42 protein-coding genes, 1 pseudogene and 1 riboswitch (2 of these 44 only partly in view) are annotated in these 57,671 nt (G+C 61.1%); of the genes and pseudogenes, 33 read left to right on the forward strand and 10 right to left on the reverse strand.

All coding sequences use genetic code 11. The features are described from left to right. The 11 genes from fbaA to OGI63_RS01450 all read left to right on the forward strand — a co-directional run. Window positions 1-993: the 3' portion of a class II fructose-bisphosphate aldolase gene (fbaA, locus tag OGI63_RS01400; RefSeq protein WP_011742616.1), read on the forward strand. It extends 75 nt beyond the left edge of the window; the window shows 993 of its 1,068 coding nt (coding positions 76-1,068); its start codon lies beyond the left edge, outside the window; its stop codon occupies window positions 991-993. A gap of 185 nt (window positions 994-1,178) precedes the next feature. Beyond that, window positions 1,179-2,465, forward strand: a complete 1,287-nt coding sequence (locus OGI63_RS01405) for an adenylosuccinate synthase (protein WP_011742617.1) — start codon at window positions 1,179-1,181, stop codon at window positions 2,463-2,465. A gap of 263 nt (window positions 2,466-2,728) precedes the next feature. Next, the gene (locus OGI63_RS01410; protein ID WP_231837116.1) at window positions 2,729-4,240 is read left to right on the forward strand and encodes a ClC family H(+)/Cl(-) exchange transporter; all 1,512 of its coding nucleotides are present in this window, start codon (window positions 2,729-2,731) and stop codon (window positions 4,238-4,240) included. A 215-nt stretch (window positions 4,241-4,455) separates the two neighbouring features. Continuing rightward, the gene (locus tag OGI63_RS01415; protein ID WP_041777197.1) at window positions 4,456-5,523 is read left to right on the forward strand and encodes a fluoride efflux transporter FluC; all 1,068 of its coding nucleotides are present in this window, start codon (window positions 4,456-4,458) and stop codon (window positions 5,521-5,523) included. Continuing rightward, on the forward strand, window positions 5,523-5,909 hold the full coding sequence (locus tag OGI63_RS01420) for a fluoride efflux transporter FluC (protein ID WP_041777198.1): 387 nt from the start codon (window positions 5,523-5,525) through the stop codon (window positions 5,907-5,909). Before OGI63_RS01415 ends, OGI63_RS01420 begins: the two co-directional genes overlap by 1 nt. A gap of 133 nt (window positions 5,910-6,042) precedes the next feature. Continuing rightward, window positions 6,043-7,485 (forward strand): ABC transporter permease subunit, encoded by a 1,443-nt coding sequence (locus OGI63_RS01425; protein ID WP_041777199.1) that lies wholly within the window; start codon window positions 6,043-6,045, stop codon window positions 7,483-7,485. 3 nt (window positions 7,486-7,488) lie between these two features. After that, the gene (locus OGI63_RS01430) at window positions 7,489-8,472 is read left to right on the forward strand and encodes a branched-chain amino acid ABC transporter permease (RefSeq protein ID WP_003807330.1); all 984 of its coding nucleotides are present in this window, start codon (window positions 7,489-7,491) and stop codon (window positions 8,470-8,472) included. After that, window positions 8,465-9,496 (forward strand): ABC transporter ATP-binding protein, encoded by a 1,032-nt coding sequence (locus OGI63_RS01435; RefSeq protein ID WP_041777200.1) that lies wholly within the window; start codon window positions 8,465-8,467, stop codon window positions 9,494-9,496. Before OGI63_RS01430 ends, OGI63_RS01435 begins: the two co-directional genes overlap by 8 nt. A 55-nt stretch (window positions 9,497-9,551) precedes the next feature. Continuing rightward, the gene (locus OGI63_RS01440) at window positions 9,552-10,307 is read left to right on the forward strand and encodes an ABC transporter ATP-binding protein (RefSeq protein WP_229027003.1); all 756 of its coding nucleotides are present in this window, start codon (window positions 9,552-9,554) and stop codon (window positions 10,305-10,307) included. A 367-nt stretch (window positions 10,308-10,674) separates the two neighbouring features. Beyond that, window positions 10,675-11,967: an ABC transporter substrate-binding protein gene (locus tag OGI63_RS01445; protein ID WP_041777201.1), complete on the forward strand. Its 1,293-nt coding sequence runs from the start codon at window positions 10,675-10,677 to the stop codon at window positions 11,965-11,967. A gap of 381 nt (window positions 11,968-12,348) precedes the next feature. Further along, complete coding sequence (locus OGI63_RS01450) at window positions 12,349-13,434, forward strand: LacI family DNA-binding transcriptional regulator (protein ID WP_011742623.1); 1,086 nt, start codon at window positions 12,349-12,351, stop codon at window positions 13,432-13,434. A 60-nt stretch (window positions 13,435-13,494) separates the two neighbouring features. Here the strand turns inward: OGI63_RS01450 and OGI63_RS01455 are convergent, their stop codons facing one another. Beyond that, entirely contained in the window at window positions 13,495-14,448 is a 954-nt protein-coding gene (locus OGI63_RS01455) for an aminodeoxychorismate lyase (protein WP_011742624.1), read from the reverse strand. 304 nt (window positions 14,449-14,752) lie between these two features. Here OGI63_RS01455 and OGI63_RS01460 point away from each other — a divergent pair, with 304 nt between their 5' ends. The 6 genes from OGI63_RS01460 (at window position 14,753) to ilvC (OGI63_RS01485) (ending at window position 22,936) form a co-directional block, all read left to right on the forward strand. Further along, a complete protein-coding gene (locus OGI63_RS01460) occupies window positions 14,753-15,565 on the forward strand; it encodes a putative hydro-lyase (RefSeq protein ID WP_167524177.1) in 813 nt (270 codons plus the stop codon). Between the two features lie 127 nt (window positions 15,566-15,692). Further along, window positions 15,693-16,118, forward strand: a complete 426-nt coding sequence (locus tag OGI63_RS01465; protein ID WP_231837098.1) for a LamB/YcsF family protein — start codon at window positions 15,693-15,695, stop codon at window positions 16,116-16,118. 253 nt (window positions 16,119-16,371) lie between these two features. Next, complete coding sequence (gene gtfA / locus OGI63_RS01470; protein ID WP_011742626.1) at window positions 16,372-17,886, forward strand: sucrose phosphorylase; 1,515 nt, start codon at window positions 16,372-16,374, stop codon at window positions 17,884-17,886. Between the two features lie 291 nt (window positions 17,887-18,177). Continuing rightward, window positions 18,178-19,770: an MFS transporter gene (locus tag OGI63_RS01475; protein WP_011742627.1), complete on the forward strand. Its 1,593-nt coding sequence runs from the start codon at window positions 18,178-18,180 to the stop codon at window positions 19,768-19,770. Window positions 19,771-20,248: 478 nt separating this feature from the next. Further along, complete coding sequence (locus tag OGI63_RS01480) at window positions 20,249-21,598, forward strand: MFS transporter (protein WP_011742628.1); 1,350 nt, start codon at window positions 20,249-20,251, stop codon at window positions 21,596-21,598. A gap of 285 nt (window positions 21,599-21,883) precedes the next feature. Beyond that, window positions 21,884-22,936 carry a ketol-acid reductoisomerase gene (ilvC, locus tag OGI63_RS01485; protein ID WP_003807354.1) on the forward strand — a complete coding sequence of 351 codons (1,053 nt, stop codon included), beginning with the start codon at window positions 21,884-21,886 and terminating at the stop codon, window positions 22,934-22,936. A gap of 196 nt (window positions 22,937-23,132) precedes the next feature. Here ilvC (OGI63_RS01485) and ilvC (OGI63_RS01490) read toward each other — a convergent pair whose 3' ends face one another. Next, window positions 23,133-24,173 carry a ketol-acid reductoisomerase gene (gene ilvC, locus OGI63_RS01490; protein WP_011742629.1) on the reverse strand — a complete coding sequence of 347 codons (1,041 nt, stop codon included), beginning with the start codon at window positions 24,171-24,173 and terminating at the stop codon, window positions 23,133-23,135. A 426-nt stretch (window positions 24,174-24,599) separates the two neighbouring features. Here ilvC (OGI63_RS01490) and OGI63_RS01495 point away from each other — a divergent pair, with 426 nt between their 5' ends. Next, window positions 24,600-26,450, forward strand: coding sequence for a sialate O-acetylesterase (locus tag OGI63_RS01495; protein WP_041777202.1), 1,851 nt, complete (start codon window positions 24,600-24,602; stop codon window positions 26,448-26,450). Window positions 26,451-26,587: 137 nt separating this feature from the next. Here the strand turns inward: OGI63_RS01495 and OGI63_RS01500 are convergent, their stop codons facing one another. Beyond that, window positions 26,588-28,117 carry an amino acid permease gene (locus tag OGI63_RS01500; protein WP_003807358.1) on the reverse strand — a complete coding sequence of 510 codons (1,530 nt, stop codon included), beginning with the start codon at window positions 28,115-28,117 and terminating at the stop codon, window positions 26,588-26,590. A 352-nt stretch (window positions 28,118-28,469) separates the two neighbouring features. Between OGI63_RS01500 and OGI63_RS01505 the strand changes: the two genes are divergently transcribed. Further along, the gene (locus tag OGI63_RS01505) at window positions 28,470-31,466 is read left to right on the forward strand and encodes an ABC transporter permease (protein ID WP_041777203.1); all 2,997 of its coding nucleotides are present in this window, start codon (window positions 28,470-28,472) and stop codon (window positions 31,464-31,466) included. Between the two features lie 18 nt (window positions 31,467-31,484). On the opposite strand, the gene OGI63_RS01510 is transcribed toward OGI63_RS01505, so the two are convergent. Then, complete coding sequence (locus OGI63_RS01510; protein ID WP_041777204.1) at window positions 31,485-32,951, reverse strand: cation:proton antiporter; 1,467 nt, start codon at window positions 32,949-32,951, stop codon at window positions 31,485-31,487. Window positions 32,952-33,878: 927 nt separating this feature from the next. Between OGI63_RS01510 and OGI63_RS01515 the strand changes: the two are divergent. Together OGI63_RS01515 and OGI63_RS01520 are read left to right on the forward strand one after the other, a co-directional pair. Beyond that, window positions 33,879-34,397, forward strand: a pseudogene (locus OGI63_RS01515) (class C sortase); the annotation flags it as partial. Between the two features lie 223 nt (window positions 34,398-34,620). Continuing rightward, a complete protein-coding gene (locus OGI63_RS01520) occupies window positions 34,621-36,189 on the forward strand; it encodes an amino acid permease (RefSeq protein WP_041777205.1) in 1,569 nt (522 codons plus the stop codon). Between the two features lie 180 nt (window positions 36,190-36,369). Here OGI63_RS01520 and OGI63_RS01525 read toward each other — a convergent pair whose 3' ends face one another. The 3 genes from OGI63_RS01525 to thiS all read right to left on the reverse strand — a co-directional run bounded on the left by OGI63_RS01525 (window position 36,370) and on the right by thiS (window position 38,395). Further along, window positions 36,370-37,284, reverse strand: a complete 915-nt coding sequence (locus OGI63_RS01525; protein WP_011742635.1) for a thiazole synthase — start codon at window positions 37,282-37,284, stop codon at window positions 36,370-36,372. A gap of 150 nt (window positions 37,285-37,434) precedes the next feature. Further along, a complete protein-coding gene (thiF, locus tag OGI63_RS01530; RefSeq protein ID WP_003807371.1) occupies window positions 37,435-38,148 on the reverse strand; it encodes a sulfur carrier protein ThiS adenylyltransferase ThiF in 714 nt (237 codons plus the stop codon). 52 nt (window positions 38,149-38,200) lie between these two features. Continuing rightward, a complete protein-coding gene (gene thiS, locus OGI63_RS01535) occupies window positions 38,201-38,395 on the reverse strand; it encodes a sulfur carrier protein ThiS (RefSeq protein ID WP_003807372.1) in 195 nt (64 codons plus the stop codon). 228 nt (window positions 38,396-38,623) lie between these two features. Beyond that, window positions 38,624-38,727, reverse strand: a riboswitch (TPP riboswitch). Window positions 38,728-38,831: 104 nt separating this feature from the next. Here thiS and OGI63_RS01540 point away from each other — a divergent pair. The 5 genes from OGI63_RS01540 (at window position 38,832) to OGI63_RS01560 (ending at window position 45,411) form a co-directional block, all read left to right on the forward strand. After that, window positions 38,832-39,854, forward strand: a complete 1,023-nt coding sequence (locus OGI63_RS01540) for an aldo/keto reductase (RefSeq protein WP_172458537.1) — start codon at window positions 38,832-38,834, stop codon at window positions 39,852-39,854. 183 nt (window positions 39,855-40,037) lie between these two features. Next, window positions 40,038-40,529: a MarR family winged helix-turn-helix transcriptional regulator gene (locus OGI63_RS01545; RefSeq protein WP_011742637.1), complete on the forward strand. Its 492-nt coding sequence runs from the start codon at window positions 40,038-40,040 to the stop codon at window positions 40,527-40,529. A gap of 126 nt (window positions 40,530-40,655) precedes the next feature. Next, a complete protein-coding gene (locus OGI63_RS01550; RefSeq protein WP_085347218.1) occupies window positions 40,656-42,407 on the forward strand; it encodes an ABC transporter ATP-binding protein in 1,752 nt (583 codons plus the stop codon). A gap of 11 nt (window positions 42,408-42,418) precedes the next feature. Continuing rightward, window positions 42,419-44,260 carry an ABC transporter ATP-binding protein gene (locus OGI63_RS01555; protein ID WP_011742639.1) on the forward strand — a complete coding sequence of 614 codons (1,842 nt, stop codon included), beginning with the start codon at window positions 42,419-42,421 and terminating at the stop codon, window positions 44,258-44,260. A 170-nt stretch (window positions 44,261-44,430) separates the two neighbouring features. Continuing rightward, on the forward strand, window positions 44,431-45,411 hold the full coding sequence (locus OGI63_RS01560) for an aldo/keto reductase (RefSeq protein ID WP_011742640.1): 981 nt from the start codon (window positions 44,431-44,433) through the stop codon (window positions 45,409-45,411). Between the two features lie 84 nt (window positions 45,412-45,495). On the opposite strand, the gene OGI63_RS01565 is transcribed toward OGI63_RS01560, so the two are convergent. Continuing rightward, the gene (locus OGI63_RS01565; protein WP_041777206.1) at window positions 45,496-46,548 is read right to left on the reverse strand and encodes an FAD:protein FMN transferase; all 1,053 of its coding nucleotides are present in this window, start codon (window positions 46,546-46,548) and stop codon (window positions 45,496-45,498) included. A gap of 526 nt (window positions 46,549-47,074) precedes the next feature. On the opposite strand from OGI63_RS01565, the gene OGI63_RS01570 reads away from it, so the two are divergent. The 7 genes from OGI63_RS01570 to OGI63_RS01600 all read left to right on the forward strand — a co-directional run bounded on the left by OGI63_RS01570 (window position 47,075) and on the right by OGI63_RS01600 (window position 55,327). Beyond that, window positions 47,075-48,760: an FTR1 family iron permease gene (locus OGI63_RS01570; protein ID WP_231837110.1), complete on the forward strand. Its 1,686-nt coding sequence runs from the start codon at window positions 47,075-47,077 to the stop codon at window positions 48,758-48,760. A 61-nt stretch (window positions 48,761-48,821) separates the two neighbouring features. Then, window positions 48,822-49,481 carry an iron transporter gene (locus OGI63_RS01575; protein ID WP_011742643.1) on the forward strand — a complete coding sequence of 220 codons (660 nt, stop codon included), beginning with the start codon at window positions 48,822-48,824 and terminating at the stop codon, window positions 49,479-49,481. A 267-nt stretch (window positions 49,482-49,748) separates the two neighbouring features. Further along, window positions 49,749-51,020, forward strand: coding sequence for a DUF2318 domain-containing protein (locus OGI63_RS01580; RefSeq protein WP_011742644.1), 1,272 nt, complete (start codon window positions 49,749-49,751; stop codon window positions 51,018-51,020). Between the two features lie 25 nt (window positions 51,021-51,045). Beyond that, on the forward strand, window positions 51,046-52,545 hold the full coding sequence (locus OGI63_RS01585) for an ABC transporter permease (RefSeq protein ID WP_011742645.1): 1,500 nt from the start codon (window positions 51,046-51,048) through the stop codon (window positions 52,543-52,545). Window positions 52,546-52,575: 30 nt separating this feature from the next. After that, window positions 52,576-53,880 carry an ABC transporter permease gene (locus tag OGI63_RS01590; RefSeq protein ID WP_011742646.1) on the forward strand — a complete coding sequence of 435 codons (1,305 nt, stop codon included), beginning with the start codon at window positions 52,576-52,578 and terminating at the stop codon, window positions 53,878-53,880. A 17-nt stretch (window positions 53,881-53,897) separates the two neighbouring features. Next, complete coding sequence (locus OGI63_RS01595; RefSeq protein WP_011742647.1) at window positions 53,898-54,773, forward strand: ABC transporter ATP-binding protein; 876 nt, start codon at window positions 53,898-53,900, stop codon at window positions 54,771-54,773. Then, window positions 54,770-55,327 (forward strand): FMN-binding protein, encoded by a 558-nt coding sequence (locus tag OGI63_RS01600; RefSeq protein WP_011742648.1) that lies wholly within the window; start codon window positions 54,770-54,772, stop codon window positions 55,325-55,327. Before OGI63_RS01595 ends, OGI63_RS01600 begins: the two co-directional genes overlap by 4 nt. A 64-nt stretch (window positions 55,328-55,391) precedes the next feature. Here OGI63_RS01600 and OGI63_RS01605 read toward each other — a convergent pair whose 3' ends face one another. After that, window positions 55,392-56,072: a TetR/AcrR family transcriptional regulator gene (locus OGI63_RS01605; protein WP_050731438.1), complete on the reverse strand. Its 681-nt coding sequence runs from the start codon at window positions 56,070-56,072 to the stop codon at window positions 55,392-55,394. Then, window positions 56,069-57,671: the 3' portion of a YhgE/Pip domain-containing protein gene (locus tag OGI63_RS01610; protein WP_011742650.1), read on the reverse strand. The gene runs 593 nt beyond the window's last position; 1,603 of the gene's 2,196 nt are visible here — the last part of the coding sequence; the start codon falls outside the window, past its right edge; the stop codon is at window positions 56,069-56,071. Before OGI63_RS01610 ends, OGI63_RS01605 begins: the two co-directional genes overlap by 4 nt.

Consider the following 57,671-nt stretch of genomic DNA (forward strand, 5'->3'; position numbering starts at 1 on the left):
ATCAATGTGACCAGCACGCAGACCCTGAACGCCGCACTCCAGGGTTTCGCCGAGGCGGAATCCGATGGCATCATCCAAGTCTCCGTAGGCGGCGCCGCCTACTTCTCCGGGCAACGCGTCAACGACCGCGTCACCGGCTCGCTTGCCTTCGCAGCCTTCGCGCACGAAGTCGCGGCGAAATACCCCAACATCACCATCGCCCTGCACACCGACCACTGCGCCAAACAGTATTTGGACGAATGGGTGCGCCTCTTGCTCGACCATGAAGTCGAACAGGTGAAGCACGGTCAGGAACCGACCTTCCAGTCACACATGTGGGACGGTTCCACAGTGCCGCTGGATGAAAACCTCGACATCGCAGAAGAACTGCTCGACAAATCCCAAGCCGCGCACACCGTGCTGGAAATCGAAATCGGCGCGGTCGGTGGCGAAGAAGACGGGCACAGCGCCGAAATCAATGACAAACTGTATTCCACGCCCGCGCAAGGCATCACCGTCGCGCAACGACTCGGCCTCGGCGAGCGCGGACGCTACATGGCCGCCTTCACCTTCGGCAACGTGCACGGCGCATACAAACCGGGCGTGGTGAAACTGCGCCCCGAACTGCTCGACGAAATCCAGACCACGGTCGCGCTCGCGATCAAGGCCGGCGAAATGCCCGACCCCGCGCACTCGCTGGATGTCGCTCCCGGTAAGCCGTTCGCCCTGGTGTTCCACGGCGGTTCCGGCTCCGCGCCGGAGGAGATCGCGCAGGCCGTGAGCTACGGCGTGGTGAAGATGAACATCGACACCGATACGCAGTACGCATTCAGCCGTGCGGTGGCCGGTCACATGTTCTCCAACTATGATTCGGTGCTCAAAATCGACGGTGAGGTGGGCAACAAGAAGCTGTACGATCCGCGATCCTGGGGTCGTGAAGCTGAATCCGCGATGGCCGCGCGTGTGGTCGAAGCATGCAAGCAGCTCGGCAGTGCCGGGCGCGCGCTGAACTAGCCAACGGTCTTTCGAACTGTTTTCGGGCGTTTTCTGGTCTGTTTTTCGGACCGGTTGCAATCCGATTACGGTCGGTCCGGAGCCGTGAGCATCCCTCAGACCCGGTAGAGGGTGAAGAGTAACCTTTGTAAGGCTTTAGGCGCAAGGCTTAAGGCAGAATCGCGTACGCACGGAGGTGCAACAACATGCCTGGAATTGTTTTGATCGGTGCCCAGTGGGGAGACGAGGGCAAAGGCAAGGCAACGGATCTGATCGGCACGAAGGTCGACTACGTGGCCCGCTTCAACGGCGGCAATAACGCTGGCCATACTGTGGTGGTCGGCGACGAATCGTATGCGCTGCATCTGCTGCCGTCCGGCATCATCAGCCCCAACACCACCCCTGTCATCGGCAACGGCGTCGTCGTCGATCCGGAAGTGCTGTTCCAGGAGATCGACGGCCTTGAAAGCCGTGGCGTGGACTGCTCCCGACTGCTGGTGAGCGAAAGCGCGCACATCATCGCCCCGTATCACCGCGTGCTCGACAAGGTGACCGAACGCTTCCTCGGCAAGCACAAGATCGGCACCACCGGCCGTGGCATCGGCCCGGCATACGCCGACAAGATCAACCGCGTGGGCATCCGCGTGCACGACCTGTTCAACGCGGAGCACCTGCATGACAAGGTCGAGGCCAGCCTGCATCAGAAGAACCAGATGCTCGTCAAGCTGTACAACCGTCGCCCGATCGACGTGGACGAGACCACCGACGAGCTGCTCAAGCTCGGCGAACGCCTGAAGCCGTACGTGGCCAACACCTCCCTGGTGCTCAACAAGGCGCTCGACGAGGGTAAGACCGTGCTGTTCGAAGGCGGCCAGGCCACCATGCTCGACGTGGACCACGGCACCTACCCGTTCGTGACTTCCTCCAACCCGACCGCCGGCGGCGCCTGCACCGGCACCGGCGTTGGCCCGACCAAGATCACCCGCGTGGTCGGCGTCTCCAAGGCGTATGTGACCCGCGTGGGCGAAGGCCCGTTCCCGACCGAACTGTTCGGCGAGGAAGGCGAATGGCTGCGCGCCCAAGGCCACGAGTACGGCGTGACCACCGGTCGCCCGCGTCGCTGCGGTTGGTTCGACGCGGTCGTCAACCGTTACGCGGCCCAGGTCAACGGCCTGACCGACATCGTGCTCACCAAGCTCGACGTGCTCACCGGCCTCAAGGAAATCCCGCTGTGCGTGGCGTACGACGTCAACGGCGAGCGTCGCGACGATATGCCGACCGACCAGGCCGAGTTCGCCGCCGCGAAGCCGATTTACGAGTCCATGCCGGGTTGGGACGAGGACATTTCCCAGGTCCATGACTTCAACGATCTGCCGAAGACCTGCCAGGATTACGTCAAGCGTCTTGAGGAACTGTCCGGCTGCCGCATTTCCGTGATCGGCACCGGCCCGCAGCGCGACCACATCATCCAGATCAACTCGCTGATCGACTGAAGCTGATTCGGCTGATTCGTCGATATGAACGTCGGTAACGAACGTCAATGACAAGTGCCGGTGGGCCTGTGCCTGCCGGCACTTTGCGTATGGTGCGTGCGATGGCGTGCGCGTATGACGCACACCGCATACACACCGACGGGGTGCGCGGCGGAGGAACGGAAAAGGGGAGTGCGATGACTGCAATGCCGCCTAACGACAGGTTCGACAGGTTTGACAGGTTCAGCAAACTGGTCCCGCGATTCGACCACCTGAAATGGAAGATGGCCGCTGCCGGCATTCTCGTCGGCCTGATTTCCGGCTTCCTCGTCGTCCTCTACCGTCTCGGCATCGAATACGGCACCGACACCGCGCGCTGGATCTACGCGCGCATCCGCGAAACCCCGTGGCTGGTCGCACCGTGGGCGGTCGCCGCAATCACAGCCGCGCTCGCCATCGCATGGATGGTCAAAAAAGAGCCGATGGCCGGCGGCAGCGGCATTCCGCAAACCAACGGCGTGGTGATCTGCGGCCTGAAAATGCGATGGCAGACGATTCTGCCGGTTCGCTTCATCGGAGGCCTGCTCGGATCGCTCTTCGGCCTCTCGCTCGGCCGCGAAGGACCGTCCATCCAAATCGGCGCATCGGGCGCGCAGTTCCTATCGCACCGGCTGCGCGGCAAGAAACGTGAGGACATGCAGGAGCATTATCTGGTCACCGCCGGTGCCGCGGCCGGCCTGTCCGCCGCGTTCAGCGCACCGCTGTCCGGCATGATGTTCGCTTTGGAAGGGGTGCATCGCAGTTTTTCGCCCGCGATTCTGATGGGCGCCACCGCCGCGTCCCTGACCGCCGATTTCGTATCGAAATACTGTTTCGGCCTGCGTCCGGTGCTTGACTTCGGCACCATCGGCCAACTGCCGCTCGGCGAATACGGGTGGCTGATTCCGCTGGGATTGGTGGCCGGTTTGGTTGGTTCGCTGATGAACCGTTCGCTGCTCGGCTTCCAAACGCTGTACGGCAAGCTTCCCGCATGGAGCCGCCCTTTGATCGCGATCGCACTCGCGCTGCCAATCGGCATTTGGCTGCCTGACGTGCTCGGCGGCGGCTCGAACCTGATCGCCATGGCCGAGCATGCGCGCGTCGGCTTGGGCATGCTGTGCGTGCTGTTCGTGGCGAAAGTGCTGTTCACCTCCACCAGCTTCGGTTCAGGCGCTCCCGGCGGCATTTTCATGCCGATTCTCGCGGTTGGCTCACTCGCCGGCGGTATCTGCGGCGAGACGTTGCACCAGTTCGGCAACCTGCCGTCCGATTCCGTGGCGATTTTCTCGGTATGCGTGATGACGGGCACGCTGGCCGCGTCCGTGAAAACACCGATCACGTCGATTCTGCTGGCCGTGGAAATGTCCGGCACATTGACGCACATGCTGCCGGTCGCCGCCGTCGCGTTCATCGCATTGCTCGTCTCCGACCTGCTGCGTACGAAACCGATCTACGGCGAGCTGCTGGAACGGTACATGCGCGCGCAAGGCGGCACGACGGCAATCGCCAATCGCATCGACAACGGCATCATGGAACTGCCTGTGGAAATGGGCGCGACCGCGGACGGCAAGCTGATGCGTGACGTGCGCTGGCCGTACGGCTGTCTGGTGATTGGCCTGCGTCGCGGCGAACGGCAGATCGTGCCGCATGGCGATACGCGGCTGCGTGCCGGCGACTATCTGGTCGTGCTGTTCAGCGGCGAGGACGAAAGCGACGCACGGCATGCGATGCGGCGGCTGTGCGACGTGTCCGTCTGACGCGGTCTTACCGTCTTCCATAACCATTCGTAGACGTCTAGGGCCACCCGAAGTTATCCATAGTTATCCACCGAATCGGACATGTTCGATGTTTGGTTGCAACGCACGTGTAGACTCGTACAAGGTTAGGAAGACGGCACCTGCGGCCAGCTCGTTGCCGTATGGCTGGGGCGGAACGACGCTGTCCGCGGAAAGCCAAGTACAAGGGGAATGTGATGGAATCGCAAGAACAACGGGCGGCAGACTCGCCAAACGCGGGTGATGAGCCGAATCCCGCCACACAGTCGATCGACGTCGCCGAAGTGGCGCGCGCGGATGTGCGCCCGTCCGGTGCCGCCGCATCCAAGCATCCGCCGCAGATTCCGCTCGCGCCGATGAAACGCATGCAGGCGCGATTCAACCCTCTTGCCGATGGTCTGATGTATCTCGTGGTGTTCGTCGGCGGCTTCGTCGGCGTCGGGTTCCGTCGTGCCACGGACCTGCTGCTGCCGTCGGTGAACGGTTCGCCGTTCGTGGTGGGCACGTTCGTGTCGAATATGCTCGCCTGCTTCCTGTTTGCGATGCTGACCGAATACATGGCGACCGCGTCGTGGCTGCGCCGCAGGGTGCGGCAGGTCGTCAGCCGTGGCGTCGGGCTTGGTTTGCTTGGCGGACTGTCGACGATGTCCGGCGTGATGTTGGAAACCATGGAAGGCATGCGCGAGCAGCGTTTCGGCAGCGCGCTCGGCTATCTTGCGGGAAGTTTCGCTGGCGGTCTGATCGCGGCCGCGGTTGGCGTGGCGCTGATGCAGGCGTTGCTGGCGCGCGGCACACGCAAGCGGGTCCGTAACGCGATCGCCGATGCCTCCACGGCTTCCGTATCCTCAATGTCCGATTCGGGCGATTCGGACGCGTACGGCATCGTGCAGGACGTCCAGATGACCGACACTGCAGTATCGGCTACGCAGAGTGTTACGCAGACGGTCCCCATGGCCGATTCGGGCGAATCGGACGTGCCGGCCGCGCAAAATGTGCAGAACAACGTGCCGGACGCGCAGGGCGTGCGCCACGTGAAGGTGGCGGATGCGGCGCATTCGGCCGCGCAGGCCGCGTTGGAGGCCGCGCAGGCGGCACAGCAGGCGGCCCAGGTCGCCCAGCAGGTCGCGCAGACCGGGCAGGTGCCGAAAATCGAATCGCAGCCGCAGTCATCGCAACCCGTCGCACCTCTGCCCAGCTTCGAACCCAAGCCGGTCACCGCGGAAATCCCGCTCGTCGCCGACCCGACCACAGGGGAGGTGCGCTGATGACCTGGATGATCTGCCTGTTCGGCGGCATCGGCGCCATGGCCCGTTATGTGCTTGACGTGTCGATCCAACGCAGCTGGAACCGTAACGGCAACCACAGCTTCCCCCTGGCCACGCTCGTCATCAACGGCGTCGCCTCCCTGTGCGCCGGCATCGCCATGATGTCGTACTATGCGCAGTCGGTTGATATGGGCACGGTAATGACGTTCGTTGTGGGGTTCCTCGGCGGATTCTCAACATTCTCGTCGGCGATCAACGAGGTGCTGTCGCTGATTCGCAAACGCCGTTTCGCCATGGCCCTGGGCTATGGCGCTGCCACGGTCGCGGTGCCGCTCGCCTGCGTGGCGCTCGGATTCGGCATCGCCATGCTGGGCGGCCACGCATAGCTGTCACCGGCTTGGCCGCGCGTAATTTTCACGTTACACGGGCGGTCATCGGGTAACGTTCAGGAAATCTGAGCGCAACCGCGCGAGCTGTTTCCTCTCCTACGTTGTGAAAACAACAAGAGAGGAAAAACCTATGACAGCCGTAACGTATCTCACACGGCATCGTCGACCGGGAATCGTCATACTCTGTTCGATTGTCGCCGTTCTCTCGATGCTTTTCGTACTCCCTCCCGCCATCGCGTCCGCAGCCGATTCCGGCGCGCAGGCCGTCGATGAATGCAATCCGACCGCCAGCAACGGCTGCGTCAATGGCATCCTGCAGGACGCCGACAAGAAGCCGATCGCCGACGTCACCATCACGCTGTCCGGCAAGGCAACGGCGGAAACCAAAACCGCTGCCGACGGCAAGTGGGCGTTTTCCGTTGCCGATGACGGCGATTACACCGTCACCATCGACGCATCCGTTGCGAAAGAGCACGGTCTGAAGGCAAGCAGCGCAACGGTGACGATCAGGAAAGCCAGCTTCGACAAGCAGCGCGGAGTCGTCCGTTTCGACCAAGCTGGCGATTCCACCGGCAGCGGCACGTCCGGCACATCTGGATCGTCCGGCTCGGCAAACGGCACGAAAGGCGCGACCGGCACATCCGGATCGACGGCGGCCACGCAATCGCCAGTCAAAAAAGGCGGCTCCAATGTCGGCAAACGCATCTGGCAGCAACTGTATTCCGGCATTATCTTCGGCCTGATGCTGGGCCTCATGTCCGTCGGCATGAACCTCGTCTACGGCACCACTGGCCTGCAGTCGTTCTCACACGGCGAACAGGTGACGCTCGGCGGCCTCATGGCATACGTCGGCACGCAGATGCTGCACATGCCGCTCATCGCCTCCGCCATCTTCGCCATCGTCATCGGCGCGCTGACCGGCTTCATCCAAAACGAAATCGTCTGGGGGCCGCTACGCAGACGCCACGTCGGCACCATGCAGCAGATGATCGTCACCATCGGCCTGTCCATGGCGTTGCAGTACACGTTCCAGTTCTTCTTCGGTGGCGACATCAAAGGCATCGTCAAATCGGTGCCGGACAGCTTCCAGCTCGGACCGATCACCACCGACATGCCGACGCTGGTCTCCGCGCTCATCGCCATCTGCGTGATCGTCGGCGTCACCCTGTTCCTCTACAAGACGCGACTCGGCCGCGCCACACGAGCCGTGTCCGACAACGCGGCGCTCGCCGCAGCATCCGGTATCAACGTGGATCAGGTGGTCCGCGTGGTCTGGATCCTCTCGTGCGCGATGGCAGCCCTGTCCGGCGTGCTGCTCGGCGTCTACCTGAACGGCATCTCCTGGAACACCGGCGCGACCCTGATTCTGCTGATGTTCGCCGCGGTGACGCTCGGCGGCCTCGGCACCGCCAATGGCGCGTTGATCGGCTCGCTGGTCATCGGCATCGTGGCGGACATGAGCTCGCTCGTCATCCCCAACGATATGCGTTACGCCAGCGCGCTGGCAATCCTCATCATCGTTCTGCTGGTGCGCCCGCAGGGCATCTTCGGCAAGCAGCAAAGGGTGGGCTGATCCATGGACATCATGACAATCATCTCCAACGCGGCGGGCGAACTGATCGCCCCGACCACGGCGGCGTACGTACTCGCCGCCATCGGTTTGAACATTCACTTCGGCATGACGGGCCTGATGAACATGGGCCAGGCCGGTTTCATGCTCCTCGGCGCTTACGGATTCGCCATCACGCAGTCGATGGGCTGCAACCTGTTCGCCTCCGTATGCGCGGCGCTCGCGCTCGCGGTCATCTACGCGCTGCTGCTGGGCATTCCGACGCTGAAACTCGGACCCGACTATCTGGCCATGGTCACATTGGCCGCCGCGGAAATCATCCGCATCATCGGCAGATCGACGGCCATGACGAACTTCACCGGCGGTTCCGCGGGCATCTCGCCGCAGGACTTCACCGAGAAATTCGAATCGCTTTCGCCGCTGCCGGACGGTTCGACCACGTTCCTGCTGTGGACGTACAGCAACAACATCGCCAACTCCTGGTGGCTGCGCATCGTGGCATGGGTTTTGGTGGTGATCGCGGCGCTGCTGTGCTGGCGCTGGTTCCACTCGCCGTGGGGCCGCATGCTCAAAGGCATCCGCGAGGACGAGAACGCGATCCGTTCGCTCGGCAAGCCGGTGACGCGATACAAGATGGAATCGCTGATTCTGGGCGGCCTGTTCGGCGCGATCGCCGGCATCATCTTCGTCCTGCCGCGTTCCGTACAGCCCGATTCGCTCGGCCGCACCGTCACCTTCTACGTGTGGACGATTCTGCTGCTGGGCGGCGCGGCCACGATTCTCGGCCCGGTGCTTGGCTCCTGCGTGCTGTGGGTGCTGCTCACCTTCGTCAAGGAGGTCATGCGCAACACCGTTCCCGAAACCCTCATCTCTTCCAACCAGATCGAAGCCCTCGGCTGGGTGATCGTCGGCGTCGCGCTGATGTGCCTGGTGATCTTCAGACCACAAGGCCTGTTGGGCGACCGAAAGGAGTTGGCTTTCCATGCCTGATACAACGAATTCTCCGACCACTGGCGTGCAGCCGGCCACGGAACCCGCAACCGGCGTGCAACCCGTATCCGGTGTGCAGCCCGGCGTACCATTCCAGGACCTCACCAAATGGGCCACCAAAGCTCCGGAAGGCGAGACCCTCATCTCCACCGCCTATCGTGACAAAGTCACCGACGATCTGAAATTCGTCGAAAACAAGCCGGGCGTGCACAAGCCCGACCCGATCCTCGTGGCCGACAACGTGACCCGCAAATTCGGCGGCATGACCGCCGTGGACGTGAGCCACTTCGAAATCGAACGGCACGGCATCACCGCGCTGATCGGACCGAACGGCGCCGGCAAAACCACGTTCTTCAACCTGATGACCGGCTTCGATACGCCGAACACCGGCACCTGGCAGTTCGACGGCAAGGACATGGCCCACGTGCAGCCCGAAAAAGTGGCGCGCATGGGCATGGTCCGCACCTTCCAGCTAACCAAGGTGATGAGCCGTCTGACCGTGCTCGACAACATGCTCCTCGGTGCCCCCGTGCAGCCGGGCGAAGGCATGTTCCGCGCGCTGTTCCCCGGCATGTGGAGGAAGCAGGAGCAGGCGAACATCGAAAAAGCCGAGGCGCTGCTGGAACGCTTCCTGCTGATCAAAAAGAAGGACGATTACGCCGGCGCGCTTTCCGGCGGCCAACGCAAGCTGCTGGAAATGGCACGAGCGCTGATGTCCGACCCGAAACTGGTCATGCTGGACGAGCCGATGGCCGGCGTGAATCCCGCGCTGAAACAGTCGCTGCTCGACCACATCATGGCGTTGCGCGAGGAAGGCACCACAGTGCTGTTCGTCGAACACGACATCAACATGGTGAGACACATCGCCGACTGGGTCACCGTGATGGCGGAAGGCAAGATCGTGGCCGAAGGCCAACCGAAGAGCGTGATGAACGATCCGGCCGTGATCGACGCATATCTGGGCGCCCACGCGAACGTGGACCTGGGCGACGATTCCGTGCTGGAAGACCTGAAGGAGGCCTGAAATGAGCGACATCGCAAGCGTGGCCGACGAGCCGCTGACCCGCGCGCAGATCCACATGGGCGAGCCCGAAGGCGAACCGTTGCTCGACGCGGTCGATTTGGTGGCCGGATACATTCCCGGCGTGAACATCCTGAACGGCGCATCCCTGACCCTGCATGAAGGCGAGATCGTTGGTATCATCGGCCCGAACGGCGCAGGCAAATCAACCCTGCTCAAATCATTGTTCGGCCTGGTGCACATCCACTCCGGCAAGCTGCTGCTGAAAGGCGAGGACATCACCAACCTGCGCGCCGACAAACTCGTCTCCCGTGGCGTCGGCTTCGTGCCGCAGACCGAAAACGTCTTCCCCAGCCTGACCATCGCGGAAAACCTGCACATGGGCGCGTTCCAAGCACCGAAACTGTTCAACGAACGCTTCGACTACGTGTGCTCCATCTTCCCCAAACTCGGCCAGCGCAAAAACCAGCTCGCAGGCCAACTCTCCGGCGGCGAACGTCAGATGGTGGCCATGGCCCGCGCCCTCATGATGAAACCATCCGTCCTCCTGCTCGACGAGCCCTCCGCAGGCCTGTCCCCAATGCTTCAGGACGAAACCTTCATCCGCGTGCGCCAAGTCAACAAAGCCGGCGTATCCGTGGTCATCGTCGAACAGAACGCCCGCCGCTGCCTGCAGATCTGCGACCGCGGCTACGTCCTCGACCAAGGCCGCAACGCCTACTCCGGCAAGGGCCGCGACCTGATGAACGATCCGAAAGTCGTCTCCCTCTACCTGGGCAACCTGGAAGAAGAGGTTCAAGAGGAAGGAAGGTAGGACCCAGGAAATCGCGGAACGGAGCGTATACCGCCTTTCCTTGCCGCTCGACGTACGTTCGTACGCCTTCGGGCTCGGACGGCGGTCTCCGCACGCGTTCCGCGATTTCCCCCTATGATTCAAAATTCTCAATTCCGATTACCGCTGTTGGGGCACTGCCCGACAGTGGCTTCGGCATGCCTGAAAACAAGCTCAAAACCTTGTGTTTCCAACAGTTTTCGGGCTTCACCTTCGGTTAACTTCACGCATACACATTCGGTTTCCTCGGCACTTATAGTGCGATTCAAGATGGTCGAGCAACACATCTCGATAATCGTCACCAAGGGTTCGGCAATCAGCGGAGCCAAGAGAGGAAACGGTGATTCAAATGAAGAAGATCAACATGAAGGGCATGAGGAAACTGTCCATCACAGCCACCGCCATGGTGGCCGCCGCAGTCATGGCGCTCGCCGGCTGCGGTTCATCCAACTCGTCCAGTTCATCCAGCAGTTCGGCAAGCACCTCCGGCACCAAAACCAGTAAGTTCGTGCTTGGTGGCCTATGGCCGGAAACCGGCTCACTGGCCTACCTGGCCCCGCCGGAACTGGCCGCCGAAAAACTTGCCGTCAAAGACATCAACGACGCTGGTGGCGTGCTCGGCAACAAAATCACCACCGTCGACGCCGACACCTCCGACGCGGACCACGCCGACCAGAACACCTCCGCCGCCCAATCCGTCCTCAGCAAGAACCCGTCGTTCATCATCGGCCCGGCCTCCAGCTCCGTGGTCAAGAACACCTACAAGTCCATCACCTCGCAAAACATTCCGATGCTGTCGATGGGCGCCACCTCGGCCAGCTTCTCCGGCCTTTCCGACTACTTCTTCCGCACCGTCGCCCCCGATACCGTGCAGGGCGCGGTCATGGGCAACCTGATTGCCCAGGACGGCGTGCAGAAGCTCGCCATCGCGGTCTTCAACGACGAATACGGTACCGGCCTGCGCGACACCATCGTCAAAACCGCATCCGCGGCAGGCGTCGACATCATCTATGGCGAAAAGGACACGTTCGACCCGACCGAAACGAACTTCTCATCCATCGCCACCGCCATCAAGGCATCCAACCCCGACGCGACGCTCGTCATCGCCTTCGATCAGACCAAACCGCTGCTGAAGGCGCTCGCTTCCGCCGGAGTCAACACCAAGAAGCTGTACTTCGTGGACGGCAACACCTCCGACTATTCCAGCGAACTCGACGCGGGCCTGCTGGAAGGCTCGAAGGGCACCATCCCGGGTATCAATCCGTCCGACGACTTCGTCAAGCGCCTCGAATCCACCGGCGTCGACCTGAAAAACACCACCACCTACGGCGCTGAAACCTACGATGGCATCATCCTCGCCGCGCTCGCCGCACAGAAGGGCGGCAGTGCCGATGGCAAGACCATCCAGGCCAATATGGCGGCCGTCTCCGGATCCACCAAGGGCGAGAAGTGCGATTCCTACAAGGCCTGCGTTGCCCTGCTGAAGGACGGCAAGGAGATTCAGTACAAGGGCCAGACCTCCATCGGCGCGTTCAACGACGCGCATGATCCGAGCTCGGCTTCCATCGGCGTCTATAAGTACGACGCCGACAACAAGCCGGTCTTCGACCACTCCCAGGAAGGTTCCGTACCGAAGGCATGACGGTCGGTTCGTCCGTGGTGCGGACTGACGTGATGGCCGGACGTGACGGCTGACGGCCAAGCCACGCAACGCAAGGGGCGGTGCGACGCAAGCGAGATGATCGCAAGTGTCTCACCGCCCCTTTTGCGGGCGGAACGCGTGTGGAGTACATGCGGAGCGTGCGTGGAAGATGCGTGGAACGCGTCGTGAAACATACGTCGTTCACGGGTGAAAAAGTGGATTTTTCGGGGGAATTGAAGAGGGGGAGGGCGTCTTTCGTCAATTGATAGTTCATATTGTGCGAACGATTGCAAAGAAACGTTACAGATGCATGTAAAATAACACATAATATCGCGATTTGTAAGGAAACATCCCGACGATGCGGGGGAGAGGTGTTGGGCAATGGTCGGCATGCGTGACGTGGCGAAAGAGGCCGGGGTTTCGCTGAGCACGGTTTCGCTAGTGGTCAACAAGACGGGCTACGTGTCCGACGACATGCGCGCGCGCGTCGAAGCCGCCATGAAAGAGCTCAATTACGTGCCCAACGAGCTGGCACGCAACCTGTACAAGAACCGCACGAACCTGGTCGGCGTGATCGTGCCGACCATCCGCCACCCCTTCTTTGCCACCCTTACCGCGCATCTGCAACGCGAGCTGGCCGCGCAAGGACTGCGCACCATGCTGTGCTCCACCGCCGACGCGGAAAACGGCGAGGTTGAATACGTGGACATGCTGCGCCGTCACATGATGGACGGCATCATCGTCTGCTCGCACACCACCCATCCGAACGATTACTGGACGTCCATCCACCGCCCGATCGTCGCCTTCGACCGTGTGCTGGGCGGCGGCATCGCGTCGATCGGCTCCGACCATGAGCAGGGCGGCCGGCTCATGGCGCACATGCTGGTCAACACCGGCGCGCACCACGTGGTGATGATCGGCGGCCCGCGCGACCAGTTCTTCGATTTGGCGGCGCGCAATGGAGACAGCCCGGACGATTTCGACCTGCACAAGACAACGTTCCCGACCGTCCGCTACTACCTTGCGCTGGAGCAGGAGCTGAAAGCGGCCGGCGTGCGGTACGAGTACGTCGAAGCCGGCAATGTGGAGGATTTCCAAGGGTATAAGAACGCGGTGAATGCTGTGCTCAACAGTATGCCGGTGGACGGCGTCGATGCCGTGGTCAGCTCCGATATCGGTGCCGCGCTTTGCGTGCGCGAAGCGATGCGGAGGCATATTTCGATTCCGCGCGACCTGCAGATCATCGCCTACGACGGCACGTATCTGACCGACCTGGCCGGTATGAAAATGACCGCGGTGGCGCAGAATTTCGACAAAATCGCGCAGGTCGCGGTCGGCAATATCGTTCGTGCGATCGCCAAGGAAGGGGATGCCAAGGCAGATACGACAAGCGCCACGGGACGCAAGCCGTACGAGCCGGACGTGCTGATTCCCGTGACGCTCAAACTGGGCGATACCACCCGCTAAGCGGGCCGTATCGCCCATCATTGGACGGGCCGTTTTACCTGCTAAGCGGGTCGTTTCGCCTTATTCGTAATCGCCGGTCGGACCGATTTTCAACGCGTCCTCGTGCGTGCGGCCCGAATGGATCGCATCGTTGATCGCCTGGATCTCCGCTGCATCCACGGCAAGTGCGCGCCCGTCGATCGCGCTGATCGGAATCGACCATCCGCCGTGCGTCATGTACAGGCTGTCCGCTTCGCGTAGTTCGGCGATCGGCAGCTTCCTGTACTCCGCCTTTTTGCCTTCTTCAAGCGCCCAGGCGAACATTTCGCGCTGTGATGTGCCATTCAGAATACCGATGCGCGGGTCGGGCGTGACGAACGTATCGCCATAGCGTGCCACAATCGACGAATTCGGGCATTCCATCGTGTAGCCGTCCTCCGTGAACAGAATCGCGTCGCCGACGCCACGGCGGGCGCATTCGCGGTGCACGGCGCAGTTGAACGCGTAGCTCAGCGTCTTCGCGCCGTTGAGCAGCCACGGGGCGCGTGCGGTGATGTCCGACGGGTAGCCGCGCGTCATCGAAGCCATGGTGATCGGCTCCAGCGAATGCAGCGTGCCCTTCGCGTCAAGGAAGATGTAGACGGTCGGCGTGCGGTCGGCCGCCTTGCCCACGCCGGTGTCCGGATCGAGACCACGGGAGACGATGATGCGCAGCATCGGACCGGGTTCCGGATCGTCATACTGGTCGATGACCAGCTGGACCGCGCGGGTGAGCGCTGGAATGTTCGGTTCCGGCATATCCACCAGACGGGCCGAATTCGCAAGACGCTTCAGATGGTTCTCCAGCGAGACCGGGAAACCCCTCCATACCGTGGTCGCTTCGAAAATGCCGTCGCCGCGCAGCGCGCACAAATCGAACGCGTTGATGATGGGACTTTCCGGATCGACGAAACGAACCAGATCCGCGTCGGGCGCCACGCCTGAGCCTCCGAATAGCGTCTTGCCGTTACCGACTGCCAGAACGATCGAACTCATGGGAACCTCTCTTCCGCGCTCCGCGTCTTTTGATTGCCGCTTTATTGCTGTTGCGCTGTTGTGTTGCGTCAGCGTTCGCGTGCGTCTTCGGCGTCCAACCTAACCATGGTTTGTTTCCACTTGGCACCGCCAATTTGCAATGCGGAAACATACGCGTCATGAATCGCGCGGCTCCCGTAACGTTCGGCGACCAAGGTGAGGGAAAGCGACTCTGAACGTCCGTTTCTGCGGAATCGGATTTCGGAGTTCGTCGGCAGTTCGTTCGGAAAAGGCCGGACGGCGGCCGACGGGAAAGGTAAGCGCAATGGTGGATGGGATGTCCGATATGGGAACAACCGAACTTGGCGCGGCGAGCACGCCCGAACAGGCGCGCGCCGCGTTCCGTGACGGCCTGGTCCGCCCGACCTGCGGCATTGCGCAAGGCTACGCGCAGGCGAATCTGATGATTCTGCCCAAGGAGCAGGCATTCGATTTTCTGCTGTTCGCGCAGCGCAATCACAAACCTTGTCCGCTGCTGGAAGTGATGGAGCCGGGCGTCACCGCACCCGTCACCGCGCCGGGCGCCGACATCCGTACCGACGTGCCGTTGTACCGCGTGTGGAAGCGTGGCGAACTGGTAGCTGAAGTGCCCGATATTCGCGAGTATTGGCGATCCGATTTGGTCACGTTTGTGATTGGCTGCAGTTTCACATTCGAGTTTCCGCTGATGGAGGCGGGCGTGCCGGTGCGGCACATCACGGCAGGCCGCAACGTGCCGATGTACGACACGTCGATCGAGTGCCGTTCGGCCGGCGCGTTCCATTCGACGATGGTCGTGTCGATGCGTGGCATTCCGTCTACGCAGGTGGCCGACGCATGCCGGATTTCCGGCTATTACCCGTCCGTGCACGGTGCCCCCGTATGTGTGGGCGACCCGTCCGCGATCGGCATCGACGACATCATGCATCCCGACTATGGCGATGCCCCCGTGTTGGAGCCGGGCGATGTGCCGGTGTTCTGGGCGTGCGGCGTGACCCCGCAGGCCGCGGTGATGGCGTCCAAACCGGAATTCGCGATCACGCACGCGCCGGGGCACATGTTCATCACCAGCAAACGCGATTTGGAATACATGGTGTGAGGCCGAGCGGCAGGTTGCGGGGCGCGGCATGAGATGCGTGCTGCGGCGACTGCGGCAGAAGGGACGTCGCGGCTGAAGAACGCTGCGACGGTAGAACGACGGAAAGGCGACGGAAGGAATGGAAACGATGGCTGTGCAGGAAACAGACGGAAAGCAGACGGCTATGCGAATCGATATGAACAGCGATATGGGCGAAAGCTTCGGTCGTTGGACGCTCAGCGACGACGAGGCGCTGCTCGACGTGGTTTCCAGCGCGAACGTGGCGTGCGGCTTCCATGCGGGCGACCCGTCCGTCATGCTGAGAACGTTGTCATACGCGGCGTCGCGGGGGGTAATGGTCGGGGCGCATGTGGCGTACCGCGACCTGGCCGGATTCGGGCGCCGCTATGTGGACGAGTCCCCCGACGAACTCAAGGCGGACGTGATGTACCAGATCGTCGAATACGGCGGCCTCGACGGCGTGCATATGACGAACGTGGCGACCGTCGACGGCCTCGAACCCGACCGTTACTTTAAGCAGGTCGGCCAGCTTACGGACTGCGCCCGCAGCTGAAGTCCTGTGCCCAAGGCTGAGAGCCCTGCGCTCGCGGCTGCCCCCGCATGTCCGTCGCTTTCGAATCGGGCGCCGGAGACATGCGCCGCGATTCGGCCGAAAGCCGGTTCGACACGCCCGAACACCGGTTGCGGTTTTGGTGTCGAGCCCCATTTTGCGGTAATATCGAACCGGTTCGACACAACCGTGGGAATGGCCGTAAGGACTCCCGCAAAGAATCTCGCAACGACTTTTTGGAACCGAAGGAGGCTCCATGAAAAACAAGGTGCAGCTCATCACTTACGCCGACCGCCTTGGCGACGGCACCATCAAGTCGATGACCGACATTCTGCGCACCCGCTTCGACGGCGTGTACGACGGCGTTCACATCCTGCCGTTCTTCACCCCGTTCGACGGCGCCGACGCAGGCTTCGACCCGATCGACCACACCAAGGTCGACGAACGTCTCGGCAGCTGGGACGACGTCGCCGAACTCTCCAAGACCCACAACATCATGGTCGACGCCATCGTCAACCACATGAGTTGGGAATCCAAGCAGTTCCAGGACGTGCTGGCCAAGGGCGAGGAGTCCGAATACTATCCGATGTTCCTCACCATGAGCTCCGTGTTCCCGAACGGCGCCACCGAAGAGGACCTGGCCGGCATCTACCGTCCGCGTCCGGGCCTGCCGTTCACCCACTACAAGTTCGCCGGCAAGACCCGCCTCGTGTGGGTCAGCTTCACCCCGCAGCAGGTGGACATCGACACCGATTCCGACAAGGGTTGGGAATACCTCATGTCGATTTTCGACCAGATGGCCGCCTCTCACGTCAGCTACATCCGCCTCGACGCCGTCGGCTATGGCGCCAAGGAAGCCGGCACCAGCTGCTTCATGACCCCGAAGACCTTCAAGCTGATCTCCCGTCTGCGTGAGGAAGGCGTCAAGCGCGGTCTGGAAATCCTCATCGAAGTGCACTCCTACTACAAGAAGCAGGTCGAAATCGCATCCAAGGTGGACCGCGTCTACGACTTCGCCCTGCCTCCGCTGCTGCTGCACGCGCTGAGCACCGGCCACGTCGAGCCCGTCGCCCACTGGACCGACATACGCCCGAACAACGCCGTCACCGTGCTCGATACGCACGACGGCATCGGCGTGATCGACATCGGCTCCGACCAGCTCGACCGCTCGCTCAAGGGTCTCGTGCCGGATGAGGACGTGGACAACCTCGTCAACACCATCCACGCCAACACCCACGGCGAATCCCAGGCAGCCACTGGCGCCGCCGCATCCAATCTCGACCTCTACCAGGTCAACAGCACCTACTATTCGGCGCTCGGGTGCAACGACCAGCACTACATCGCCGCCCGCGCGGTGCAGTTCTTCCTGCCGGGCGTGCCGCAAGTCTACTACGTCGGCGCGCTCGCCGGCAAGAACGACATGGAGCTGCTGCGTAAGACGAATAACGGCCGCGACATCAATCGCCATTACTACTCCACCGCGGAAATCGACGAGAACCTCAAGCGTCCGGTCGTCAAGGCCCTGAACGCGCTCGCCAAGTTCCGCAACGAGCTCGACGCGTTCGACGGCACGTTCTCGTACACCACCGATGACGACACGTCCATCAGCTTCACCTGGCGCGGCGAAACCAGCCAGGCCACGCTGACGTTCGAGCCGAAGCGCGGTCTCGGTGTGGACAACACTACGCCGGTCGCCATGTTGGAATGGGAGGATTCCGCGGGAGACCACCGTTCGGATGATCTGATCGCCAATCCGCCTGTCGTCGCCTGACGGAAAATTTCTTGCGATTACGTATTTTCTTGCGATTACGTACGGCCTTGCGATTGCGTTCCACCTTGCGGTCGCGCACCCGGTCCGTCGCACCCGGTCCGTCGGGCGGACGGCAGTGGCCGCACGTGTTGGTATCGTAAGTTGCGTTGAAGAATCGCCCGAATGCGCTGAAGCAATGCGTCCGGGCGATTTTCGTATGTGTCGCTCGTAGCGGGCGGGCGCATGCGTGGAGTATCGAAGCACATGAAACGCGACAAGCAGAAAACGCGATAAGCCAAGAAAACAGCAGATATGACCGAAGACAATCAGAATAACGAATTCAAACCGCAGCCGCTGCCCGGCCAGGTGTTCATCCGCCCGGGCATCGACGATCGCCCCGATTATGAGAAGACCCTGACTCCCGAAGCGAAGGCGGCCATGCGCCGGCTGTCGGTGCAGCAGCATCCGCGTATTCCGGAAGCGTCCAACGAGCGTCCGGAAACCCAGGCCGCGCGCATCGCATCGGAAGGTGGAGCGCCCCTAACCGCGGCCGCGCATCTTGACGTGGCTGTGCCGAACCTCGAATCGTCCTTCCTCGACCTGCGCGACCCGATGACCGCTCCGGACGGCACCAAGCCGACCGCAATGCAGGCCAACCGGCTCGTTGCGGGTTTTGCGCTTGGCTCAATGCTGCTGTCCGCTCCGATGGCGGCGTTCAACACGGTGCTCATTCCGCAAACCGTCAGCCGTTTGTCGGGAATCAACCGCGTCACGGATTTGGCGATGCTCGTCATCGCAGGTGCCATCATGACGTTCCTGCTGAATGCATGCATCGCCGTCGGTTCCGACCATTCCTACTGCCGGTTCGGGCGCCGTACGCCATGGATCGCCAGCGGCAGCGTATTGGCGGCTATCTGCATGGCGATTCTTTCCGCATGCGATTTTCTCCCGTGGGCCGTGTTCTTCTGGCTGGCCACGCAGGCCGCGTATGCGATGGCGGCCATACCGTTCGCCGCCGCGTTCGGCGAACGTGTGCCTGACAAGTTCCGCGACCGCGCCGATTCCTGGCACGGCAAGGGGCTGGCGCTTGGCCAGCTGGTCGGCGTCGCCGTGGCTGTTGCGCTGACGCCGCATGCCGGTGGCGAAGGTTGGGATGGCACTACGGGTTTCGCGATGCTGGTATTCGCGGGTTGGCTTGTCGTCGCGGCCGTCGTTACGCTGTTGATATTGCCGTTCGAAGGGGCCAGCAGCTACCTGCCGCGTAGGGATGTTGAGAAAGGCGATTTCTTCTCGCAATACCGTCCGCCGCAGAACGCGCCGAAGTTTTCTGTGGCATTCGCGGCCCGCATGTTCGCCGTTGCGGCCACAGCCGGAATCGCCGTATATCAGTGGTATCTGGCGCCGAATATCGTCGGCAATACCGATGAGGCCGGTTTGTTCGGCATTGCCGGTGCCGGATCGGTGGTTGTGGTCATGGCCATCTGCACGTTTGTCGGTGCTTTGATTGCGGCGTTGCTGCTTGGCCGCGTCGTCAGCCTGTTTGGCGATCTGCGTATTCCGGCCGTCGCGTCCGCCGTGTTGTTCATGGTCGCTGCGCTGCTGCCGTTGCTGATGGACGACGGTTTCCTGGCGGTTGCGCTGTACGCCCTGCTTGCCGGCTTCGCATACGTGGTGTTCGATGGCGCCAGCCAAAGCTTGGATCTTGCGATGCTGCCGGATGTGCGTTCCGTGGGCCGATCGCTTGCCGCTTATAGTCTGGCCAATACGTTCGGCACGATACTGGGCGTCGCTGCCTGCGCCGCGGTGATTGTGGCGACCGGTGCCACCGTGCTGATCTTCGCTGTCGCCACTGTTTCGATGCTGTTGGCGGGTCTGCTGACATTGCGGTTGAAATCGCAACAATGACGGCGACTATGACGGTGCTAGATCGCCAATGATTGGAAAATAAAGCGAAACGGCGCGTCCACATAGTGAACCTTTAGTGGATAGGGGAGATGGACGCGCCTATGTTTACGGCTTAGTTCGAGCGGAAATCCCGCCCGGGGAAATGACTTTGCGAAAGGAGGTTCGCCACGATGAACGGAATGGTCGCACACGTACTGCTGTCCGCACGAATTATTATTCCGCTTTCGTTGGCGGACTGATTCGAGCATTGCGGCTTCAATCCCTCGCCAACGAAGGCAGGGTTTGAGGCGCGCGTAACACACACGTTGATGGCCCTGCATAATGCGGGGCCATTTTTGTTGCAGCCCACAAGGCAGACGCAGCGAAAACCTTTTGAAGCCGGCCGGCATAGCGCACAACAGAAAACAGAAAAACTACAAACAACATCGTTATCGGCGGAAGTTGGGAACCGGTAACAGGACGTACAGGGAGTACATCAATGAGTACAGTCGAAGCGGCCGCTGGCAAAGCGCAGGCGATGGTCCGCGATTCGGTCAAAACCGTGATCGCAGCATCCATGGTCGGCACCGCCATCGAGTTCTACGACTTTTACGCATACGGCACCGCCGCTGCGAATTATTTCCCGAAGGTGTTCTTCGGAGACACCACCAATCCGACCGTCGCGCTGCTGGCCAGCCTGCTGACCTTCGCCATCGCGTTCATCGCCCGTCCGCTGGGCTCGTTGGTGTTCGGCCACTTCGGCGACCGTATGGGCCGCAAGACCACGCTGGTGGTCTCCCTGCTCACCATGGGCATTGCCACCTTCCTGATCGGCTGCCTGCCGACCTACAACCAATGGGGTGTCGCGGCCGTCGCCGTGCTGTGCCTATGCCGCTTCGTGCAGGGCATCGGCCTTGGCGGCGAATGGTCCGGCGCCGCGTTGGTGGCCACCGAGAACGCTCCGGAAGACAAGCGCGCGCTGTACGGCTCCTTCCCGGAGCTGGGCGCCCCGATCGGCTTCTTCCTGTCGAACGGCACCTACTTCCTGCTGGAGACCTTCAACGACAATGACGCGATGCTTGCCTGGGGCTGGCGCGTGCCGTTCCTGCTGTCCTCCATCCTCGTGATCGTCGGCCTCGTCGTCCGCGTCCAGATGGAGGAGACCCCGATCTTCCGTATGGCCCAGGAGCAGAAGAAGGTCGTCAAGTCCCCGCTTACCGAAGTGTTCAAGAAGAGCTGGAAGGAAGTCATCCAGGCCACGTTCCTGGTGGCCGTCACCTACACGCTGTTCTACACGCTGGCAACCTGGTCCCTCGCTTGGGGCACCAAGACCGTCGAGCAGGGTGGCGGCAACCTGGGCTTCACCAACCAGGAGTATCTGCTGATGCTGATGATCGCCGTCTGCGTGTTCGCCGCGTTCATCGTGATCTCCTGCGTGAACGCCGACAAGTTCGGCCGCAAGCGCGTGATCATCATCTCCTCCTGCTGCCTCATCGCGTTCGCCCTGCTGTTCCCGTTCCTGCTTGATCCGGCGGTCGTCGGTCAGCGCAACTTCGCCACCAACCTGCTGTTCCTGTGCATCGGCTTCGCTCTGATGGGTACCGCGTTCGGTCCGATCGGCGCCTTCCTGCCGGAACTGTTCGACGCCAACGTGCGTTACTCCGGCTCCGGCATCGGCTACAACCTGGCTGCCATCGTCGGCGCGGCCTTCGTGCCGACCATCGCCACTTGGCTGTCCCATCATTGGGGCGTGCATTCCGTGGGCCTGTACCTCGGTGTGATGGCCCTGTGCTGCCTCATCGCGGTGTTGAGCTGCAAGGAAACGAAGAACGTCGACTTCACCAAGTGACGCCGACCGGCTTGCCGGGCTGCTTCGCTTGGGGTGGCTCGGAGCCTTAGAAAAAACGTTTGACGTGAATATAGCCACTATGTGAACGCCAACAGACATCATAAAGAAAGCGGTACTAGAACAGTTCCGCAGGAGAGGCGGAGTGGTTCCTCGGACACAATCCGGGGGGAGCAACATCCTAGGAATCACTCGCCGTGATAACAACCGAAAAAAGAATAGAAAATAGCGAGTTTGTTCGGAAAAAGCAAGTTCCGAATCGCAAAAAACAATAAAGGAGCGCCAATTATGGCAGCAACTATCTGGTACGAAAAGGACGCCGATCTGTCCGTGTTCGATGGCAAGAAGGTGGCCATCCTCGGTTACGGTTCCCAGGGCCACGCCCATGCGCTGAACCTGCGCGATTCCGGCGTCGACGTCGTCGTCGGCCTGCGTCCTACCTCCAAGTCCGTGGAGTATGCCAAGGAGCAGGGCCTTGAGGTCAAGCCTGTTGCCGAGGCCGTTGCCGAAGCCGACGTGGTGATGATCCTGCTGCCTGACCAGTACCAGGCCGCCGTGTACAAGAAGGACGTCGAGCCGAACCTGAAGCCGGGCGCTGCTCTGGCCTTCGCTCACGGCTTCAACATCCACTACGGCTACATCAAGCCGTCCGAGGACCATCCGGTCTTCATGGTCGCCCCGAAGGGCCCGGGCCACATCGTGCGTCGTGAGTACGCCGCTGGCCGTGGCGTCCCGGTCGTCGTGGCCGTCGAGCAGGATCCGGATGGCAAGACCTGGCCGCTGTGCCTGGCTTACGCCAAGGCTCTGGGCGCGCTGCGTGCAGGCGCCATCAAGACCACCTTCACCGAGGAGACCGAGACCGATCTGTTCGGCGAGCAGGACGTCCTCATGGGTGGCATCAACCACCTGTGCGATATGGGCTTCGATGTGCTGACCGAGGCTGGCTACCAGCCGGAGATCGCCTACTTCGAGGTGTTCCACGAGCTGAAGATGCTGGTCGACCTGGCCAACGAGGGTGGTCTGAACAAGGCCCGTTGGTCCTGCTCCGACACCGCCCAGTACGGCGACTACACCTCCACGGTCATCACCGAGGAGACCAAGAAGCGCATGCAGTACCAGCTCAAGCGCATCCAGGACGGCTCCTTCGCCAAGGAGTTCATGGATGACCAGGCCGCTGGCGCTCCGAAGTTCAAGAAGCTGCAGGAAGAGTACAGCCACCCGCACCTGGAGACCGTTGGCCCGAAGCTGCGCGCCATGTTCTCCTGGAACAACCAGGTGGACGCCGACGCCGATATGGCCGAGTCCTTCAACGGCAAGATCGCTCGTACTCAGGTTCAGTGAGATTGCTTCGCTAGCTGCATAAGCTATTTAGCGAATTAGAAAGCGTCGCCCGCTTCGTGCGGACGGCGCTTTTTGCATATCGTCGTGCGTGCGACGGTTGCGTACGTTCCGGCATAACGAAAGGCCGCCACCCAACTTGGGCGGCGGCCTTTAATCGCAGTTAATGCGATTAATCGCAATGAATGCGAGACGTTACTCAGCCACGGGCGATCTTGCCGGTGAAAGTGGCCATGTCAGCGTCGTCATCCTTGCCGTTGTTCCAAGAGAACATGGCGCGCAGCTTCGGGCCAACGCTCTCGATACGCACGTTGCCGTATTCTTCCTGCAGCTGCTTGAACTTCGGAGCGCCAGCGTCCTGATCGTCGATGAACTCCTTGGCGAAGGAGCCGTCCTGGATGCGCTTCAGGTGGTACTGCATGCGCTCACGCACGTGCTCGTCGATGCAGGTGTTGGTGTAGTCGCCGTACTGGGCGGTGTCGGAGCAGGACCAACGAGCCTTGTTCAGGCCACCCTCGTTCATGAGGTCGACGAGCATCTTCAGCTCGTGGCAGACCTCGAAGTAAGCGATCTCCGGCTGGTAGCCAGCGTCAGTGAGGACCTCGAAGCCCATTTCAACGAGCTTGTTCACGCCGCCCATGAGCACGTTCTGCTCGCCGAACAGATCGGTCTCGGTCTCTTCGGTGAAGGTGGTCTTGATGGCGCCTGCGCGCAGGGCGCCCAGAGCCTTGGCGTAAGCCAGGGTGATGTCCCAAGCGTCGCCGCGCGGATCCTGTTCGACGGCCACGACGACCGGGACGCCACGGCCGTTGGCGTACTCACGACGCACGATGTGGCCCGGGCCCTTCGGGGCGACCATGAAGACCGGGTGGTCCTCGGTCGGCTTGATGTAGCCGTAGTGGATGTTGAAGCCATGAGCGAAGGCGACGGCGGCGCCCGGCTTGATGTTCGGTTCGATGTCGTTGGCCCAGATGGTGCGCTGGTACTGATCGGGAGCCAGAATCATGATGATGTCGGCCTCGGCGGCGGCTTCCGGAACGGACTTGACTTCCAGACCCTGCTCCTTGGCGTGCTCGACGGACTTGGAGGTCGGGCGCAGGCCGACGACGACGTCGACGCCGGAATCGCGCAGGTTCAGCGCATGGGCGTGGCCCTGGGAACCGTAACCGATGATGGCAACCTTCTTGCCTTCGAGGACCGAGAGATCTCCATCGTTCTCATACCAAATTTGTGCAGCCATTGTACTTGGCACTCCTTTTGTGTAGTGGGGTGAACGCTTGGAAAGCGTTCGGGTTTCTACCATTCGCAGATGAAATTCGTGGTTTCGTGCATGGATTTTGTCCTGCAAACTGGGGTCCATCCTACCGGAGCGGCCGTTTTGGTACGTATCCAGTCCACAAAGTGAGCCGCGAAATCGTAAAAAATTCGTCGCGGCGCAATCGTGATACCTTTCCTGCGAAACCCCTAAGGAAGCGACGTTTCGGGCCGTTGGAATGTTGTTTCCGTTGGGAATTGCGATTAAGCCCCTACCGAAGCGACGTTTCAATCGCTGAAAATGACGTTTGTGTGGGCAAGCATGTGCTTATTTAGGTGACGCTTCATGCATTTTGGTAGGAAAGTGGCTTAGGATAGGCACGTAGGATTGTTTGATGAGGAAGCTGAAGCAATGGTCACTGCGACGGGGATTGCGCCTGGTTCCGAAATGACGGCGCAGATGGAGCAGGTGGAGGAGCGTAATGTCTCGGGCGTGCTGCATATCGCCTCGATTTTCGCCTCGCACATGGTATTGCAACGCAACAAGCCCATTGCGGTGTTCGGCGCATTGGCTGCCGATTGCGCCGGTATGGAGGTTGTGGCGGAAATACACGACTTTGACGGCTCCCTGATTGCGCAGGAACATGCTTATTCTTCGCAGAACGTGGTCAACGGCTTTTCGCAGTGGCGCGTGATGCTGCCCGCGCAACCGGAAGGCGGTCCGTACACGCTTCGTATCGTCGCGGGCAATGATGCCATCGAATTCGACGACGTGCTTATCGGCGAAGTGTGGCTCGCCGGCGGCCAAAGCAATATGGAACTTGAGTTGCGTAACAGCGAGCATGCCGACGAAGCACTTGAGGATTGCGCCGATCCGCTGCTGCGTTTCTACAATGTGCCCAAAACCGGTGTCATCAATCGCAATGCGGAAAATACGTCGAGTTGGCAGGAATCATCGCCGGAAAACAGTGGCGTGATGAGTGCCGTCGCCTACTATTTCGCACGCAAGCTGCGCTCCGAACTCGACCCCGATCTGCCGGTCGGCATTGTCGACTGCTATATCGGCGGCACGTCGATCAGCTGCTGGATGAGCGAGGACGCACTCAATTCCAGCGATGCCGGCCGCGACTATCTGACGCGCTACCAGCGTGCGATCGCAGGCAAGACGCAACAGCAGTTCGAGCTGGAAACCAGCGAATGGCAGTCGCAGATGGACGCATGGAACGCGGCTGTGGAAACGGTGCGTCAGACCAATCCGAACGCAACGAGCAGCGAGTTGAGCGAACAGTGCGGCACCTGCCCGTGGCCGCCGCCGCTCACCCCTACATCGCAATGGCGTCCGTGTGGCCCCTTCCACGCCATGCTGGAACGTATCATGCCCTACTCGCTGGCCGGTTTCCTGTGGTATCAGGGTGAGGAAGACGAGCAATACAGCGGTTCCTACCGCGAGCTGCTCGGCATGATGATCGGCGAATGGCGTGCGCTGTGGAGCGAAAATCTGCCGTTCCTCATCGTGCAGTTGCCGCAATGGATCAACGGCAAGACGGCTGCGGACGGCAACGATCCGATGCGCTGGCCGGTGCTGCGTGAGGCCCAATGGGACGCCGCGCAGTCCATAGACAACGTGTACGCCATCTGCACGATCGACTGCGGCGAATACGACAACATCCACCCGCTGGACAAGCGCACGCCCGGCGAACGCCTTGCCAATTGCGCGCTGCGGCAAATCTACGGCATGGATCGCGTTCCGGTGCACGGCCCGACGGTGCTGGGCTTCCGATGCGACCCGAACGGCCGCGTACGCCTGTTCTTCCGCTATGCGCACGGTTTGCATTTCGAAGGCACCACGCCCGGCGGCGGCGACGACGATGATTTCGATGGCCAGCTGCCGACTTTGGTGCGCGTGCCGGAACATTCCGGCTTCGAACTGGCCGGTTCCGACGGTATGTTCCACCCGGCGACCGCCGCGATTTTCGTGGATTGCGACATCGATGATCTCGTCAATTCCAGAGTGAACGTGGTCGATTACAACGCTACGGAATTCGGCATTCCGATTAACAGCCGCAGCATCGGCACGATTACGCTGGCGACTCCGGATGTGCCGGAGCCGGTGGCGATGCGATACGCCTGGCGCAGTTGGGGTCCGGCTCCGCTGTTCAACGACGACGGCCTGCCCGCGCAGCCGTTCCGTCTGGACCTGACCGACCATACCTCCCCCGTCGAGTCCGCCGAGCCCGTCACCCCCGACGGCACCGCTGACTGAGGCCGTCGGTCTGGTCGCGCCGGTCTAATCGCCCCGTCTAATCGCAAAAACGGCATTCCCATCCGGCTTTTGTTACCGTAACCAGCCGATTCGGGTAACAAAAGCCGGAAGAGGAGGCCGTTTTGTGTTTCTTGCGATTACTCAGCGGTTGCAGCAGCCGCGTCGACAATCACCGCCGCGTCCTCGCCACGCTCGCTGCCGGACTTGCCAAGCGCAAGCTGGGCGGCGGCGAACAGCACCGCCAGCCAGATGACGCCGGCGATCACGGCGATGCGATAGCTTGCGGAGAAGCACATGAGCACCACAACCAGCAGCATGAACGCGATTACCACATACGGCGTCACATTGGCGAACGGCAGCTTGAACGCGATCTTGTCGAGCGCTTCCTTGCCCTTCAGCCCCTTAAGTTCGGCCGGGCCATCGCCAGCCGCAACCATGCGACGGAACTTAATCTCCGTAATCATAATCATGATCCAGTTGATCGCAGCCGCGATAGTGGCGATCGACATCAGATAATTGAACGCGAATTCCGGCCATACGAACACGACGACAACGGCAATCGCAATAATTATCGCGGAAGTGATAACACCCCCGACCGGCACGCCTTTCTTGCTGAGCTTACCCAGGTAAGCCGGCGCGTTGCCCTGCTTTGCCAGCGAATACAGCATGCGGGAGTTGGCGTACAGGCCGGAATTGTAGACGCTCATCACGGCGGTCAGGCACACGAAATTGAGGATGCCGGCGGCCGCGTGCACGCCGACGGAATCGAAGATCTGCACGAACGGGCTGGAATCGCCGTCGATTTTGCTCCACGGAATCACCGCCATGATCACGCCGAGCGCGCAGATGTAGAAGACGAGAATACGCCAGATGATGCCGTTCGTGGCCTTCGGAATGGTGGTGCGCGGATTCTCGGTTTCGCCGGCGGTGATGCCGATGAGTTCGGTGCCGCCGAAGCTGAACATCACCACGACGAGCGCCATCAGCAGGCCGGTCCACGTGCCGTCGGCGTTGCGGGTCATCAGGCCGTGCGGCAGGAATCCGCCGTCCACGGTGAACCAGTTGGCGAAGCTCGCGCGAATGCCCGAAGCGGTCGGCACGTTGGCGATCACGACATACAGGCCGCCGAGAATCATGGCCAGCACGGCCACGATCTTGATGATGGCGAACCAGAATTCGAATTCGCCGAACTTGTTCACGCCCATGAGATTCAGCGCCGCGATGGCCACGAGGAACACCGCCGCCGACACCCACTTCGGAATGTTCGGGAACCAGTAGTTCACGAACGAGCCGACCACGGCAAGCTCCACCATGGCCACCAGCACGTAGTTGAACCAGTAGTTCCAGCCGGAAATGAAGCCCGCTCGCCGTGACCAGTAGCGCGTCGCGTAGTAGCTGAACGCGCCAGCCTTCGGATCCTCGACCGCCATCTCGCTCAGAGCGCGCACGATCATGAAGATCGCGAGACCGCCGACGAGGTAGGCGAGCAGAATGGACGGGCCGGCCAGCTGGATGGATTCGCTGGAGCCGTAGAACAGGCCGGTGCCGATGGCGCCACCCAGCGCGATGAGCTGGATATGGCGGTTTTTCAACGATTTACGGAGCGTCGGCGGAACCGGCACGTCGTCGGTTCCACGCGGCTTCTTTGCGGCGGTGACGTCGCTCATGGAGATTTCCTCTTCTCTGTTTCCTTGCGATTGCGCGTTGTGCGTTGCGCTCGCTGCTTGCGTTGCGTGCTGTTGCACGCTTGCATGTGCTTGTTTTGCTTGCTTTTTTGCGATTCGCCCTTTGTGAGGGAACGTTTCCGATTGTAGCGGGAAGCGGCGGGCAAAGTGTTGGTTTGTTCGTTCCGGAATGTCTGGTTTGCTTAACGGGTTGTTTGGTTTAGAAGTTCGATTCGCGCGATTGCTGTGCGATTCGAACGCGCGATTTGGACACGTGTTGCGGATGTGCGGTTTGGCGCGTCTTTCCAAGCTTCATGGTGTTCAATGGAATGAGGGGCTACGAACGGAGGTCGACATGGCATTCGTCAAGGACATGCTGCGAATGTGGGCGCATTCGTGGAAAAGATTCATTTCCATCGCCATGATCACGTTGCTCGGTGTGGCCGTGCTCACCGGCATTTACGCGGGCTGCCGTGACGCGTTCCGCAGCACCGATCGCTTTTTCGACGCGCAGGGCCTGCACGACGTCCAGGTGCTGTCCACTGCGGGCCTGTCGAACGGCGATATCGCCGCGTTGCGCAAGGTGAACGGTGTTGCGAAAGTGCAGGCGGAACGGTCGCAGGAAGTGACGTTCGATTTGGACGGCCGCAAGTCGGCGACCATGCAGGAAATCGGCACGAACGGCATTGACCAGCCATACTTGCAGGAAGGGCGCATGCCGAAGAAAGCCGGCGAAATCGCGGTAACCAGGAAATTTATTCGCGATTCGGGCAAGCGTATCGGCAGCCGCCTCACCGTAACCCCCGAATCGGCTTCCTCCGATACTTCCGATACGAACGATACGAACGGTGCGGACGGCACGAATGAAACGAACGGCACGGACGAGGCGCCGAGCTTCCCGACCAAGCTCACCATCGTGGGCGTGGTGCTCGATCCGCAGAACCTGAGCAACCCGGACGGCTACTCCGCCATGACCTCGTTCCGTTCCACCGCCACCACCGACTACACGTTCTTCGCGCCGTCCGATGGCGTGACCGGCACCCTCTACACGTCCGCCACGCTGCTCGTCAAGGGTGCGGCCGCCGAAAGCACGTTCGACGAATCGTACGAAAACACCGTCAAGCAGGTGACCGACCGCATCGACGGCACCGTGAAAACCGACCGCCAGAAGGCCCGTCGGCAGGAACTGCTCGACGCGGGCAACAAGAAGATCGCCGACGCGCGTGCGGAAGCCGACAAGAAGTTCGCGGACGCGCAGTCGCAAATCGACGCGAATCGGCAGCAATTCAACCAGCAGGTCGACCAGATTGTCAGCATGCAGGCGGGCGCGGCAGCTGCGGGAGCTGCGGCAAACGGCGCGAACGCAGGTGCGGCGGCGGCCGCAGGTGCAACTACCCCCCAACTTGACGAAACCACGCGTGAAACAATGCGTGAAACCATCATCGCCGCTAGTCCCGAACTGACGCAAGCCAAGCAGCAGCTCGACCAGGCGCAATCGCAATTGAACGAGCAGAAGGCAAGTACCGAACATACGCTGAAAACCAAGGAAAACGAGCTGAAAACCAGCATTCCGCAAGTGCGCTGGTATGTGCAGGACCGGCAGTCGCTCGGCGGGTTCAGCGCGCTCAAATCCGACCTCGACTCCATCCAGTCGCTCGGCAACGCGTTCCCGATTGTGTTCCTGCTGGTGGCCGTGATGATGAGCCTGACCGCCATGGCGCGCATGGTCGAAGAGGACCGCTCGCTCATCGGCACGTACGTGGGGCTCGGCTACGGGCGGCTGGCGGTCGCGTTGCGCTACCTGCTGTTCGCGTTGCTCGCCTGCCTCATCGGCGGCGGCCTCGGCCTGATCGCCGGCTTCCTTGGCATTCCTGCGTTCCTGCTGGTCGTATTGCAAGGCATGTATGTGATGCCCGGTCTGCGATTGGAATACGACTGGCTGTACGGCTCGCTCGGCATCGCGCTGTTCGTGGTCGGCGTGCTCGCCGCCACCATCTACGCGTGCGTGCAGGAAATGAGGCAGACGCCCGCCTCGCTGCTGCGTCCGAAAGCGCCGCGCGCCGGCTCGCGCATTCTGCTGGAACGGATTCGGCCGGTCTGGAATCGCATGGGCTTCCTCGGCAAAGTGACCGCGCGCAACATCTTCCGCTTCAAGTCGCGCCTCATCATGACGGTCGGCGGTGTGGCCGGCTGCACCGCGCTGATCGTCTGCGGCCTGGCCATCAACGACACCGTCGCAGACCTCGGCATCAAGCAATACCGCGACATCTACCAGTACGACCTGATGGTGGTTTCCGACGATTCGGGCGCGTCGGCGATGCGCACGAAAGTCGCGTCAGACGGGCGCGTCACGTCATCGCTTGACGTGCGCATAGAGTCGGGCGATTTGACGGTTGCGGGCAGTGGCGACGGTGACAGCGGCAAGGCCGGCAGCAGCGGCAGCGAAAGCATCCAGCTGGTCGCGGTGCCGGAAAAGCATCTGTCCGATTTGGGCGAAATGGTCACGTTGCAGCCGGTCTCGTCCGGCATACTGGGCACGTCCGGCGTCGGCAAAACCGGTTCGCTGAAACTCGATGACGATGGCGTGATCGTCGCGCAATCGGCGGCAAGCGCGCTGGGCGTCAAGGCCGGTTCCAAGGTGCGACTGACCAACGGTGACGGCGTGCAGGCGACGGCGAAGGTGAGCGCGGTGAATCGCAACCTCATCGGCTCGGATGTGTATGTAAGCGAAACCTACTACGCCAAGCTTTTCGACTCGAAAGACGCGAAGAACACCAAGAATTCCAAGAGTTCCGAGGATTCCGAGGCTCTGACGTGGAACGCCATGCTCGCCAAGCTTTCCGGCTCCGACACTTCGCAAACCGACTATGCGGAATCGCTCGAAGAGGACAGTTCGGTGATGAAGGCCGTAAGTTGCGCGCATATGGCCGACAGCTTCAAATTCGACCTCATGGGCGCGGTGGTGGCGCTGATCGTGGCGCTCGCCGGCGGTCTGGCGCTTGTGGTGCTGTTCACGCTCGCCAACACGAACGTGTCAGAACGCGTGCGCGAGATGGCCACGCTCAAGGTGCTTGGCTTCTTCGACCGCGAAGTGCACCATTACGTGAACCGTGAGATGATGATCCTCACCGTCATGGGCGTGATACTGGGTCTGCCGCTCGGCCGGCTCGTCGGCGGCATGCTGACGATGGCGCTCAACATGCCCTCGTTGTATTTCGAGGTGGAGGTCAAGCCGCTGAGCTACGTGATCGCGGCCGTGGCGACCATGGCCTTCGCGCTGCTCGTGCAGCTGTTCGTCAACCCCGTCCTCGACCGCATCGACCCCATCAGCTCCCTCAAGTCCGTGGAGTAGCGCTCCTCCGAAGCCCTCTCAGTTCTTCGGGTAGCGGTAGTTGTGGGGGAGTTGGGTGGTGAGCTGCGGGTTCAGGCCGAGTTCCTTGAGTTGGCGGTCGATTTCGAGGCGCGCACGTTCCACAAGTTCGGCGCGACGGCTGTCCAAACCGTTCAGCCCCTCCTGCTTTTCCAGCGATTCCAACGTCTCCGCCATACGCTTGAGCCGGTCCTGATGGTGCAGCAGCGCGCGTACCTGCGCATGTTCGCGTACGATCGTCCGCCAATCGGATGGCGTGTGCGCGATCTCCCGAACCGCGGTGACCGGATGTACGTCGGCCACCTGATATGTGATCGAGCCGAGCAGCGGCATCAGGAACACCGTGATCGCGCCGGCTGCGACCAGTGTCGACGCGGTGTCGCTTTGCATGGTGCCGACCTTCACCGCCAGCGACGTGACGGCGACGATGATCGGCAGCGCGGTCGTGCAATACAGGGCTACGGTGACGCGGTGATGCGATGACAGCGGATTCTTGCGTTTGTCGAGCGATAGCGCAAGATATACGGGCACCGCGCGAATCAGCATGAGCATGACGATGAACGCGACGAGCAGTGCGGGCCGTCCTGCCACGGCGCGCACGTTGATCGCGGCGCCTGACACCACGAAGAACACAGGAATAAGGAAGCCGTAGCCGACGCCTTCCAGTTTCATTTCCAGCGACTTGCTGCCGTCGGGGATGATGTAACGCAGGATGAAGCCTGCGGCGAACGCGCCGAGCACCGCGTCAAGTTCGAACAGTGCGGAAATGGTGACAAGGAAGATGAGCAGGAATGTGGTCAGTCGCATGAGCGTTTGCGATGACGTGTTCGCGTTTTCCGTAAGGAAACGGTACAGGCGATGGCCGGTTTTCAGTGCTTTCGTAGGTAGCATCGCGCACAGTAGGCAGATGGCGAGGAACGCGCCGAGCACGAGCATGGTCTGCCAGCCGGTTCGGGTGGATAGCAGGATGGCCATGGCGAGGATTGGGCCGAGTTCGCCCCACGTTCCGTACGAGATGATGGCGTCGCCGATGGGGGTGCCTTCGAGGTTGCGTTCCTTGAGAATCGGCATGAGCGTGCCGAGAGCGGTGGTGGTAAGTGCGATTACCGTGGCGATGCCGTTGATGCCTTGCTTGGTGAAGAACGGAAGGAATGTCACGACCAGCCAGGCGAGGCCTAGCGTGATTCCCCATGTAAGCAGTCCGACTTTGCCTTGATGTCCGGCGAGTCGTTTGGGGTCGATTTCGTAGCCGGCGAGCAGGAACAGGAACGCCATGCCGAGCTCGTTCAAGAGTTTCACGGCGTCGTTCACTTCGATTATGCCTAGTCCGTACGGGCCGAGCGTGGCTCCGGCGGCGAGCAGCAGTACGGTTTGTGGAATGAATCTTCCCGGAATCAGCTGCGCCACAATCGGGCTGACGGCCGCCACCGCCATGATGATAGTCAGGGAAACAAGCTCTTGCGTCATACCGTCGAGCCTAGTGAGCCATTGTGACCGGAGGTTGAAGAATGTGATTTCCGCTATCTGTGGCAGGTTTCTTCGGGGAAACCGACCTAGGGGGCATGATTCCTACCCCCCCTAGGTCTGGATTTGCTCAAGGGACCTGCCACACATAACGCAAATCGTTTTCTTGTGAAGGGCGAATCTGCCACATATAGCACGTTTCACGACATTAAGGGGGTCGGTCGCGTTTGCGAGGCGGCCAACCCCCGGTTCTCGTCCGCCGCGCGCACCGCCCGCCCGCCAAATGCTATCTAGCTTATAGATGACGGGTGGTTCGCCCCATTTGCCAGTTCGGGGGTATAAATCATACCCCCGAACCGCCTATTCTCGTCTAGCGCCCGCCATCTATAAGCGAAATACCTTTCCGCAAAGCCCCAAATCCGCCATCTATAAGCCAGATAGACCCATCAGTTTGACCATGGATAGACTCGGTTAGAGATGCTCTTGGCAAAAATGCCAATTTCGGCCTCCTGCAAGGGTTTTGCTGGGGCTAACCCGCGATTTGCATAAAACCTAACCCACGATTTGCGTAAGTCCTAACCCATGATTTGCGTAAAACGTGGTTCGCTCAGAGCTGTGGCCGGAGACCGTCCAAGTTCGACCGACATTATCGGAATCGTCAGGGAAGAAGGCACGCGGGCGGAGTGCAATATAATGTTCCCTATGGCTGGCAGTTCAAGGGGGCAAGACTGATGGCAGTTTTTCCGCATGGGAGCGCGCGGCGGGTCGAGAAGCGACGGTCCGCAGCAAATTAAGGACTTACGCGCCGACGATTTTTATGGCGATTCGCACGATGGCAACGACGGCTCGCGCGGTCCGCACGACACCACGCGCAACACCTGCACCTACACCCTCCCGACTTTCGCGGAGGCGACCGACGCGTCCGAAGCGATGCGCGAGCGTCGCGCGGATCGCAACAAGTCCATTGCCATGCGCGTGCTTGCGGCGGTGCTGATTCTTACCGCGCTCGGCATTGGCATGTTTCCGAGAGTGTTGCAATACCGTTCGGCGCGCGAGCTGGCGAGCACGTCGGCGCGTTCCGAAAAGCGCGTGGCGGGCTGGCCATACCCGCAGGCCGATGAGGCGTTCGCCGCGGCCAGGGAGTACAACAAGCGACTTGCCAAGTCGGGGCAGCCGGTGATTGGCGAGGCGAAGGATCCGCTCGCCGAACTGTATGACGATCCGCAGAATGCAGCCAACAACGCCAGCGCCGACGGCTCAGACAACTCCAGCGACTCCGCCAGCGCCAAAGACACGGAATATCAAAGCCTGCTCGACTCCGGCGATGGCGTGATGGGGGCCATCCGTATTCCGAAGATTTCCGTGAACCTGCCGGTTTACCACGGCACGTCCGAGCTGACGCTTGCGTCCGGCGCGGGTCACCTGTACGGCAGTAGCCTGCCGGTGGGCTCGACTCCGAAACCGCCATCAGCATCATCGGACAGCAGGCCCGCCGCATCGACGAGGTGCAGCGCGAAAACGAAGACCTCCGCGCCAAACTCGACGAGCTGACCGCCTAGCCCGCTCATTCTTCATCATGCCGGCTTCTGTTCCTCCCAACAGAGCCGGCAAGCGTCATCTGTCAGACAAAAGCGGGCGCATTGGGCGGTTCCCGCGGTAGGGTGTGACCATTATGACTTTAGGGAATACGAATACCGGGAAGGCCGGCACAAACACGCAAGCTGCCGACGCGTCTGACGCAACGCAGAACGCGCAAAGCACACAATCGCATATCAAATCCGTCGAAAGCCTCGACAAAGACAACGACATGGAACGCGGCCTGAAAAATCGCCATGTCCAATTCATCGCCATCGGCGGAACCATCGGCACTGGCCTGTTCCTCGGCTCCGGCAAATCGATTGCGCTGACCGGACCAAGCATCATCTTCGTGTACATCGGCGTGGGCCTCATCATGTTCCTGCTCATGCGCGCCATCGGCGAAATGATGTACAGCGACCCAAGCCAGCACACCTTCATCAACTTCATCACCCGCTACCTCGGCCGCGCGTGGGGCAAATTCGCCGGCTGGACGTACTGGATTGTGCTCATCCTGACCGGCATGACCGAAATCACGGCCGTCAGCACCTATTTCGTCACGTTCTTCGGCACGTTCGGCATTGACCTCAACGCGTGGAAATGGCTTATCGAACTGTGCTTCCTTGTGGCGCTCACCGGCATCAATCTCATTGCCGTGAAAGTGTTCGGCGAGGCGGAATTCTGGTTCTCCATGATCAAAATCACGCTGATTGTGGGTCTGATTGTCACCGCCGTGGTGATGCTGTTCCTCGGTTTCAGCTACCCGGCCACGCATATCGAAGGCGTGGACGGCACGGTTTCCGGTGCCACTGTGAGCCTTACGAACATTGCCGACGGCTTCCAGCTCGCGCCGAACGGCTGGATGAACTTCTTCATGAGCTTCCAGATGGTGTTCTTCGCCTACCAGCTCATCGAATTCGTGGGTGTGACCGTGTCCGAAACCCAGAACCCGCGCAAAGTGCTGCCGAAAGCCGTCAACGAGCTGATCATGCGCATCCTCATCTTCTACGTGGGCGCGCTCGTGGCCATCATGGCGATCGTGCCGTGGCGCAACTTCCACCAGAACGCGGACGGCTCGTTCGGCTCCCCGTTCATCATGGTGTTTAAGTACGCGGGCCTCGACTGGGCTGCCGCGCTCGTGTTCTTCGTGGTGATCACCGCAGCCGCGTCAGCGCTTAACTCGCTGATCTACTCGGCTGGACGCCATCTGTACCAGCTCGCGCAGGATTCCGAATCGCCCGCCATGCAGCGTCTCGGCGAAGTGTCGGACCGCAAGGTTCCGGCGAAGGCGATTATCGTGTCCGGCTGCATGATCCTGTTCTCCCCGCTGATCAACGCGATTCCGGGCGTTTCCGGCGCGTTCGTGCTGTTCGCCTCGGCCGCCAGCGCCGTCGTGATCTTCATTTACATTCTGACGATGCTTGCTCACCGCCGCTACCGTCAAAGCGCCGACTTTCTGCCGGACGGCTTCGTGATGCCGGCCTGGCAGGTGTGCGATTGGATTGCGGTCGCGTTCTACGTGGTCGTGTATGTCACGTTGTTCCTGTCTTCCGACACGCTCGGTTCCGCAGTCGCCGGCCTGGTCTGGTTTGTCGTGTTCGGTGGCTACTGCCTGCTGCACGAGCGGTTCCAGAACCGCGACCTGAAGGCGGCTCTAGGGAAGTAGACGTATTGCCTGTCGCTGCGGTATGCGTGGCATGCGCGTGTTGCGCTACGTGCCGCGCATCTGACGAAAGAGGGTCGGTGGAAACCTTGCGAAAATGTGCGTCTCCACCGACCCTCGTCGTGTAATCGCAATAAAACAGTGCGAAACGTTAGTGCACGAATCGTACGAAACCGACGCGAATCAGCCGATGTAGTCGGCCTCGTTCGTTGGGCTGGACGGCACGGCATGATCTTCCGTAACCTTGCCCAAGCCAGACAAATACGCTTCACGACCAGCTTCGATCGCCTTCTTGAACGCGCGTGCCATCAGCGGAATATTGCCGGCGGAAGCGATGGCCGTGTATGCCATCACCGCGTCCGCGCCCATTTCCATGGCTTCCGCAGCCTGGCTCGGACGGCCAATACCAGCGTCGATAATCACCGGAACATTGGAATTCTTGATAATCACTTCAATGAAATCGCGTGCACGCAGACCCTTATTCGAGCCGATCATCGCGCCAAGCGGCATCACGCAAGCCGCACCTGCGTCTTCAAGACGCTTCGCCGCAATCGGATCGGGGAACATGTACGGCATGACCACGAAGCCTTCTTTTGCCAGCTGTTTCGTGGCTTTGATGGTTTCCTCATTGTCGGGCAGCAGATACTTCGCCTCATGCTCGATCTCCACCTTCACGAAGTCCGTCTGGCACACTTCGCGCGCGAGACGGGCAATACGCACCGCTTCCTCTGCATTGCGTGCGCCGGACGTGTTCGGCAGCATGGTGATGCCCTTCGGAATGTAGTCGAGCAGGTTGTTTTCGGTGGTGCGGCAGCGGCGCAGCGCCATGGTGACGATCTGCGTGCCCGCGTTCTCGATGGTCGCCTTGATGAGGTTCAGGTCGTAACGGCCGGAACCGAGGATGAAACGGCTCGTGAACTTGTGCCCGCCGAGGATCAGCGGGTCGGCGTCGCCGGTGGCGATCTCGTCGTACGCATGAGCGTCCGGCTCCGGCAGGATCGCCGTGTTCGTGGTGGTGCCGACCAGCTCGTCGAGCGTGGCGTTCGGTGCGGCCGCGACGTCGGCGGCTGCGGTGGTGATGGTGTTTTCGGTGCTCATCGTCGGTTCCTTTCGTTGGGGTGTTTGTTGTTGTTGCGATTGCTGTGCTGCTGTTGTGTTGCCGTTGCGTCGCTGTTGTGTTGTGTGCAACGTGCGTTTGTAATCGCAATAAAAATTTCGATTACGGCAGTGGAGTAACGTAGCAGTGCGTCAGGCGTCTTCCTCGCCGAGGATCAGTCGCGTGATCATGTTCGCTTCGTGGCAGGCGACCACGCCCACGCGCGGCGCCATCAGGCCGGCACCCGGTACCGGAGCCGTCTCGCCATCGCCACAGAAGTAGAAGTTCTTCGAAACGCGACGCGTGCTCACCAGGTTGGAGCTGCGGAAGCCGGCCATGCCGGACGCGCTGACGAGCTTCTTGCCCGGCAGATTCTCCAGCACCGCGTTGACGAGCATCGTCTTGTTTTCCGGCACGTCGAACGCCTCGCAGATGATGTCCTCGTTTTCGAACAGCGTCGGCACGTTCTCGTCGGTCACCTTGACGGTGTCGATGGTGATGTCCGTGAACGGGTTGATTTGGCGCAGATTGCTGCGCAGCGCCTCCGTCTTGTACTGGCCGAGGTCCTTCAGGAAATACTGCTGGCGATTCAGGTTCGTCATATCCACGCGGTCGAAGTCGATCAAGTGCAGGTGGCCGACGCCGATGCGGGTCAGCGCCACCGCGATGGTGGAGCCGAGGCCGCCGCAGCCGCAGATGGCCACGTGCGCCGCGTCGAGCTTGTCCTGTGTGGCGGCCGTGTGACGGTCGAGCAGGGCTGCGCGGATCTCCTCGCGGCTGACCAAGGTGGCCGGGTCGGGCTGGTTGTCGAAAGCGTGCTGGCGGGCGTCGATCTGCGCCTGCGATGCGGATGGTTCAAAAGTCATGGTTGTTCTCGTATTCTCGTTTCCGTTCGTATGGTTTGTTTCGCTGCTGTGCTCAGCCGCCCTGCACGAACGTGACGATTTCCAACGTGTCGGTGCCCTTGAGCTGCGTCTGCGCACGCTGGGCGCGCGGCACGATCTCGCCGTTGAGCTCCACGGCCACGCGGTCGGCGCGCAGACCGCGCTGCTCCACTAGTTCGGCCACGGTGATCGGCGTGGCGACGTCCTCTTCCTTGCCGTTGATGATCATTTCGGTTCCCTTCTGTATGTCAGGCCCCACGAGTGCCGTTCCCGCCGAAACGGACGTTCAGAACTGCTTTGTGGGCTTCCGAGCGTCTGCTTCCGGTGAATCGGACATTCACGGTTGGTACGAAAAAAGGGTCGCCGAAGGAACCGTACCCTATGAGGTGGTGCGCCCCTCCGTGACCCTAATCACGCGATATTCGGTTATCGCGAACGGAAGATGAGATACGCCTTGCGGCGCGAACAACCCGTCTCCTTACGGCGGCATTACCCGCATCAAGTCCTCGGTCGAAGCTGTATGAGCTCCCTCTCAGCCTTTCGGCTCCCGTTCGGTTGTGCCTTTATCTTCGCGCAGGCGCCCGACAAGCTTGCGCCGGTTCACGTTGGGTTAGTCTTGATGTGAACATGTGCGAATCGGCTGCGTGCTTGCAAGGAAGGGGAAGATGATGATGAACGGTGAGTTGGCAGGATTTACGATTCCTCGGCTCGGCATGGGAACGATGGCTTTGGCGATTGAGGGGCGTCCGGATCGCGATACTGCGATTCGTACGATTCATGCCGGTTTGGACGCGGGTGTTCGCTATTTGGATACGGCTTGGTCGTATTATCTGCCGAGCGAGCCTGGCACTGGCACTGCGAAAGATTTGGGGTACGGCGAAAAGTTGGTGCGTGATGCGCTCGCTTCGTGGAATGGCCCCCGAGATGAAGTGCTGGTCGCCACGAAAACTGGCTATCGACGCACCATGGAGATCCCCGCTTTTGTTGCTCCTGTGTCCGATTCGCCAGAATCGGACACTCAGGGGCGGGATTCCGAGGGCTGCAGTCGTCGGCCTGGCGGGGAACGCCAGCATTTGCAGGCGGCGGGCAGTCAATACGGGTGGATGGCGGATTCGCGCCCCGAAACCATGATTCGTGACGCCAAGGAATCCGCGCTGCACTTGGGCGTCGATACGCTCGACCTGTTGTATTCGCACGGACCGGACCCGGAAGTGGCTTATGAGGACCAGGTCGGCGCGCTGAAGCAGCTGCTTAACGAGGGCGTGATCCGGTACGCGGGCATTTCCCGCGTGGACAACGCGCAGATCGACATCGCCCGCGAGATTCTCGGCGACAAGCTGATCGCCGTGCAGAACCAGTTCTCGCCCTCGCACCCCGACCCTGAGCATACGATGGAGCACTGCGCGGAACTTGGACTCGCGTTCGTGTGCTGGAGCCCCCTCGGCGGCTTCCTCGACGCGTTCGACCAGCGCGCGTACGACCCGTTCCGCACGGTCGCCGGCAACCACGGCTGCTCCTACCAGCGCGTGGTGCTCGCCTGGGAACTGAGCCGCTACGAGCGGTTGTTCACCATCCCCAGCGCCCGCAATCCGCAGGAAATCAACGATTCCTTCGCCGCCACCGAACTGACGCTCACGCAGGATGAGCTGGCGATGCTGAACGCCTCCGTCGACGCCCGTCGCGGCTGAATTCCGCGCAATACGTACGATTGGCCGCGCCCGATTCCGCACAATAATCGCGATTCGGGCCGCGGCCTTTTTCGTGCCTTCTGTAGCTTGCTCGCTGCAAAATCGCCCTGGGAATAACTTACACTGTAAAATGTTTACACTGTAAGATATTATGACGGCGATTGCGACGGAAGGAGGTGCCGCGTGGGCTTTGAAGAGGAACTGTTCCACGAATTGGCGACCAACACATGGGACAAACGCTCGCGCATGCAGCAGGAGATGGTGAAAGGCGCGAAGGGCGAACCCTTCGCCGTGCAGGAACTCTATAGGAAAGGCCCGCTGACGCCATCGCAGCTCGCCTCTTCAATGAAAACCACCACCGGACGCGTGTCTGCACTGTTGTCCGCACTGGAGAAAAAAGGCCAGATCACGCGCGAATCCGACCCTGACGATCGCCGTGTGGTGCACGTGAACCTTACCGAAGCCGGCAGGGAGCGCGCCGAACGTCAGCGCGAAAGCATGCGCGAGGCGATCTGCTGGATCTTCTCGCAAATGGGGGAGCGACGCGCGCGCGAATTCGTTGAGCTCACCGAGGAATTCACCACGTACATGTCGCTGTGCATGCCCGGCAAACCGCGCCCCACGGCGGACGAGGTCAAAGCCGCGTTCTCAGGAAACGCACAGGAAGACGCGTAGTATCTTACGCTGTAAATAATTCACAGTGTAAGTAATCGCAATCCAGTAATCGCAAAAACCGCGAAAAATCGCAAAAACTAATCGTAAGAAAACAAGCAAAACACAAAACAAGAGAAGGAACCAAGCATGCTTCGCATCGTACGATACCTCTCCAAAGCGGAGATCGGTCAGATGCTCGTCGCGCTGGTCAGCATCGTCGGTCAGATCTGGCTTGACCTGACCCTGCCGGACTACATGGCCGACATCACGCAGCTCGTCGAAACCCCCGGCAGCGAAATGCACGACATCTGGGTGGCCGGCGGCAAAATGCTGCTCGTCTCGCTCGGATCGGCGGCCTGCGCCGTCGTCACCGGCTTCATCGCCGCGCGCGTGGGCGCCTCGTTCAGCCAGCGCCTGCGTTCGCTTGAATTCAACAAGGTGGAAAGCTTCGGACCGGCGGAAATGAACCGTTTCTCCACCGCGTCGCTCATCACCCGCTCCACGAACGACATCACGCAGATCCAGATGTTCATCACCATGGGCCTCATGATGATCGTCAAAGCGCCGATCATGGCCGTGTGGGCCGTGTGCAAGATCGCAGGAAAGGGCTTCGATTGGACGCTCGCAACCGGCATCGCCGTGGCCATCCTGCTGGTGGTCATCGCCGTGCTCATGCACTTCGTCATGCCGAAGTTCAAGGCCATGCAGCGCCTGACCGACAACATCAACCTCGTGGCGCGCGAGAACCTCACCGGCCTGCGCGTGGTGCGCGCGTACAACGCCGAGGACTATCAGGAAGCCAAGTTCACCGAAGCCAACAAGGAACTCACCGAAACCCAGCTGTTCACCAACCGTGCCATGGCCATCATGATGCCGTTGATGAACACCATCATGAACGGCCTGATGCTCGCCGTCTACTGGATCGGCGCGTACCTCATCGACGCTGCCGAAGCCGTCGACAAGCTCACCACCTTCTCCAACATGGTGGTGTTCTCCAGCTACTCCATCCAGGTCATCATGAGCTTCCTGCTGCTGAGCATGGTGTTCGTGCTCTGGCCGCGCGCCGACGTGTCCGCGCAGCGCGTGCTCGAAGTCATCGACACCGAGCCGATGGTCACCGACGGCACGCAGGACGCGGGCAAGCCGGGCGAGGAAGGCGAAATCGAATTCCGCAATGTGAGCTTCGCCTACCCCGACTCGCGTCACGCCATGCTCGAAGGCGTCAATTTCAAGGCGAAGAAGGGTCAGACGGTGGCGTTCATCGGCTCGACCGGCTCCGGCAAATCGTCCCTCATCAACCTCGTGCCGCGTTTCTACGACGCCACGCAAGGCGAGGTGCTCGTCGACGGCGTCAACGTGCGCGACTACAAGCTGAAGGCGTTGCGCGACAAGATCGGCTACGTGCCGCAGCAGTCGTTCCTGTTCAAGGGAACGATCGCCAGCAACGTCGCGTACGGAGATACGGACCGCGACGACGACACCGTGCGCCGCGCATGCGACGTCGCGCAGGCGACGGAATTCATCGACAAAAAGCAGAAGAAGTACGATTCCGGCATTTCGCAGGGCGGTTCCAACGTTTCGGGCGGGCAGAAGCAGCGTCTGTCGATCGCACGCGCCGTCTACCGTCATCCGGAAATCCTGATCTTCGACGATTCCTTCTCCGCGCTCGACTTCAAAACCGACCGTGCCGTACGTGACGCGCTCGAAAAGGAAGCGAAGGATTCCACGAAACTCATCGTCGCGCAGCGCATCGGCACCATCATGAATGCCGACCGCATCATCGTGCTCGACGACGGCAAAGTGGTCGGCCAGGGCACGCACGAGGAACTGCTCGACACGTGCGAAGTGTATCGGCAGATCGCCGAATCGCAGTTGAGCGAAGACGAACTGAAGCGCTGAAAGGGGGAGACATGCCAAGAGGAATGGGACGCGGCCGTGGGGCCGTGGAAAAGCCGAAGGACTTCGGCGGAGTGATGAAGAAGCTCGTGAAATTCTGCAGCCGGTACATTCCGGTGATGATTCTCGCGCTGGTTCTGGGCGCTGCCGGCACGGTGTGCCAGATCATCGGCCCGGACAAGCTCAAGGACATGACCAACGAGATCACGAAGGGTCTGCCGGCCATGGTGCACGGCAAGCCCGTCATGAATTCGATCGATATGGACGCGGTGTCGCGCATCGCATGGCTGCTCGTCGCGCTGTACGTCGGGTACGCGCTGCTGAGCTACCTGCAAAGCTGGCTGATGGCCAACGTCACGCAACGCACGGCACAGCAGCTGCGTGAGGCGATCAGCCAGAAAATCAATCGCCTGCCGCTGAAATATTTCGACAAAGTCAGCTACGGCGACGTGCTGAGCCGCATCACCAACGACGTCGACGCGATCGGACAGACGCTCGGCCAGTCGGTCGGCTCGCTGATCACTTCGATCACGCTGTTCTTCGGCGCGCTCATCATGATGTTCTACAACAACGTGACCATGACGCTGTGCGCCATCGGCTCCGCGCTGCTCGGCCTGATCATCATGGGCGTGATCATGAAGGTGTCGCAGAAGTACTTCACCCGCCAGCAGGTGGCGCTCGGCGACGTCAACGGCCACGTCGAGGAAATGTACACCGGCCACACCGTGGTCAAGGCGTTCTGCGGCGAGGAACGCTCCATCGAGCAGTTCGAGAAGTACAACAACGACCTGTACGTGTCCGGCTGGAAAAGCCAGTTCCTGTCCGGCCTGATGATGCCGATTATGAACTTCGTCGGCAACTTCGGCTACGTGGTGGTGTGCGTGGTCGGCGCGGCGCTCGCCATGGACGGCAATATCGAATTCGGCGTGATCGTGGCGTTCATGATGTATATCCGCCTGTTCACGCAGCCGCTGTCCCAGTTCGCGCAGGCGTTCCAGAACCTGCAGCGCTGCGCGGCCGCATCCGAACGCGTCTTCGGCTTCCTTGAGGAGCCGGAACTGTCCGACGAAACCGGCAAGCAGGCGCTGCTCGGCGTCGGTGCGGACGGCAAGCCGCAGCCGGTGCGCGGCGACGTGGAATTCAGCCACGTGCGCTTCGGCTACGATGCGGACAAGACCATCATCAACGACTTCTCCGCGTCCGTGAAGGCCGGCCAGAAGGTGGCCATCGTCGGCCCGACCGGCGCCGGCAAGACCACGATGGTGAACCTGCTGATGCGCTTCTACGAGATTTCCGGTGGCACGATTTCGATCGACGGCATCGACACCAAGTCCGTGCCGCGTTGGAACGTGCACGACCAGTTCTCCATGGTGCTGCAGGACACGTGGGTGTTCCGTGGAACAGTGCGTGAAAACATCGCGTATTCGAAGAAGGACGTCACCGACGAGCAGATCGTGGCCGCATGCAAGGCCGTCGGCCTGCACCACTACATCATGTCGTTGCCGAACGGCTACGACACCGTGCTCGACGACAAGGCGTCGCTTTCCCAGGGCCAGCGCCAGCTGCTGACGATCGCCCGCGCGATGGTGGAGGACGCGCCGATCCTGATCCTCGACGAGGCCACCTCCTCGGTCGATACACGCACCGAGGAGCTGATCCAGAAGGCGATGGACGCGCTGACCGTGGGCCGCACGAGCTTCGTGATCGCGCACCGCCTGTCCACCATCCGCGACGCCGACATGATCCTGGTGATGAACGGCGGCGACATCGTGGAACGCGGCACGCACGAGGAACTGCTCGCCAAGGGCGGCTTCTACGCCGACATCTACAACAGCCAGTTCACGCTGGCCGAGTGAGGTTGGTGTGCTGACTCGCTAAAAAATCCGGAGGGACCACCCCTCCGGATTTTTGCGTTTTGGCTTCGGCATTTTTATTGTGTTGCGCTGACGGGACGGCGGATTTACCATTGAGGTGACTGACGTCAATCGATTGACGTATTTGAAAATCACAAAGAAAGTGGGCAGTCATGAAAAGCATCGAAATCGGCAAATCGGCAGTGGTCGCATCGCAGGCGGCGCTCGGCGTGATGCGCATGGACGCGCTGGATGCGGATGCTGCGGCAGAAGTCGTGCGTACGGCCGCCGAGCATGGAGTCAACTTCTTCGACACGGCGGACATCTACGGATTCAACGTCAACCGCGACCATGCCAGCTCGCGTGTGCTCGGCCGCGCGTGGAAGGACGCCGGGCTCAAGCGCGAGGACATCTTCCTGCAGACGAAGTTCGGTATCAACATCGACTTCAGCGACCCGAACAACGTGCACGCCACCCGCTACGACTTCTCCGCGAAGCACCTCATCACGCGACTCGACGAGGAACTGGAAGCGCTCGGCACTGACTACGTGGACTTCGCGCTCCTGCACAGGCCCGACACCCTGATGGAGGCCGAAGAAATCGTCGAAGCGTTCACCACCCTGCACAAGGCGGGCAAAGTGCGCCACTTCGGCGTGAGCAACGTGAACCCGTGGCAGGCGGAACTGCTGCAGTCCTGGCTCGGCGACGACCCGGCCATGAGGCTCGAGGCGAGCCAGCTGCAGTTCGGCCTGATGCACGCGCAGATGGTCAGCGACGAGCTGATGACCAACTCCGGCGCCGAAGGCATGGTCGTGGCCAACCATTCGGACGGCCTGCTGTCCTACTCGCGACTGCGCCACATGACCATCCAGGCGTGGAGCCCGTTCCAGTCCGGCACGGAATACGGCCCGTTCGTAGGCAACGAGCACTTCCCGGAGTTGAACAAGGCGCTGGACGAAAAGGCCGCCAAGTACGGTGTGAGCGCCAACGCCATCGCCACCGCATGGGTGCTCAGGCATCCGGCGAAGATCCAGATCGTGCTCGGCTCGATGAACCCCACCCGGCTGGGCGAAATGCTCGACGGCGCGGACATCGACCTCGACAAGCAGGATTGGTGGGACCTGTACGTGGCCGCCGGCAACCTCATTCCGTGAGTTTTGCTTGCGATTGGCCGGTTTGCGGTCTGCGATTGGCGGGCCGCCAACCGGCCAACCTGGCAATCAGTGACCGGTCGGCAATCAGAAGAAACGGCCGGGGAAACCGGCGCTGATGGTGGCGTGACGGTCGGCGTCCAACGTGGCGCAATCGAAAACAAAAACGCTGCGCAGTTCATTCGGGTCCGCAACGAACAGCGCCGTAGCCAACCCGTCCGCCACCGCAGTCGGATAGTCGCCAAATGACGCGGATTGCACTGCAACCCAGGCGGCTTCCGTTTGTTGCACGGGCAGGCCGTCGATGGCGTTGAGCAGGTGGTGAATCGCCAGATGCGTCTGTTCGTTCACCGCCACCTCCCAATGGCGACGGCTGGGCGCGCTCGCACAGAACGCGCCATCGCCGATCAGTGCGACGCCGACCGCGCAGGACGGATCATCCGGATCCTCAAGCGCCACACGGATCGGCTTGTTCGTGCGCGCCAGCAGATCGCCGCCCGCATCAATCACAAATTCCGGGGCAGCGCTTTCGCGTTTGCTGTCTGAGATGGAAGATTGGCATGTCGGGTTGGTCGTTTCGGCTGACTTGACATGCGATGTGCGCGAAAGTTCTGAATCGGTGAGCAATCCGCCCAGCGAATCCACCAGATAACCCTTGCCGCACGCGCCGAAATCCACATGAACCGGACTGCGTGTAACCAATGTCGTACCACTCGAACGAACCACATCACGACCCCATACGGCCCGTCCGTGCAGCGCGCCCAGGCGCTCGCCGGCGTCGGCTTCAACGGTGAAACTCAGCGCGGGATCGTAACCGAGACGGATCAGGTCCTCGCCCACGCACGGGTCGATCGCACCGCGCGTGGCGGCGTGCAGCGCGTCGTACAAATCGAATAGCGGGCCGGCCCAATCGGGAAAATCGAAATGCCCGCCATGCTTCGCATTGCCGATGTGCGCAACCAGCGAATCAGCGCGAAACCGCGAAAGCGCATGCTCGTATTCATCGATGAACCGTTCCATCTCGCCGCGCAATTCCGCAGTGATCGGGCGAGGCGTCGAAATCAGCAACCCCGTGCCGAGCGCCTTGGGGAAAGCGGCGGTGTACGGCATGCGATGCGCGAGCGGTGCGAGGGAATCCATACCCACGATGCTAGCGCGTGCCCGGCTTGGCGGAGTTCGTGCCTGGGCAACCTGATATGCGCTATATGTGGCATGAGGCATCGCCTTATTTTGATACCCCCGTAGCTTTGTATAGTTACGATTATACTAATCGTGATTATACAGACCGACGCTTTGGCATGGAGTTCGCTTCACGTTTTCGGGCGGACGGGGGTGTTGCGGAACGGCGGTGAGCGTCACAATGTGAGACGACACGCGGAAAACGGGAAAAATAAAAACGGCGGAATTCCAACGTTTTTCCATGCGCGATACAACAAGACCAATTAAAAATCAAGACTGTTATTCAAAAAAGTTTCGTTCTATCTTGGCTTCCGATGCGCGCTTCGTACGTCGGGTACGTCGGGGAAAGCGCGCCGAAAAGATTTGCGGAAGGAAGGTTCGACCCATGTCATCTCGCGTCGCGCAGCGCCATGCAGCCGGTTCCTACGATTCGTGCGATTCGCGCGTCTCGGCTTCCGGCCGTCTTGCCGCGCTCGTCGCCGCGCTGATGATCGCGCTCGCCACGCTGTTCGCCGGCACCGCGATGCCGCAGCAGGCGTCCGCCGCCGACGACAGCCAAACGAATTTCGATTCCTGGACCGCCGCTGCGCAGAACATCGCCAAGCAGCTCGCCACCGCCGAAAAAGACTACAACGACGGCGATTACGGCCAGGCCGGCACCGGCTTCCAGACCGCGCATTGGATCGGCTACGACGCCTCCAACTTCTCGAAGGCCGTCAACGACACCATTTCCGCCGACAAGCAGCAGGCGTTGCTCACACAGTTCACCGACTTGGAAGGCCTCGCCTACCAGCAGGGCCAGGGCGGCGCGATCGCCGGCAAAATCGATGCGCTGAACGCGGACCTCACCGCCACCGCGCAGACGCTCGATGGCAACGCGAACCTCGCCGACCCCAAAACCTACGCGAAGCAGCGCGCCGAACAGACCGCAGCCGAACGTAAGAAGCTCGACGCGGCCAAAAAGAACTCCTCCAAAGGCAAAGGCGACCGCACGTGGGGCGAAGTCGCCAGCGAAATGAACGTCATCCTCGACAAGGCATACAAGGCCGCCATCTCCGGCAAGGGCGCGGAAGGCTCCAGCCTCGTCAACGACGCGTACTACCAGTACTACGAAAAGCTCGGCTTCGAAAAGAACGTCATGAACGCCATCTCCGGCGACCGCGTCTCGCAGGTCGAATACCAGTTCAAAATGACCCGCAAAACCATGCGCGACGGCAGTTCAGACAAGGAAATCAAGAAGCTCGTCGACGACCTGAAAAGCTGGCTCGTCGAAGACGCGGCCACCCTCGACGGTGGCGCGGCCGGCAACGTCAACGCCTTCACCAAAGCCATCACCAGCTCCGCCGGACAGGCGTTCCTCATCCTGATCCGCGAGGGTCTCGAAGCGCTGCTGGTGGTGGCCGCCGTGGTGGCCTACCTCGTCAAATCCGGCAACCGGCGCTTCACCAAGTGGATCTACCTGGGCGTGCTCGCCGGTCTCGCCGGTTCCGGCCTGATCGCCGTGCTCTTCACGTTCCTGTTCGGCGGCTCCGGCCCGATTCAGGAAATCTCCGAAGGCGTGTGCGCGCTGATCGCCATGCTCATGCTGCTGTGGACCAGCAATTGGATGCTCAACAAAAGTTCCGTGGAAGCGTGGAACCGTTACATCCGCACCAAAACCGAGTCCGCCGTGGCCGACGCGCAAAACAAAGTCGCCGCCGGCGAAGGCGTGGGCCTGGGTATGGTCGTTTCGCTCGCCATGCTGAGCTTCCTAGCCGTGTTCCGTGAAGGCGCCGAAACCGTCATCTTCTACGAATCGATCTACTCGATGAGTCGCGACGCGCAAGGCATGTGGATCGGCGGCATCGCCGCGGGTGTGGTGCTGCTCGTCATCTTCCTCGTGCTGCGCTTCACCTCCGTAAAGATTCCGATTGGCCCGTTCTTCCTCGTTACGTCGATCCTGATGGCCGTGCTGGTCGTTATCTTCGCCGGCGGTGGCATCCACGCGCTCATCGAAGGTGACCTGATCGACGGCCACTACCTGTCCAGCGTGCCCACAAACGACTGGATCGGCCTGTATCCGTACGTCGAATGCCTTGCGGCACAAGCGATCGCGGCGATTGCCGTACTCGCGCTGTTCGCCGTCGGCTTCGCACGCAAACGCAAGTTGCGCACGCCTGACAATCGCAAGTAATACGCAAATTTTCCGAGATTTACCGATATTTTTTCCACATCCAACAACAAAGGAAAGAGAAATGAAGAACAAGAAGATCGCCGCTCTGCTCGGCATCCTGCTGGCCGGCTCCATGGCCTTCTCCCTGTCCGCATGCGGCAATTCCAGCGATTCCGCCGCTTCGGACAAGTCCAGCGCCTCCGCGTCGGCTTCGAAGGCCGACGACTCCAGCAAGGACGATTCCAGCGATTCCGCCGGTTTCGAAGAGATCCAGGTCGATGAGAAGCACTCCGACCAGGAATGCGGCCCGCTGACCGTCAACGCCGTCTACTTCCAGCCGATCGACATGGAACCGTCCGGCATGGGCCTCAAGGCCGCCGATGCGAGCTTCCACCTCGAAGCCGACATCCATGCCAACCAGAAGGGCACCGAACTCGGCTACGGCAAGGGCGATTTCGTGCCGGACCTGACCGTCAACTACGACATCATCGACAAGACCTCCAACGCGTCCGTCGCCTCCGGAACCTTCATGCAGATGAACGCCTCCGACGGCCCGCACTACGGCGCCAACGTCAAGCTCGACAAGGCCGGCGCGTACAAGCTCGTGCTGAAGATCGAATCCCCGGAGAAGAAGGGCTGGATGCTGCACGTCGATCCGGAGACGGGTGTGAAGGGACGCTTCTGGACGGAACCGATCGAGGTCACCTTCCCGGACTGGAACTATACGCCGCAGGAGTGGTGATCTCCTAGCGTAGCCCGTTCGCGGTTTCGGTATGCATTACCCGACACACTCAAGGCCGTTCGGTCAAGCTTACGGTCGGGCGATGCATACCGAAACCGCTCTCTCGCGTTTAGGGGGATGGATTCACCTCTGCGATTGTGGGGGGGGGGGGTCCGGGAAATCCTCGCATTTTAGGGGAGGGATGAGAGGGGTGGGACTCTTTGGGATGGGGCGGAATGGGAATCGTTGGGCTCTTTGAGTTGGGTTTTTGGATGAAAGGATTTTGGGATGCTGCTGCAGTTTGTGACGGTGTTGCAGGGGGTGTTGGCGCCGGCGCTGCTCGTCATGGCGTTGAGCGTCATGCTCACCGTCGGTGAGGGGCGTGACAAGCCTCTGAGCGCGTACTGGCGGCTGGCCGGTTTCGTTGTTGGATTCGCCGGCGCAGTCGTATTCGCCGCGCTGCGCGCCACCGCCGTCATCACGCAACGCACGTTCGTCAACTATCCGACCCTGTGGTGCTGCGTGATCCTCGACGTGGCCGTGTTCGTCATCGTCCTGTTCGCCTGCCGCATCACCGCCGACTGGCACAACCACCGCGCGCTGCTCGACATCGCGAATCTCGTTGCGGCGCTTGCGATCGCGGCCACCACCTTTCGTGCGCTGCCCGACGTGATTCTGCGACTGACGATCTTCGTCGAGCCGGGCGATCCCATCTTCACTTCCGACATGCTGTTGCGCGCGCTCGGCTTCGCTTTGGGCGCGGCCGTCGCAATCATCGCCGCGCTTATCTTCCGCACGATGCGTTCCACCGCCGTCCGCTGGTCGTTCACGACGGCGGTGCTGCTGTTGGTCGCGCTGTTGTTCGCACAGCATTTCACCGACCTTGCGCAGATCCTCCAATCCAAACGCATCGTCAGCTTCCCGACCGCCGCCTTCCTCGCGCTCGTGTGGGGCATCAACCATCAGCGCAGCCTGACCATCGCAATGGCGCTCGTCTTCGCCATTCCGGCAATCGCCAGCATCGTCATGGGCTTCAAAGTCAAGCCGACCGGCGCCAACGAGGCGATCGCACGCACGCATATCGCATTCCGCCGCCGCGCGAAAGCGGCCGGCGCGTTCAGCCTGGTCGCCATGATCTGCGTCACCGTGGCCCTGACGTACGGCGTCGCGCAAACGCAGAAAGTCGTCACGCTGTCGCCGCCGGAAGACTACTCGCTCGCCGACGGCGTGGCCACCATCAAATTCAGCCAGATTTCCGACGGCCATCTGCACCGCTTCGAATACCGCGCGAAGGACGGCACCTCCATGCGATTCATCATCATCAAGAAGAACGGCGGCGCGTACGGCGTCGGCCTCGACGCGTGCGACAACTGCGGCGACGCCGGCTACTACGAGAAGGACGGCAAAATCATCTGCAAGAAGTGCGATGTGGCCATCAACCTCGCCACCATCGGCTTCAAAGGCGGCTGCAACCCGATACCGTTCGACTACCAGGTCAAGCCAGGCAAAATCGTCATCCAAACGTCCACGCTCGACGCGCTGTCGAGCCATTTCCAGTGAGCGCCGAGAAAGGTAAGGGGGTGCCATGTTCTTCCTGAAAATGATCTCTCGCTCGTTCAGCCGGCAGTTCAAACGCCGTCTGCTCATCGCCGTCACCGTGTGCCTGTCCGCCACCGTCAGCGTGGCCATGCTCGGCGTGGTGTTCGACGTGGGCGACAAGCTCAACGCGGAGCTGAGCACGTATGGTTCGAATATCGTCGTGCAGCCGAAGTCCGACGCTGTGGTGAGCGATTTGTACAATACCGGCGATTCTGCTGGCTCGGCTTCGGGTAGTTCGTCCGGTTCGGACGGGGGTTCCACTTCCGACGGCTCGGCTGCGGCGGACAGTGCCGACCCGACCGCGTTTCTGAAGGAGTCGGACGCGCAGAAGATCAAGACCATCTTCTGGGCGTTCAACATCACCAATTTCGCGCCGGAATTGAACATCCACGCGGATGCGGGGTGTGTCGGTTCGGGGGCTAGTTCGGCTGGCTCTGCTGGAACGGCTGGTGCGTCAGGTGCGGCTGCTTCCGCGGCGAAATGCAAGGCGACCAACGTGCCGATCGTGGGCACGTGGTTCGCGAAAACCCTGCACATGGACTCCGGCGAGTCCACCGTGGCCGGCATGAACGGCATGCGCTCATGGTGGAAAATCAACGGAACCTGGCCGAAAGACGACAGCGAGCAGGCGATGGTCGGCAGCGCGCTCGCCGCGAAACTGGGCGTGAACGTCGGTGACAGCGTTACGCTCGACAAGACGATCGCCGTCGGTGCGGACGACAATACGAACGGAGGTACCGGGAAAACCGGCAAATCCTCCACCGAACGCAATCGCGTGAAAGTGAAAATCGTCGGCATCTTCGATTCGGGCGATTCCGACAACAGCGCCATTTATATGCCGTCCATCGCCACGCAAACGCTTGCGAATCTGCCGAATTCCATCGACAAGATTGAAGTCAAGGCGCTCACCACGCCCGACAACGACCTCGCGCGCAAGGCGTCGAAGAATCCGAACGCGCTCACGCAGGACGAGTGGGAGACGTGGTATTGCACCGCGTATCCGTCGTCGATCGCGTACCAGATCGAAGAGGTGCTGCCGGGCGCGGTGGCCAAGCAGGTGCGCCAGGTGGCCGCGCTGCAGGGCGATGTGCTGAACAAGACGCAGGCGGTGATGGTGCTGATGACCGTGCTGTTGCTGGTTGCCGCCGCGATCGCCGTGGCGAACCTGATGGCCGCGTCGATTGGCGAACGCGGTTCGGAATTGGCGCTGTTGAAGGCGATCGGTGCCACGGACGGCGCGGTTTCGCGCCTTATGCTCGCCGAAACGGCGGTGATTTCGCTGGTTGGTGCGATTGCCGGCGCGCTGCTTGGCTCGGGCGTTGCACAGATCGTGGGGCACGTGGTGTTCGGCTCGGGCATCACCATGCGTCCGATGGTGTTCGTGTTGGTTTTCGTGTTGCTGGCGGTCACTGTGCTCGTGGCCTCGCTTTCGTCGATTCGGGCGATTCTGGGCTTGCGTCCGGCGGAGGTGCTGCATGGTAGGTGAGTTGTGCTTGGCTTTCGTAGGGGGTGTGCGATGACGAATCGCAAGATGTTCTTCACTATGCTGTGGGGCGCGGTGTTCCGCCGTCGCTCCCGTGCGATGATGGCCGTGATTGCGTCGCTCGTCGGCGCGGCCACGCTGTTCTGCCTTGCATCCGTGTGCGTCGCGGTGCCGCAGCAGATGAACGAGGAAATGCGCGCGTACGGCGCGAACCTGATCGTCACGCCCGCGTCCGCAACGGGCAAATCGCAAGGCATCGATACCGCAACCGTACGCAACGTGACGGCGCTCATCGGCGCCGGACACAGCGTGAAATCAGCCGCATACCGGTATGAGAGCGTGCGCATCAATTCCGCGCCGTACACCATCGCCGGCGTGGACGTGAAAGCCGTCCGCGCGCTCAATCGCCATTGGAACGTGACGGGCGACTGGCCCGGCTCGGGCAACGTGATGGTCGGCCGCGACGTTGCCGACGCGCTCGGCGTGAAGGTCGGCAGCCGCGTCACCATCGGCTACCGCGCCGCCGACGCGTCTGCTTCAGCGTCTTCTTCCGCGTCCGCAAAATCCGATTCGGACGAATCAACTGAAACGGCAGAATCGTCCGCGCAGGGCACGCAGAGTACGCAAACTACGCAAGGCGAACAGACCACGCAAGCCACGGAAAACGGCCGCGTCTCGTCCGACATCATGGATAACAACGGCACCGAATTCCGTATCGCTGGCATCGTCGATACCGGCGGCAACGAGGATTCCATCATCTACGCCACTACCGCGGACGTGTCCAAACTTGCGGGCCACGAGCGCGGCGCCGACGTGGTCGAATACTCGGTGAACGCCATGGGGGATGAGCTGAACGCCATCGTCAACAGAATCAACAAAAATACAAACACTGCCGTCAAAGCGCAGACCGTCACCAAAATCACCTCGTCCGACACCCGCATCATCGCCATGCTGCAGACCCTGTTCTGGATTGTCTCGCTCGTCGTGCTCGTGCTGACGCTCGTCGGAGTGGGCACCACCATCAGCTCCATCGTGAGCCAGCGTCGCAACGAAATCGGCCTGCGCAAAGCCCTCGGCGCCGATTCACGCGCCATCGGCGTCGAATTCTACGTGGAATCCGGCATCTACGGCTTGATCGGCGGTCTGCTCGGCACTGCTATCGGCTATGTGCTGGCGCGTGTGCTGTGCGCCACCGTCTTCGGTCGCGCGATCGGCTTCGACTGGCTGCTCGGCGCCGGATCGCTGCTGCTGAGCGTGGCGATCGCCGTCATCGCCTCCATTCCGCCGGTCCGCCGCGCCACCCGTATCGACCCCACCATCGTTTTGAGGGAGGAATAATCATGGACAACGAACATATGCTGCTGGAACTCGACCACATTTCCAAGATTTACGGCGATCTGCACGCCGTCGACGACCTGAGTCTGACCGTTCCGCAAGGGCAATGGCTGGCGATTGTCGGCTCGTCCGGTTCCGGCAAAACCACGCTGATGAACATGATCGGCTGCATGGATACGCCGTCGAAGGGTTCCGTCATGCTCGAAGGCCGCCGGCTGGAGGATCTGAACGCCCGCCAGCTCGCCGATGTGCGCAAGAACATGATCGGACTCGTGTTCCAGAAGTTTTACCTCGTGCCGCATCTGACGGCGGTGGAGAACGTGATGGTGGCGCAATACTACCATTCCGTGGTCGACGAGAAGCAGGCGATGGAAGCGCTGGAACGAGTGGGGTTGAAGGAGCGTGCGCATCACCTGCCCGGCCAGCTGTCCGGCGGTGAGCAGCAGCGCGTGTGCATCGCCCGCGCGCTCATCAACTGCCCGAAGCTGATTCTCGCCGACGAGCCGACCGGCAATCTCGATGAGAGGAATGAGAAGATCGTGCTCGACCTGTTCCGTCAGCTGCACGAGCAGGGCACTACGATCATCGTCGTGACGCACGATGCGCTCGTCGCCTCCTGCGCGCAACGCGAAATCATGCTCAACCACGGCGTGCTCGTCGGCGAACAGTGGAACGACGAGGATGCGAAACGCGCGTACGAAGCGGCCGGCGGCAAGCCTGCGCACACCGGTTCCGCCGAGGAAGGCGCACAGAACGGGGGTATTGCGATTTTGTTCGCCGACCCTACGAAGGCCGCAAAAACCGGAGATACGGACGCGGCCAACGTTGCCGTTGCGGCTGGCGTTGCCGACGATACGGACGTAGAGCCCGACGTCATGAAAGGGGAGCAGGCATGAGCACCGCACAATCGAACGCAGTCAAAGTCATCGCGCTATCCGCGGCGAGCATCGCGCTGTTGTCGGCATGCGGCGAACCGAAAGCCACGCCGATGGACGACGAATACGCCGGCAATTCCGGCGAAAGCGTGCAATCGCAGGAAAATAAGTCGAAAACCGACGGCAAGGCGGCTGACAATACGGCCGGCGGCGACGCCACCACCAAAAACCATGCCGATGACGCGAATTCCACGACGTCCAGCAAGCAGGACACCGGCAACTACGCGGATGGCGACTACTCGATCAACGGCCAGTACGGGCCGGTCGGCGAGGACACCATCGACGTGCAACTGACCGTCAAAGACCAGAACGTGACGGCCGTGAACATCGTCGGCCATCCGTTCACGTCCATCTCCAAAAAGCATCAGAACGACTTCGCCAAAGCCGTGCCGGACGCGGTGGTCGGCAAGCCGTTGAAGGACCTTAAAGTCGACAAGCTCGCCGGTGCCAGCTGGACCTCCGAAGCCTTCAACAAGGCGTTGGAAGTGGCGCGTCAGGAAGCGTCAATCCAATAGCCCATTCCTTCTGAAACCGACACGGCATGCCCGTCTTGCGTCGGTGCGGACGGTTTTCCTGTGGTTACCGTGCGGATTCGGCGCATACGTTCGGCCAGAGCAACGTGGCCATGTTCTCGGCCCAGGAATCAGACTTGCGTTCCTTGCCGGATTGCCGTTCCCCTCCGGCTTCCTGCCCCGCCAACGCTTTGCAAGCCAGCATGGAACCCAGCACCGTGCTGAACAGGAACGTGTAGTCCAAACGGTTTTGAAACACTCCGTCGGCGATGCCACGTTCCATGAACCCCACGAACCGTTCTTCGGCCGGCGCTAGAACTTGTGCTGCGATCGCCTTCAGCGTGGCGTTGTCGGAAGACAGCACCACGCCCACGGCTTTCAATCCGAGTTCGCTGTCGAAGCAGTTCTGGATGCGTCGCAGCATGGTGGCCAGTCCGCTCCGCGACGGCTTCAAATCGTTGAAATTCGGTAGTCCGGCAACTTCCGGTTGGATGCGTTGCAATAAATCGTCGGCGTTTCGGTAGCGTCGGTAGATTGTGGTCTTTGCTACCCCTGAACGTCGTGCGACCTCTTCGATGGTCACCGCTCCGATACCATCGGAAATCACTATCCCCAATGTGGCTTTCATGATTTTGCGGTCGGTTTGCTCCCGTAATCGCTCACGTCGGCCACGTACTGTGCCGACGTCTTCCTGCGTGGTTTTTTGCACCGTCTTCCGCGTGCCCTCTTGCGTGGTTCCGCCCATCATGCCGCGATCACTTTCGTGCTTTCCAGCTTGCTTACGTACCAATGGTTGAACTTGACCAGTGGAATGCGCAGTAGCAGACCTATCAGCAGCAGCGGCGGAATGAACAGCAGTAGCGCGCCAATCGCAAACCAGTAATCGTTACTGTAGATTCCGCCGATCGCCGCGCGCATTGCTGTGATTGAATGCGTCGCAGGCAGGAACGGGCTGATGCCGCTGATGATTTTCGGCAGCACGGCCAGCGGATATGCGCCGTTCGCTCCGGAGATCTGCATGACGAGAAACAGCACGCCGATGGCTTTGCCGACGTTGCCGAAGCTGGCCACGAGCGTGTAGGTGAAGAACGAGAACACTAGGCTGCTCACCCAGCCGGACAGCATGAACAGCAGCGGATGCACCGCCTGGACATGGAGGAACAGCAGACTGCCTCCCAAGGAGAACGTGCTCTGCAATAGTCCGATCACGCCGAACACACCGTAATGTCCGAGAAACAGCTGATGCGGTTTCGGGTCGCCGAGTTCCTTGCGCACCTTACGCGAGACGGTGGTCTTGAGCGTCACTGCCATGAGCAGCGAACCGACCCACAGTGGCAGGATCGTGTAGAACGGTGCCATCTGCGAACCGAAATTCTTGACTGGGAACACCGCGTTGCGTTTCACTTTTACAGGGGCTGCAAGCGCGGCGGCCAACGAGTCGGTATTATCGCTGAGCACATCTTTGACGGCGCTCATATCGCCGCTGTTCAGCGCATCGGTCAATGTTCCTGTGAATGCGCCCAGTTTTTTGCCCGCGCCGGCCAGACTATCGGCGGTGGAATCCAACACGCTGCTGATGGCGGTCAGATTCTTATCCGCGGTCTTGGTGGTGCCGTTCAGATTGCCCAGCGCGCCTTTCAGATCGGCCGCTGTGGCATTGAGCGCGGTGGTGGTGCTGGTAATGGACGTGGCGATATCGTCAAGTTGCGGTTTCAGTTGGCTCTCATAGTCGGTTTTGATGCCACTGACGGACGTTGCCGCCTGCTGCGCCAGTTTCTTGATCTCCGCACGTTCGGCCGTGGTATCGCTTACTTTGGCGTCGATGTTGTCGGCGCTGCCATTCAGCGCCGATGCTAGGTCGTTGAGCTGTGTGATGGTGGTGCCGACGTTGGTTTTGAGATGGTCGATGGCGTTCCTCACCGCTTCCGGCAGCTTTTCGTTTGCGCTGAGCGCGTCGAGCGAATCATAGATCTGCTGGTAGCTTTGCGCCTGCTTGCTGATGTTCGTGGCCTGGTTGCGTAATGCGTTGGCGGTGTTGCCGGCCTGCGTGCCCGCATTGCCGAATAGGCTGTCCACATCTGCTTCCATGGCTGTGAAGCTGTTGGCGGAATCAGTCAGAGCCGTGCCCAGCGCGGTGGTGCCGGTCTTCAACGCGCCCGTCAGATCCTCCACGCCGCTGCCGGCTTGCTTGAGTGTTGTTCCTGCGCTTTTCGCATTGCCGCTGACATTGGCGATCAGACCGTCGGAGGACTCAAGCAGATGCCGTGCGCTTTGTGTCAGCGTGCTGAACGTGCGGAGCGTTCCGGAAGCGTCGGTGAGCGTTTCCGCGAAGTCGCTGATATTGCCG

The sequence above is a fragment of the Bifidobacterium sp. KRGSERBCFTRI genome (assembly GCF_025908335.1).

Excerpts from the sequence above, each read along its gene's own strand:
- OGI63_RS01405 (WP_011742617.1), top strand. The coding sequence starts at position 1,179 with ATGCCTGGAATTGTTTTGATCGGTGCCCAGTGGGGAGACGAGGGCAAA.
- OGI63_RS01580 (WP_011742644.1), top strand. The coding sequence starts at position 49,749 with ATGCTGCTGCAGTTTGTGACGGTGTTGCAGGGGGTGTTGGCGCCGGCG.
- OGI63_RS01460 (WP_167524177.1), top strand. The coding sequence starts at position 14,753 with ATGGTGGATGGGATGTCCGATATGGGAACAACCGAACTTGGCGCGGCG.
- ilvC (WP_011742629.1), bottom strand. The coding sequence starts at position 24,173 with ATGGCTGCACAAATTTGGTATGAGAACGATGGAGATCTCTCGGTCCTC.
- OGI63_RS01540 (WP_172458537.1), top strand. The coding sequence starts at position 38,832 with ATGATGATGAACGGTGAGTTGGCAGGATTTACGATTCCTCGGCTCGGC.
- OGI63_RS01430 (WP_003807330.1), top strand. The coding sequence starts at position 7,489 with ATGGACATCATGACAATCATCTCCAACGCGGCGGGCGAACTGATCGCC.
- OGI63_RS01600 (WP_011742648.1), top strand. The coding sequence starts at position 54,770 with ATGAGCACCGCACAATCGAACGCAGTCAAAGTCATCGCGCTATCCGCG.
- OGI63_RS01410 (WP_231837116.1), top strand. The coding sequence starts at position 2,729 with ATGGCCGCTGCCGGCATTCTCGTCGGCCTGATTTCCGGCTTCCTCGTC.
- OGI63_RS01585 (WP_011742645.1), top strand. The coding sequence starts at position 51,046 with ATGTTCTTCCTGAAAATGATCTCTCGCTCGTTCAGCCGGCAGTTCAAA.
- OGI63_RS01420 (WP_041777198.1), top strand. The coding sequence starts at position 5,523 with ATGACCTGGATGATCTGCCTGTTCGGCGGCATCGGCGCCATGGCCCGT.
- OGI63_RS01415 (WP_041777197.1), top strand. The coding sequence starts at position 4,456 with ATGGAATCGCAAGAACAACGGGCGGCAGACTCGCCAAACGCGGGTGAT.
- OGI63_RS01440 (WP_229027003.1), top strand. The coding sequence starts at position 9,552 with ATGGGCGAGCCCGAAGGCGAACCGTTGCTCGACGCGGTCGATTTGGTG.
- OGI63_RS01550 (WP_085347218.1), top strand. The coding sequence starts at position 40,656 with ATGCTTCGCATCGTACGATACCTCTCCAAAGCGGAGATCGGTCAGATG.
- OGI63_RS01505 (WP_041777203.1), top strand. The coding sequence starts at position 28,470 with ATGGCATTCGTCAAGGACATGCTGCGAATGTGGGCGCATTCGTGGAAA.
- OGI63_RS01465 (WP_231837098.1), top strand. The coding sequence starts at position 15,693 with ATGGCTGTGCAGGAAACAGACGGAAAGCAGACGGCTATGCGAATCGAT.
- OGI63_RS01555 (WP_011742639.1), top strand. The coding sequence starts at position 42,419 with ATGCCAAGAGGAATGGGACGCGGCCGTGGGGCCGTGGAAAAGCCGAAG.
- OGI63_RS01525 (WP_011742635.1), bottom strand. The coding sequence starts at position 37,284 with ATGAGCACCGAAAACACCATCACCACCGCAGCCGCCGACGTCGCGGCC.
- OGI63_RS01435 (WP_041777200.1), top strand. The coding sequence starts at position 8,465 with ATGCCTGATACAACGAATTCTCCGACCACTGGCGTGCAGCCGGCCACG.
- OGI63_RS01605 (WP_050731438.1), bottom strand. The coding sequence starts at position 56,072 with ATGATGGGCGGAACCACGCAAGAGGGCACGCGGAAGACGGTGCAAAAA.
- OGI63_RS01560 (WP_011742640.1), top strand. The coding sequence starts at position 44,431 with ATGAAAAGCATCGAAATCGGCAAATCGGCAGTGGTCGCATCGCAGGCG.
- OGI63_RS01480 (WP_011742628.1), top strand. The coding sequence starts at position 20,249 with ATGAGTACAGTCGAAGCGGCCGCTGGCAAAGCGCAGGCGATGGTCCGC.
- OGI63_RS01495 (WP_041777202.1), top strand. The coding sequence starts at position 24,600 with ATGGTCACTGCGACGGGGATTGCGCCTGGTTCCGAAATGACGGCGCAG.
- OGI63_RS01510 (WP_041777204.1), bottom strand. The coding sequence starts at position 32,951 with ATGACGCAAGAGCTTGTTTCCCTGACTATCATCATGGCGGTGGCGGCC.
- OGI63_RS01590 (WP_011742646.1), top strand. The coding sequence starts at position 52,576 with ATGACGAATCGCAAGATGTTCTTCACTATGCTGTGGGGCGCGGTGTTC.
- OGI63_RS01520 (WP_041777205.1), top strand. The coding sequence starts at position 34,621 with ATGACTTTAGGGAATACGAATACCGGGAAGGCCGGCACAAACACGCAA.
- OGI63_RS01425 (WP_041777199.1), top strand. The coding sequence starts at position 6,043 with ATGACAGCCGTAACGTATCTCACACGGCATCGTCGACCGGGAATCGTC.
- gtfA (WP_011742626.1), top strand. The coding sequence starts at position 16,372 with ATGAAAAACAAGGTGCAGCTCATCACTTACGCCGACCGCCTTGGCGAC.
- thiS (WP_003807372.1), bottom strand. The coding sequence starts at position 38,395 with ATGATCATCAACGGCAAGGAAGAGGACGTCGCCACGCCGATCACCGTG.
- OGI63_RS01450 (WP_011742623.1), top strand. The coding sequence starts at position 12,349 with ATGGTCGGCATGCGTGACGTGGCGAAAGAGGCCGGGGTTTCGCTGAGC.
- ilvC (WP_003807354.1), top strand. The coding sequence starts at position 21,884 with ATGGCAGCAACTATCTGGTACGAAAAGGACGCCGATCTGTCCGTGTTC.
- OGI63_RS01455 (WP_011742624.1), bottom strand. The coding sequence starts at position 14,448 with ATGAGTTCGATCGTTCTGGCAGTCGGTAACGGCAAGACGCTATTCGGA.
- thiF (WP_003807371.1), bottom strand. The coding sequence starts at position 38,148 with ATGACTTTTGAACCATCCGCATCGCAGGCGCAGATCGACGCCCGCCAG.
- OGI63_RS01575 (WP_011742643.1), top strand. The coding sequence starts at position 48,822 with ATGAAGAACAAGAAGATCGCCGCTCTGCTCGGCATCCTGCTGGCCGGC.
- OGI63_RS01445 (WP_041777201.1), top strand. The coding sequence starts at position 10,675 with ATGAAGAAGATCAACATGAAGGGCATGAGGAAACTGTCCATCACAGCC.
- OGI63_RS01500 (WP_003807358.1), bottom strand. The coding sequence starts at position 28,117 with ATGAGCGACGTCACCGCCGCAAAGAAGCCGCGTGGAACCGACGACGTG.
- OGI63_RS01570 (WP_231837110.1), top strand. The coding sequence starts at position 47,075 with ATGATCGCGCTCGCCACGCTGTTCGCCGGCACCGCGATGCCGCAGCAG.
- OGI63_RS01565 (WP_041777206.1), bottom strand. The coding sequence starts at position 46,548 with ATGGATTCCCTCGCACCGCTCGCGCATCGCATGCCGTACACCGCCGCT.
- OGI63_RS01475 (WP_011742627.1), top strand. The coding sequence starts at position 18,178 with ATGACCGAAGACAATCAGAATAACGAATTCAAACCGCAGCCGCTGCCC.
- OGI63_RS01595 (WP_011742647.1), top strand. The coding sequence starts at position 53,898 with ATGCTGCTGGAACTCGACCACATTTCCAAGATTTACGGCGATCTGCAC.